Annotated in this window: 52 protein-coding genes and 1 tRNA gene (1 of these 53 running past the window's edge); 21 read left to right on the top strand and 32 right to left on the bottom strand. The window is 69.4% G+C overall.

Annotation, left to right across the window (positions count from 1 at the left end; translation table 11 throughout):
• From xseA to BJ972_RS16915, 5 genes are all read left to right on the top strand, one after another.
• The coding region (gene xseA, locus BJ972_RS16935) for an exodeoxyribonuclease VII large subunit (RefSeq protein WP_179419962.1) at nt 1–625 on the top strand (625 nt) is incomplete at its 5' end.
• 20 nt (nt 626–645) lie between these two features.
• Nucleotides 646–870: an exodeoxyribonuclease VII small subunit gene (locus BJ972_RS16930; RefSeq protein WP_129176011.1), complete on the top strand. Its 225-nt coding sequence runs from the start codon at nt 646–648 to the stop codon at nt 868–870.
• Nucleotides 870–1,523, top strand: coding sequence for a DUF4245 domain-containing protein (locus tag BJ972_RS16925; protein WP_129176013.1), 654 nt, complete (start codon nt 870–872; stop codon nt 1,521–1,523). The genes BJ972_RS16930 and BJ972_RS16925 overlap by 1 nt, the downstream gene beginning before the upstream one ends.
• Nucleotides 1,520–2,164: a carbonic anhydrase gene (locus tag BJ972_RS16920; RefSeq protein WP_129176015.1), complete on the top strand. Its 645-nt coding sequence runs from the start codon at nt 1,520–1,522 to the stop codon at nt 2,162–2,164. The genes BJ972_RS16925 and BJ972_RS16920 overlap by 4 nt, the downstream gene beginning before the upstream one ends.
• A gap of 101 nt (nt 2,165–2,265) precedes the next feature.
• Nucleotides 2,266–3,630, top strand: a complete 1,365-nt coding sequence (locus BJ972_RS16915) for a class II fumarate hydratase (RefSeq protein ID WP_218851494.1) — start codon at nt 2,266–2,268, stop codon at nt 3,628–3,630.
• On the opposite strand, the gene BJ972_RS16910 is transcribed toward BJ972_RS16915, so the two are convergent.
• The 4 genes from BJ972_RS16910 to BJ972_RS16895 form a co-directional block, all read right to left on the bottom strand.
• The gene (locus BJ972_RS16910; RefSeq protein WP_129176019.1) at nt 3,566–4,564 is read right to left on the bottom strand and encodes a hypothetical protein; all 999 of its coding nucleotides are present in this window, start codon (nt 4,562–4,564) and stop codon (nt 3,566–3,568) included. The genes BJ972_RS16915 and BJ972_RS16910 overlap by 65 nt on opposite strands.
• 109 nt (nt 4,565–4,673) lie before the next feature.
• Nucleotides 4,674–6,008: an RNA 5'-3' helicase PhoH2 gene (gene phoH2 / locus BJ972_RS16905; RefSeq protein ID WP_129176183.1), complete on the bottom strand. Its 1,335-nt coding sequence runs from the start codon at nt 6,006–6,008 to the stop codon at nt 4,674–4,676.
• A gap of 238 nt (nt 6,009–6,246) precedes the next feature.
• Nucleotides 6,247–7,365: an aminotransferase class V-fold PLP-dependent enzyme gene (locus BJ972_RS16900; protein ID WP_129176021.1), complete on the bottom strand. Its 1,119-nt coding sequence runs from the start codon at nt 7,363–7,365 to the stop codon at nt 6,247–6,249.
• Nucleotides 7,366–7,409: 44 nt separating this feature from the next.
• Nucleotides 7,410–8,195 (bottom strand): isoprenyl transferase, encoded by a 786-nt coding sequence (locus tag BJ972_RS16895; RefSeq protein ID WP_129176023.1) that lies wholly within the window; start codon nt 8,193–8,195, stop codon nt 7,410–7,412.
• Between the two features lie 52 nt (nt 8,196–8,247).
• On the opposite strand from BJ972_RS16895, the gene trhA reads away from it, so the two are divergent.
• Nucleotides 8,248–9,054 (top strand): PAQR family membrane homeostasis protein TrhA, encoded by an 807-nt coding sequence (trhA, locus tag BJ972_RS16890; RefSeq protein ID WP_129176025.1) that lies wholly within the window; start codon nt 8,248–8,250, stop codon nt 9,052–9,054.
• 16 nt (nt 9,055–9,070) lie between these two features.
• Here the strand turns inward: trhA and BJ972_RS16885 are convergent, their stop codons facing one another.
• Nucleotides 9,071–9,436 (bottom strand): hypothetical protein, encoded by a 366-nt coding sequence (locus BJ972_RS16885; protein ID WP_129176027.1) that lies wholly within the window; start codon nt 9,434–9,436, stop codon nt 9,071–9,073.
• A 68-nt stretch (nt 9,437–9,504) separates the two neighbouring features.
• On the opposite strand from BJ972_RS16885, the gene BJ972_RS16880 reads away from it, so the two are divergent.
• Both BJ972_RS16880 and greA read left to right on the top strand, forming a co-directional pair.
• On the top strand, nt 9,505–9,906 hold the full coding sequence (locus tag BJ972_RS16880; RefSeq protein WP_164989963.1) for a DUF4307 domain-containing protein: 402 nt from the start codon (nt 9,505–9,507) through the stop codon (nt 9,904–9,906).
• Between the two features lie 58 nt (nt 9,907–9,964).
• Nucleotides 9,965–10,456 carry a transcription elongation factor GreA gene (gene greA, locus BJ972_RS16875; protein ID WP_129176031.1) on the top strand — a complete coding sequence of 164 codons (492 nt, stop codon included), beginning with the start codon at nt 9,965–9,967 and terminating at the stop codon, nt 10,454–10,456.
• Nucleotides 10,457–10,474: 18 nt separating this feature from the next.
• On the opposite strand, the gene BJ972_RS16870 is transcribed toward greA, so the two are convergent.
• The 3 genes from BJ972_RS16870 to BJ972_RS16860 all read right to left on the bottom strand — a co-directional run bounded on the left by BJ972_RS16870 (nt 10,475) and on the right by BJ972_RS16860 (nt 14,670).
• On the bottom strand, nt 10,475–12,118 hold the full coding sequence (locus tag BJ972_RS16870; RefSeq protein WP_179419961.1) for an MFS transporter: 1,644 nt from the start codon (nt 12,116–12,118) through the stop codon (nt 10,475–10,477).
• A gap of 102 nt (nt 12,119–12,220) precedes the next feature.
• Nucleotides 12,221–13,444, bottom strand: a complete 1,224-nt coding sequence (gene ilvA, locus BJ972_RS16865) for a threonine ammonia-lyase (protein WP_129176035.1) — start codon at nt 13,442–13,444, stop codon at nt 12,221–12,223.
• Nucleotides 13,441–14,670, bottom strand: a complete 1,230-nt coding sequence (locus BJ972_RS16860; protein WP_241830851.1) for an AI-2E family transporter — start codon at nt 14,668–14,670, stop codon at nt 13,441–13,443. Before BJ972_RS16860 ends, ilvA begins: the two co-directional genes overlap by 4 nt.
• 193 nt (nt 14,671–14,863) lie before the next feature.
• Between BJ972_RS16860 and BJ972_RS16855 the strand changes: the two genes are divergently transcribed.
• Nucleotides 14,864–16,069 (top strand): winged helix-turn-helix domain-containing protein, encoded by a 1,206-nt coding sequence (locus tag BJ972_RS16855; RefSeq protein ID WP_179419960.1) that lies wholly within the window; start codon nt 14,864–14,866, stop codon nt 16,067–16,069.
• 14 nt (nt 16,070–16,083) lie between these two features.
• Here BJ972_RS16855 and BJ972_RS16850 read toward each other — a convergent pair whose 3' ends face one another.
• The gene (locus BJ972_RS16850) at nt 16,084–16,956 is read right to left on the bottom strand and encodes a M48 family metalloprotease (protein ID WP_129176037.1); all 873 of its coding nucleotides are present in this window, start codon (nt 16,954–16,956) and stop codon (nt 16,084–16,086) included.
• Nucleotides 16,957–17,037: 81 nt separating this feature from the next.
• Nucleotides 17,038–17,604, bottom strand: coding sequence for a LemA family protein (locus BJ972_RS16845; RefSeq protein ID WP_129176039.1), 567 nt, complete (start codon nt 17,602–17,604; stop codon nt 17,038–17,040).
• 120 nt (nt 17,605–17,724) lie between these two features.
• Between BJ972_RS16845 and BJ972_RS16840 the strand changes: the two genes are divergently transcribed.
• The 3 genes from BJ972_RS16840 (at nt 17,725) to BJ972_RS16830 (ending at nt 20,056) form a co-directional block, all read left to right on the top strand.
• The gene (locus tag BJ972_RS16840; protein ID WP_129176040.1) at nt 17,725–18,456 is read left to right on the top strand and encodes an ABC transporter ATP-binding protein; all 732 of its coding nucleotides are present in this window, start codon (nt 17,725–17,727) and stop codon (nt 18,454–18,456) included.
• Entirely contained in the window at nt 18,453–19,187 is a 735-nt protein-coding gene (locus BJ972_RS16835; RefSeq protein WP_129176042.1) for an ABC transporter permease, read from the top strand. The genes BJ972_RS16840 and BJ972_RS16835 overlap by 4 nt, the downstream gene beginning before the upstream one ends.
• A gap of 137 nt (nt 19,188–19,324) precedes the next feature.
• Nucleotides 19,325–20,056, top strand: coding sequence for a hypothetical protein (locus tag BJ972_RS16830; RefSeq protein ID WP_129176044.1), 732 nt, complete (start codon nt 19,325–19,327; stop codon nt 20,054–20,056).
• A 28-nt stretch (nt 20,057–20,084) separates the two neighbouring features.
• Here the strand turns inward: BJ972_RS16830 and BJ972_RS16825 are convergent, their stop codons facing one another.
• Genes BJ972_RS16825 through BJ972_RS16810 form a run of 4 tightly spaced genes read right to left on the bottom strand, consistent with a single transcriptional unit; the run spans nt 20,085 to nt 24,554 of the window.
• Nucleotides 20,085–21,452 carry a D-arabinono-1,4-lactone oxidase gene (locus BJ972_RS16825; RefSeq protein WP_129176046.1) on the bottom strand — a complete coding sequence of 456 codons (1,368 nt, stop codon included), beginning with the start codon at nt 21,450–21,452 and terminating at the stop codon, nt 20,085–20,087.
• Nucleotides 21,449–22,687: an alanine racemase gene (locus tag BJ972_RS16820; protein WP_129176048.1), complete on the bottom strand. Its 1,239-nt coding sequence runs from the start codon at nt 22,685–22,687 to the stop codon at nt 21,449–21,451. The genes BJ972_RS16825 and BJ972_RS16820 overlap by 4 nt, the downstream gene beginning before the upstream one ends.
• On the bottom strand, nt 22,684–23,955 hold the full coding sequence (locus tag BJ972_RS16815) for an MFS transporter (protein WP_241830853.1): 1,272 nt from the start codon (nt 23,953–23,955) through the stop codon (nt 22,684–22,686). The genes BJ972_RS16820 and BJ972_RS16815 overlap by 4 nt, the downstream gene beginning before the upstream one ends.
• A complete protein-coding gene (locus tag BJ972_RS16810; RefSeq protein WP_129176050.1) occupies nt 23,952–24,554 on the bottom strand; it encodes a TetR/AcrR family transcriptional regulator in 603 nt (200 codons plus the stop codon). The genes BJ972_RS16815 and BJ972_RS16810 overlap by 4 nt, the downstream gene beginning before the upstream one ends.
• Nucleotides 24,555–24,628: 74 nt before the next feature.
• Between BJ972_RS16810 and BJ972_RS16805 the strand changes: the two genes are divergently transcribed.
• Complete coding sequence (locus BJ972_RS16805) at nt 24,629–25,555, top strand: Ppx/GppA phosphatase family protein (protein WP_129176052.1); 927 nt, start codon at nt 24,629–24,631, stop codon at nt 25,553–25,555.
• A 117-nt stretch (nt 25,556–25,672) separates the two neighbouring features.
• Here BJ972_RS16805 and BJ972_RS16800 read toward each other — a convergent pair.
• The 7 genes from BJ972_RS16800 to hisS all read right to left on the bottom strand — a co-directional run bounded on the left by BJ972_RS16800 (nt 25,673) and on the right by hisS (nt 32,321).
• A tRNA-Leu gene (locus BJ972_RS16800) sits at nt 25,673–25,745 on the bottom strand.
• A 7-nt stretch (nt 25,746–25,752) separates the two neighbouring features.
• Nucleotides 25,753–27,150 carry an NAD(P)/FAD-dependent oxidoreductase gene (locus BJ972_RS16795; protein ID WP_129176054.1) on the bottom strand — a complete coding sequence of 466 codons (1,398 nt, stop codon included), beginning with the start codon at nt 27,148–27,150 and terminating at the stop codon, nt 25,753–25,755.
• A gap of 42 nt (nt 27,151–27,192) precedes the next feature.
• Nucleotides 27,193–28,458, bottom strand: coding sequence for a S8 family serine peptidase (locus BJ972_RS16790; RefSeq protein ID WP_129176056.1), 1,266 nt, complete (start codon nt 28,456–28,458; stop codon nt 27,193–27,195).
• Nucleotides 28,455–28,976 (bottom strand): DUF501 domain-containing protein, encoded by a 522-nt coding sequence (locus BJ972_RS16785; protein WP_129176058.1) that lies wholly within the window; start codon nt 28,974–28,976, stop codon nt 28,455–28,457. The genes BJ972_RS16790 and BJ972_RS16785 overlap by 4 nt, the downstream gene beginning before the upstream one ends.
• Nucleotides 28,973–29,521, bottom strand: coding sequence for an FtsB family cell division protein (locus BJ972_RS16780; RefSeq protein WP_129176060.1), 549 nt, complete (start codon nt 29,519–29,521; stop codon nt 28,973–28,975). The genes BJ972_RS16785 and BJ972_RS16780 overlap by 4 nt, the downstream gene beginning before the upstream one ends.
• Nucleotides 29,522–29,627: 106 nt before the next feature.
• The gene (gene eno / locus BJ972_RS16775) at nt 29,628–30,908 is read right to left on the bottom strand and encodes a phosphopyruvate hydratase (protein WP_129176061.1); all 1,281 of its coding nucleotides are present in this window, start codon (nt 30,906–30,908) and stop codon (nt 29,628–29,630) included.
• A gap of 159 nt (nt 30,909–31,067) precedes the next feature.
• Nucleotides 31,068–32,321, bottom strand: a complete 1,254-nt coding sequence (hisS, locus tag BJ972_RS16770; protein WP_129176063.1) for a histidine--tRNA ligase — start codon at nt 32,319–32,321, stop codon at nt 31,068–31,070.
• Nucleotides 32,322–32,428: 107 nt separating this feature from the next.
• Between hisS and BJ972_RS16765 the strand changes: the two genes are divergently transcribed.
• The 4 genes from BJ972_RS16765 (at nt 32,429) to BJ972_RS16750 (ending at nt 36,822) form a co-directional block, all read left to right on the top strand.
• Complete coding sequence (locus BJ972_RS16765; protein ID WP_129176065.1) at nt 32,429–32,890, top strand: hypothetical protein; 462 nt, start codon at nt 32,429–32,431, stop codon at nt 32,888–32,890.
• 137 nt (nt 32,891–33,027) lie between these two features.
• The gene (locus BJ972_RS16760) at nt 33,028–34,599 is read left to right on the top strand and encodes an HNH endonuclease signature motif containing protein (RefSeq protein ID WP_164989964.1); all 1,572 of its coding nucleotides are present in this window, start codon (nt 33,028–33,030) and stop codon (nt 34,597–34,599) included.
• A gap of 221 nt (nt 34,600–34,820) precedes the next feature.
• The gene (locus BJ972_RS16755) at nt 34,821–35,756 is read left to right on the top strand and encodes an ABC transporter ATP-binding protein (protein WP_241830854.1); all 936 of its coding nucleotides are present in this window, start codon (nt 34,821–34,823) and stop codon (nt 35,754–35,756) included.
• On the top strand, nt 35,749–36,822 hold the full coding sequence (locus tag BJ972_RS16750) for an ABC transporter permease (RefSeq protein WP_241830855.1): 1,074 nt from the start codon (nt 35,749–35,751) through the stop codon (nt 36,820–36,822). Before BJ972_RS16755 ends, BJ972_RS16750 begins: the two co-directional genes overlap by 8 nt.
• Before the next feature lie 12 nt (nt 36,823–36,834).
• Here the strand turns inward: BJ972_RS16750 and BJ972_RS16745 are convergent, their stop codons facing one another.
• Nucleotides 36,835–37,542, bottom strand: a complete 708-nt coding sequence (locus tag BJ972_RS16745; RefSeq protein WP_129176071.1) for a nucleoside triphosphate pyrophosphohydrolase — start codon at nt 37,540–37,542, stop codon at nt 36,835–36,837.
• Between the two features lie 106 nt (nt 37,543–37,648).
• Here BJ972_RS16745 and BJ972_RS16740 point away from each other — a divergent pair, with 106 nt between their 5' ends.
• Entirely contained in the window at nt 37,649–38,845 is a 1,197-nt protein-coding gene (locus BJ972_RS16740; RefSeq protein WP_129176073.1) for a Na+/H+ antiporter NhaA, read from the top strand.
• 42 nt (nt 38,846–38,887) lie between these two features.
• On the opposite strand, the gene mfd is transcribed toward BJ972_RS16740, so the two are convergent.
• The 3 genes from mfd to BJ972_RS16725 all read right to left on the bottom strand — a co-directional run bounded on the left by mfd (nt 38,888) and on the right by BJ972_RS16725 (nt 43,969).
• Nucleotides 38,888–42,532 carry a transcription-repair coupling factor gene (gene mfd / locus BJ972_RS16735; protein WP_129176075.1) on the bottom strand — a complete coding sequence of 1,215 codons (3,645 nt, stop codon included), beginning with the start codon at nt 42,530–42,532 and terminating at the stop codon, nt 38,888–38,890.
• Between the two features lie 56 nt (nt 42,533–42,588).
• Nucleotides 42,589–43,173 carry an aminoacyl-tRNA hydrolase gene (gene pth / locus BJ972_RS16730; protein WP_129176077.1) on the bottom strand — a complete coding sequence of 195 codons (585 nt, stop codon included), beginning with the start codon at nt 43,171–43,173 and terminating at the stop codon, nt 42,589–42,591.
• A 172-nt stretch (nt 43,174–43,345) separates the two neighbouring features.
• Nucleotides 43,346–43,969, bottom strand: a complete 624-nt coding sequence (locus BJ972_RS16725) for a 50S ribosomal protein L25/general stress protein Ctc (RefSeq protein WP_129176079.1) — start codon at nt 43,967–43,969, stop codon at nt 43,346–43,348.
• A 183-nt stretch (nt 43,970–44,152) separates the two neighbouring features.
• Here BJ972_RS16725 and BJ972_RS16720 point away from each other — a divergent pair, with 183 nt between their 5' ends.
• Nucleotides 44,153–44,863: a FadR/GntR family transcriptional regulator gene (locus tag BJ972_RS16720; protein ID WP_129176081.1), complete on the top strand. Its 711-nt coding sequence runs from the start codon at nt 44,153–44,155 to the stop codon at nt 44,861–44,863.
• Nucleotides 44,864–44,922: 59 nt separating this feature from the next.
• Here BJ972_RS16720 and BJ972_RS16715 read toward each other — a convergent pair whose 3' ends face one another.
• From BJ972_RS16715 to BJ972_RS16700, 4 genes are read right to left on the bottom strand one after another with little or no spacing between them, the layout of a single operon-like run.
• Entirely contained in the window at nt 44,923–45,966 is a 1,044-nt protein-coding gene (locus tag BJ972_RS16715) for an L-idonate 5-dehydrogenase (protein ID WP_129176083.1), read from the bottom strand.
• A 24-nt stretch (nt 45,967–45,990) separates the two neighbouring features.
• A complete protein-coding gene (locus BJ972_RS16710; RefSeq protein ID WP_129176085.1) occupies nt 45,991–46,761 on the bottom strand; it encodes an SDR family oxidoreductase in 771 nt (256 codons plus the stop codon).
• A gap of 12 nt (nt 46,762–46,773) precedes the next feature.
• Nucleotides 46,774–48,177, bottom strand: coding sequence for a GntP family permease (locus BJ972_RS16705; RefSeq protein WP_373366831.1), 1,404 nt, complete (start codon nt 48,175–48,177; stop codon nt 46,774–46,776).
• Nucleotides 48,178–48,204: 27 nt separating this feature from the next.
• Entirely contained in the window at nt 48,205–48,711 is a 507-nt protein-coding gene (locus BJ972_RS16700) for a gluconokinase (RefSeq protein ID WP_308790484.1), read from the bottom strand.
• A gap of 298 nt (nt 48,712–49,009) precedes the next feature.
• Between BJ972_RS16700 and gnd the strand changes: the two genes are divergently transcribed.
• On the top strand, nt 49,010–50,467 hold the full coding sequence (gene gnd / locus BJ972_RS16695) for an NADP-dependent phosphogluconate dehydrogenase (RefSeq protein ID WP_129176089.1): 1,458 nt from the start codon (nt 49,010–49,012) through the stop codon (nt 50,465–50,467).
• Between the two features lie 94 nt (nt 50,468–50,561).
• Nucleotides 50,562–50,915 carry a hypothetical protein gene (locus BJ972_RS16690; protein WP_129176091.1) on the top strand — a complete coding sequence of 118 codons (354 nt, stop codon included), beginning with the start codon at nt 50,562–50,564 and terminating at the stop codon, nt 50,913–50,915.
• 23 nt (nt 50,916–50,938) lie between these two features.
• Here BJ972_RS16690 and BJ972_RS16685 read toward each other — a convergent pair whose 3' ends face one another.
• The 3 genes in view from BJ972_RS16685 to BJ972_RS16675 are tightly spaced (each overlapping or abutting the next) and all read right to left on the bottom strand, a layout consistent with a single transcriptional unit that may run on beyond the window.
• Nucleotides 50,939–52,723 carry a gamma-glutamyltransferase family protein gene (locus BJ972_RS16685; RefSeq protein ID WP_129176093.1) on the bottom strand — a complete coding sequence of 595 codons (1,785 nt, stop codon included), beginning with the start codon at nt 52,721–52,723 and terminating at the stop codon, nt 50,939–50,941.
• On the bottom strand, nt 52,720–53,208 hold the full coding sequence (locus BJ972_RS16680; protein ID WP_129176096.1) for a hypothetical protein: 489 nt from the start codon (nt 53,206–53,208) through the stop codon (nt 52,720–52,722). The genes BJ972_RS16685 and BJ972_RS16680 overlap by 4 nt, the downstream gene beginning before the upstream one ends.
• A protein-coding gene (locus BJ972_RS16675) for a long-chain-fatty-acid--CoA ligase (protein ID WP_129176098.1) crosses the window boundary here: on the bottom strand, nt 53,205–53,834 show its final stretch. It continues 1,080 nt past the right edge of the window; only the last 630 of its 1,710 coding nucleotides appear in the window; its start codon lies beyond the right edge, outside the window — the gene reads right to left on this strand; the stop codon is at nt 53,205–53,207. The genes BJ972_RS16680 and BJ972_RS16675 overlap by 4 nt, the downstream gene beginning before the upstream one ends.

Here is a 53,834-nt window from a genome sequence, read left to right as displayed (position 1 = left end):
GGTCGACGTCATCATCGTCGCGCGCGGCGGCGGCGACTTCCAGAACCTCCTCGGCTTCAGCGACGAGCGCGTGGTGCGTGCCGCCGCGGCCGCCACGACGCCCATCGTGAGCGCCATCGGCCACGAGGCCGACCGCCCCCTCCTCGACGAGGTCGCCGACCTCCGCGCGTCGACGCCGACGGATGCCGCGAAGCGCGTCGTCCCGGATGTCGCCGAAGAACTCTCGCGCGTGCAGCAGGCCCGCGCGCGCCTCGGCATGCGGTTGACCGGCCTCATCTCGACCGAGATCGACCGCGTCGGTCAGCTGCGTTCGCGGCCCGTGCTCGCGCAGCGCGACTGGATCGTCGACTCGCGCGCGGAGGAGATCACCCGCTGGGTCGCCCGCGGCACCGACCTCGTCGACCGCATCCTCGAGCGGGCTCACGCCGCGACGGGCGAATTGCGCACGCAGTTGCGCGCCCTGTCGCCCCAGGCGACGCTCGACCGCGGCTATGCGATCGCGCAGCTGCCCGACGGCCATGTGCTGCGCGACCCCGTCGACGCACCCGAGGCAACCGAGCTCGTGCTCACCGTCGCCGCCGGCACCCTCACCACCGTCTCCCGCGGCCCGGGAGCCTCGAAGTAGCCGTCCGCACGCGGAATAGAATGGACACCATGCCCTCCCACGACGACATCGCAGCGCTCAGCTACGAAGACGCGCGCGACGAACTCATCCGCGTGGTCGCCGAACTCGAGCAGGGCGCGTCGACGCTCGAACAATCGCTCGCCCTGTGGGAGCGCGGCGAGGCGCTCGCCGCCCGCTGCGAGGAATGGCTCATCGGAGCGAAGGCCCGTCTCGACGCCGCGCGCGCCGCTGCGGCAGACGCATGATGGCGAAGAACACCGCGCCCCGGGTCGTCGCCCACCTCGGCCGCCCCGAGACCCCCGAAGAGACCGCGGCCCGCAAGGCCGTCGACTCGCGCAACCACCGTCAGCGCCAGACGGTCTCGAACCTCATCTACGCACTCATCGCGACGCTCGGCCTGATGATCTTCATCGTGCTCATCGTTCCGCGCAGCGACACCCCGATCGAACCGATCGTCGACGTCGCCGCGGTCGCCCAGGGCGCGTCCGTCTCGACGGGTCGTGACCTCGTCGTACCGTCCGTGCCGCAGGGGTGGCGTTCGAACGCCGCCGAGCTCCGCACCACGGCCGACGACATCCAGGCCTGGTACGTCGGCTACCTCACCGCCGACGACGAGTACATCGGTCTCTACCAGGGCTTCGAGACGAACTCGACGTGGGTCGCCGAACGCCTCAACAAGACCCTCGCCGTCGGCACGGTCGACATCGCGGGCGTCGACTGGACGGTCTACGACAACCGGAAGTCCTCGGCGGATGTCGGCAACGCCCGTTACGGCCTGGTGACCGAGGTCGGCGACGAGACCTTCATCCTCCTCGGCAGCGCCGAACCGATCGAGTTCACCGAACTCGCGACGGCCATCGCCCCCTCGATCACTGAACGACAAGGAGCATCATCGTGAGCGCCAGGCCCTCCACCCCCTCCGAGACCTGGCGCGAGCTCCGCCGCGGCAACGAGCGCTTCATCGCCGGCACGCCCCAGCACCCGCGTCAGGACGTCGAGTTCCGCCGCGACACGGCCGGCTCGCAGCGTCCGCTCGTCGCGATCTTCGGCTGCAGCGACTCGCGCCTCTCGGCCGAGATCATCTTCGACGTCGGCCTCGGCGACGCCTTCGTCGTGCGAAACGCCGGTCAGGTCATCGCCGATGACGTCGTCGGCTCACTCGAGTACGGCGTCGGGGTCCTCGGCGTCCCCCTCATCCTCGTGCTGGGTCACGACAACTGCGGCGCCGTGCGTGCCGCGATCGACTCCCAGGCCGCCGACGCCGCTCCCCTGCCGCCCCACATCCAGGGCATCGTCGACCAGATCGTGCCCGCCGTGCGCCGCGTCTCGGGTGGCGAGCACGACGCCCCGATCGACCCCAGCGACGTCGACGCCGCGTACGTCGGCCGCGAGCACCTGCGCAACACCGTCGCCGAGCTTCTCGAGTCGTCCGAAGTGATCAGCGACGCGATCGCAGCGGGTACGCTGGCTATCGTCGGTGCGAACTACCGTCTGGTCGAAGGACGCGCCGAGACAGACATCGTCATCGGGCACATCTGATCGACGCGCGCGACGACCTCGCGCGGCCGATCGACGTGCCGAAGCACTGAAAGGGACACAGCGTGGTGGACACCGCCGACTACCGTATCGAGCACGACACGATGGGCGAGGTCCGGGTTCCGGCCACGGCCCTCTACCGCGCGCAGACCCAGCGCGCCGTCGAGAACTTCCCGATCTCGGGCTCGGCTCTCGAGCCCGCTCAGATCGCCGCTCTCGCGCGCATCAAGAAGGCAGCGGCCGAGGCCAACGCCGAGCTCGGTGTTCTCGACCCCGCCATCGCCCGCGCCATCGCCGATGCGGCCGATGAGGTCATCTCGGGCCGTCACGACGCGCACTTCCCCGTCGACGTGTACCAGACCGGTTCGGGCACGTCGTCGAACATGAACATGAACGAGGTCCTCGCGACGCTCGCGACCGAGAAGCTCGGCAGCGCCGTGCACCCGAACGACCACGTCAACGCCTCGCAGTCGTCGAACGACGTCTTCCCGACATCCGTTCACATCGCCGTCACGAGCGCGCTCATCGACGACCTCATCCCCGCTCTCGACCACCTCGCCGTCGCCCTCGAGGCGAAGGCCGAGGCCTGGGCGGGCGTCGTGAAGTCGGGCCGCACGCACCTCATGGACGCCACTCCGGTGACCCTCGGCCAGGAGTTCGGCGGCTACGCGCGCCAGGTGCGACTCGGCATCGAGCGCGTGCAGTCGGCGCTCCCCCGCGTCGCCGAGGTTCCGCTCGGCGGCACCGCCGTCGGCACGGGCATCAACACCCCCGCCGGCTTCCCGCAGCTCGTCATCGAGCTGCTGCAGCGCGACACCGAACTGCCCATCACCGAGGCCAAGGACCACTTCGAGGCTCAGGCCAACCGCGACGGTCTCGTCGAGGCGTCGGGCGCGCTCCGCACGATCGCGGTCAGCCTCACGAAGGTCTGCAACGACATCCGCTGGATGGGCTCGGGTCCGAACACCGGCCTCGGCGAGCTGCACATCCCCGACCTGCAGCCGGGATCGTCGATCATGCCCGGCAAGGTCAACCCCGTCATCCCCGAGGCCGTGCTCATGGTCGCCGCGCGGGTCATCGGCAACGACGCGACCATCGCGTGGGCCGGCGCGTCGGGTTCGTTCGAGCTCAACGTGCAGATCCCCGTCATGGGAACGGCGCTCCTCGAGTCGATCCGTCTGCTCTCGAACGCCTCGCGCGTGCTCGCCGACAAGACCGTCGACGGCCTCGAGGCGAACACCGAGCGCACGAGCGCACTCGCGGGCATGTCGCCCTCGATCGTGACCCCGCTCAACAAGGTCATCGGCTACGAGGCGGCGGCGAAGATCGCGAAGCACTCGGTCGCCCAGGGCATCACGGTGCGCGAGGCGGTCATCGACCTCGGCTACGTCGAACGCGGCGACCTCACCGAGGCTCAGCTCGACTCGGCTCTCGACCTGCTCGCGATGACGCGTCCGCCTCAGGCCTGAGGCGGGGGCCGGGCACGAGCGCCCGGACGATCGCGACGATCATGAATGCCGTTCCGGCGAACCAGTAGACCTCGGCCTGCCAGGAGCGTGTGCCGACCATCGGCGGAACGGTGTCGGAGATCGTGTTGCCGAGTGAGAACGTCGACCAGCCCTGGAAGAAGATCACGACGGAGGCCAGGGCGAGGCCGAGCACCACGAGGCGATTCGGCGTGAGCCAGCGGCCGACGCCGCCCGTCCAGGGAACGAGTGCGACGGCGAGCACGAGCAACGTGACGATGCTCCAGAACGCCGCCCAGACGACGATCATGATGATGCCGCCCGCGCGCTCGGCGGGATCGAGGAGCGCGTAGATGTCGGCGAGCGTGGAGTCGGGCGCCATGGCCTGCGGCGAGAGCACGAGGGCGTCGTAGAGGCCGAAGGCGATGACGACGGCGAGACCTGCGGTGACGGCGATACCCGCCCACCGGCGGGCACGTGGTGACGGCGGCGTGCCGACGTTCCGCGCGCGGGGCTCGGCCGGCGGCCTCAGCAGCCACCCGATGAGCGCCGTGATCGCGCCGCCCACGGAGACGAGGATGCCGATCGGGAGGGTGATGATGAGACCCACGAGGTCACGTGAGTCGACGAGGGCGAAGAGCACGACGCCACCGACGCTGGCGATGAGCGTCCCGGACACGACGACCATCATTCCGATGCGCGCGACACGGTTCGTCGTCCACGACGCACGCAGCAGTATGACGATGCCGGCGACGTAAGCGACGCCGATCGCGATCAGCACGATCGCGCCGATGACACCGCGCACGCCCGTTCCCGCGATCAGCCCTCCACCGAACCAGACGCCGCCGAGCGCGACGATCGAGGAGGCGACGAGCGCGACTCCCCAGCGGGCGCGGCGGCGGGCGAGCTCGTCGCGCTTGCTCTCGGTGACGGACACTCCGGTCATCCTCTCTCCCCTGTTCGCAATTCAGGTCTGCACACGCGTGTCGCCCCCGCGAGGCCACTCGCGAGGGCGACACACCGTGCGTCGACCTGAATTGCGAACGTTACGCGAGCTCGGTGCCGTCGAGCATCTCCGACACGAGAGCGGCGATCGCCGAACGCTCCGAGCGCGTCAGTGTGATGTGCGCGAAGAGCGGGTGACCCTTGAGCGTCTCGATGACCGAGGCGACGCCGTCGTGACGGCCGACGCGCAGATTGTCGCGCTGCGCGACGTCGTGGGTGAGCACGACGCGCGAGTTCTGGCCGATGCGCGAGAGCACCGTCAGCAGCACGTTGCGCTCGAGCGACTGGGCTTCGTCGACGATCACGAACGCGTCGTGCAGCGATCGACCGCGGATGTGAGTGAGCGGCAGCACCTCGAGGATGCCGCGTTCCACGACCTCGTCGAGCACGTTGTCGGAGACCACGGAGCCGAGCGTGTCGAACACCGCCTGACCCCACGGGTTCATCTTCTCGCCCTGATCACCCGGGAGGTAGCCGAGCTCCTGACCGCCGACCGCGTAGAGCGGCCGGAACACCATGATCTTCTTGTGCTGCTGCCGTTCGAGCACCGCCTCGAGGCCGGCGCACAGCGCGAGCGCCGACTTGCCGGTTCCCGCGCGGCCTCCGAGGGAGAGGATGCCGACCTCGGGGTCGAGGAGTAGATCGATCGCGAGTCGCTGCTCGGCCGAACGCCCGTGCAGGCCGAAGACGTCGCGGTCTCCGCGCACGAGTCGCACTTCTCGATCGCCGACGACGCGAGCGAGTGCCGAGCCGCGGTCGGAGTGCACGACGAGCCCGGTGTTCACCGGCATGTCGGCGGCGGCCGCGAGCGTCATCCGCTCGTTCTCGTAGAGGGCGGCCATGTCGTTCGCCCCGATCGTGGTCTCGGCCATGCCCGTCCAGCCCGAGTCGACCGCGAGCTCCGCGCGGTACTCCTGGGCGTCGAGGCCGATCGAGGCTGCCTTGACGCGCAGCGGCAGGTCCTTCGAGACGACCGTGACCGCGAGACCGTCGTTCGCGAGGTTCATCGCGCACGCGAGGATGCGGGAGTCGTTGTCGCCGAGCTGCAGACCGCTCGGGAGCACCGAGGGGTTCGAGTGGTTCAGCTCGACGCGCAGCGAGCCGCCCTCGCCGACCGGGATCGGGAAGTCGAGACGTTCGTGCTGCACGCGCAGCTCGTCGAGGATGCGGAGCGCTTGACGCGAGAAGTAGCCGATCTCGGGGTCGTTGCGCTTGGACTCCAACTCGGTGATGACGACGACCGGCAGGATGACGGCGTGTTCGGCGAACCGGAAGAGTGCCTTCGGGTCAGACAACAAAACCGAGGTATCCAATACATAGGATCTCTCGGTCTGGGGTGTTCCCGCTTCGGCCTCAGGGCTGTTCTGGCCCTTCAGGCGTGATGCGGATTTCGGCGATTCGAGTGAGGTCACGACCACTCCCACCCCGAGCAACTGCTCGGCTCTTCTCCGAGTGGCCACGAGGCTGGGATACGAGCCGGTGACCGTCTCGATCGGACGCCTTGTCCGATGCCTCGAACGCTACGACTCTTCCGGCGGAATCCGAGAACCGACACGCGGAGGAAAACGCGCCGTTAATCTTCGGGACACGGATGACGGGTGCAGGGGCTCCTGCTCAGTAGTTCGCCGCGCTGCCGAACGACACGAACGCCGCGCGCAGCATGTCGATCGTCTCGCTCGACGTGCCGGCGTGGATCGAGAGGCGCACGGTGCCGAGCCGCGTCGTCGCCGTGACGCCGTGGTTGTGGAGCGATGCCGTGAGGAGGGTGAGCTGCTCGGCGGGCGGGTCGAGCACGACGATGCCCGCTCGTTCGCGCTCGGCACGCGACGAAGCGATGGGGATGCCGAACTCGTCGGCGAGATCGATGACGCGGCTGACGGCGAGCGCCATCGCCGCGTTGATGTCGGCGACCCCGACCTCGGCGATCTCCTCGAGCGTCGCCGCGAGGCGTGCGGCGGCGATCGGGTCGGGATTGCTCGTGAGGTACGCGTGCGCGAGACCGCTCGGCGGCGGCACGTGGCCCCACGGCTCGACCTCGTCGGTGCCGCCGTAGCCCGAGAACACGGGTGTGAGCGACTCGAGGGCGCGGTCGGAGAGCGCGAGGAAGCCCGTGCCCCAGCCCGCGCGGCACCACTTCTGCCCGCCCGACACGACGACGTCGGCGAGGCCATAGGGCGCGTCGACGACGCCGAAGCCCTGGATGGCGTCGACGATGAGGAGACGGTCGCCGATCACCTGACGGATGCCCTCGAGATCGCACAGGTACCCCGTGCGCGCGTCGACGAGGCTCACGGCGACCGCCGCGGTGTTGGACTCGAGCTGCTCGCGCACGCGGCCGGGTGTGACGTGCCCGTGATCGGTGTCGAGCCAGACGGGTTGCACGGTGTGCAGCGCCTCGCGCGCCCGGGAGGCGGCGATGGGGAGGCTCGGGAACTCGTCGGGCGAGAGGAGCACCGACCCGGTGAGACCGAACATCGTGTGCAGGAGCCCGGCCGTCGTGTTGGGCTGGGCGACGATCGCGTCGGGACGGAAGCCGGTGAGCACCGACACCGCCGTGCGCAAGCGCTCGTCCTGCTCGGCGAAGACACCGAGACTGCCGTGACGCACGCGAGCGAGCGAGTCGTTGAACACCCGCGCCTCGATGGCCGCCGATTCGGCGAGCGGACCGAAGCGGCCGTAGTCGAGGTAACCGGGTTCTTCGGCGTACCCGGCGAGATAGCTGTCTGGGATCACCGGCCCATTGTGGCAGAGCCGGCCGTCACCGAGTACGACGAGTTTCAGCCGCCGAAGCGGCGGTTGCGCTTCGCATAATCGCGGAGGGCACGCAGGAAGTCGACCTCTCGGAGGTTCGGCCCGAGCGCCTCGACGAAGTAGAACTCGCTGTGCGCCGACTGCCACAGCATGAAGTCGCTGAGGCGCTGCTCTCCCGAGGTGCGCACGACGAGGTCGGGGTCGGGCTGGCCGCCCGTGTACAGGTGCTCGCCGATGAGGTCGGGCGTGAGCCGCTCAGCGAGGTCCTCGAGGCTCCGCCCCTCGGCGTGGTGGCTCGCGACGATCGAGCGCATCGCGTCGGTGATCTCCTTGCGCCCGCCGTAGCCGACGGCGAGGTTCACGTGCAGACCCCGGTGATCGTGGGTGCGCGCCTCGGCGGCGTCGAGAGCCGCGACGAGCGGCTCGGGCAGACCGGCGTCGGACCCGACGTGCTGAACGCGCCAGTCTCGGTAGTGCGAGAGCTCCTCGGCGAGTTCGGCGATGATCTCGATGAGGTCGGAGAGCTCCGAATCGGGTCGGTTCGTGAGGTTGTCGCTCGAGAGCAGGTAGAGGGTGACGACACGGATGCCGAGATCGTCGCACCACTCGAGGAACTCGCGCATCTTCGCGGCCCCGGCGCGGTGCCCGTGCGATGCGGTCTGATAGCCGAGCTGCTTCGCCCACCGGCGGTTGCCGTCGATGATCATCGCGACGTGACCGGGCAGGGTCGCGGGGTCGAGGCCCCGGCGGATCCTGCGCTGGTAGAGCCGGTAGAGCAGACCGCTGCCTGGGGACCCGTCTGCTGAACTCACGGCACTACGCTACTCCCAGTCGGCCCCCGTCTCGCGGTCGTAGGGTGTATCCATGAACGTGCCCCCCACACGAGAACCGGACGACGTCGGCGAATCGCTGCAGCGCCCGGTGTCCGAGCTGTCGCCCGCCGATGCCGCCGTCGCTCGTGACGACCGTGAGGGGCCCGATCTGCCGCACATACCCCTCCTCGATGCGTCGCCCGCGAACGCTGCCGAGGTGCGGCCGACGTGGCGCGGCTGGATCCACGCGGGCACGTTCCCCGTGGCCATCGCCCTCGGCATCGTGCTCATCAGCCTCGCCGACGGCGCCCCCGCGAAGTGGGCGTCGGCGGTCTTCATGCTCACGTCGCTGCTGCTCTTCGGCAACTCGGCGCTCTATCACCGCTTCGACTGGAAGCCGCGCACGAAGATCCTGCTGAAGCGCATCGACCACGCGAACATCTTCCTGCTCATCGCGGGCACCTACACCCCTCTCGCGATCCTCGCGCTCCCGCCCGAGAAGGGCATCCTGCTCCTTGTCCTCGTGTGGGCGGGTGCGCTCATCGGCATCGGCTTCCGGGTGTTCTGGATCTCGGCGCCACGCTGGCTCTACGTGCCGATCTACATCGCGCTCGGCTGGGCGGCCGTCATGTACCTCGGCGACCTGCTCGCCGTGAGCGTCGCGATGATGGTGCTCATCGTCGTCGGCGGTCTTCTCTACACGGGCGGCGCGATCGTGTACGGCATCAAGAAGCCGAACCCGATTCCCGGGGTGTTCGGATTCCACGAGATCTTCCACACCTGCACGGTGCTCGCCTTCCTCTGCCACTGGACGGCGTCGCTCCTCATCGCGATCGCCCCCGCCTACAACGTCGGCTAGGCGCGGCGCGGTCCGCTCAGGAGCGCGCGTCGCTCTCGGGCTTCTCGGCGGATGACGCGGGCGGGGCGGTCTCGACGCTCGACGCGTCATCCGTCGCCGCGGGCTCGATGACGAGCGGCTCGCTCGACGCCGGCGTCGACTCGACGGCCACGGCCGCAGCCGCCGCATCGCGCTCGGCGACCTCGGCCTGCAGTCGCTCGTCGATCTCGGCGCGGTAGTTCGTGCGACGAACGCGACGGACCATGTCGAGCACGAGCAGGAGCACGGCGACCATGAGCAGGAAGGTGATCACGAATCCCCAGATGCCGGGGGTGACATCGTCGGGGTTGAACTCTTCCTCTGCTGCACGGACGAGGACGGCCGCGAACGGACTGAAGAGCATGGCGGATCACTTTCGCACGGGCGGTTAAGCTGGAACTCCAGCCTAATCGATCCCCGGGAGGTGGCTTCGTGGCCGACGAGATACTCGCCAGCCGGTACGGACGTACCCCGCGGAACGCCAAGCGCGACCGGTGGACCTTGATCATCGTCGCGATCGGCTTCGTCGCCGTCTTCGCGGCGTGGGTCGTGTGGGCCGGGCTCGACGGTTCGCGGCCCACGCTCGAGGCCAAGGACACGGGCCACACCCTGCACAACGACGAGCGCTTCGTCGAGGTCGCGTTCAACCTCTCGGTGCCGATCGGCCGCACGTCCGCCTGCGCGGTGCAGGCGCTCAATGAGGGATTCGTCGTCGTCGGATGGAAGGTCGTCGAATACCCGGCGTCCGATCGATACACGCGCGCACTCGTCGAGAACGTCCGTGTCTCCCAAGAAGCGAACACAGGTTTGATTTACGAGTGCTGGCTCACCTAAACTAGGACATTCGCCCTGACGTTGTCAGGGCGTCACGTCTATCCCGGGGAGTGTTCACATGGCAGAGGAAACGCAGACCACCTGGCTCACGCAGGAAGCGTACGACCGACTGGCCGGCGAGCTCGAGCACCTCAGCACCGCGGGCCGCGAAGAGATCACGAAGCGCATCGAGGCTGCTCGTGAAGAAGGCGACCTGAAGGAGAACGGCGGCTACCACGCTGCGAAGGACGAGCAGGGCAAGCAGGAGGCCCGCATCCGTCAGCTCACCGAGCTCCTTCGCCACGTCGAGGTCGGTGAGGCGCCCCAGTCGAGTGGTGTCGTCGAGATCGGCACGGTCATCACCGCGATCATCGCGGGCGACGAGACCACCTTCCTCATCGGCAGCCGTGAGATCGCCGGCGACTCCGAGCTCGACGTCTACAGCGAGCAGAGCCCGCTCGGCGCCGCGATCCTCGGTCTCAAGGTCGGCGACTCGACGACCTACACCGCGCCGAACGGCCGCGAGATCTCCGCGAAGGTCACGGGCGTCGCCACGTGGGGCGGCCAGTAGCCCGACACGTCCTTCTCGTCATCCCGAACTCGACACCGGTTTCGGATCGACCGACACCTCTGCCGTCTCGTCCCGCTGACCCGCGGGGCGGGACGGCAGATTGCGTGAGAGCACGAGGGAGACGAGCGCGAGCAGCACGATCACGACGAACGACACGCGCAACGACGACACCTGCGAGTCGGCGTAGATCGTCGTGAGGGTTGCGGCATCATCCTCGGAGAGCCCGGCCTTCGTGACGATGGCGTCCACCCCCGCGACGGGAACGATCTCGACCCCGGCGCTCGTCGCCGACGACACGGCGCTCTTCGCGGCGGACGGAAGGTCGCTCGACTGCACGCCCGCGGCGAACGATCCCGCGAGCGACGCGATGAGGACCGAACCGATGAGGGCCGTGCCGAGCGACGAGCCGAGGTTCTGGAACACGCCCTGCAGGCCGCCGACCTCGCTCGTCTCGTTCTCGCCCACGCTCGACATGTTGACGTTGCCGAGCTGAGAGGCGAGCAGGCCGAGCGCCGCCCCGGTGCTGAACATCCCCACTGCGAAAAGCACGTTGCGGAGGTCGAGCGAGAGTGAGGCGAGCAGCACGGCACCGCTCACGACGAGCACGACCTGGGCGATGCGAGCGATGAGGCGGGGAGACCAGCGGTCGGAGAGCCTCGTTCCGACGATCGAGAAGAGGATGAGCGCGATCGAGAGCGGGAAGATCCTGAGACCCGTCTCGAGCGCGTCGAGGCCGAGGGTCATCTGCAGGTAGACAGGGACGACGAAGAAGATCGCCGCCGTGATCGCATACTGCGCCCCGAGCACCGAGAGCCCGGCACGCAGGGGCGTGATCGAGAAGAGCGCGGGATGGATGAGCGGAACCCGGCCTCGCGCGACGAGGTGCTTCTGCCGGGAGACGAACGCCCAGAGCAGTGCCGCTCCCCCGACGACGAAGTACGGCACGAGCGAGAGGCCGAGCGGTTCGATGCTCACGCCGTTGACGACAGGTGGGTGGAGCGGCAGGATCCAGCCCCACGTCTTGCTCTGCAACAGGCCGTAGACCACCGCGACGAGGCCGACCGCCGAGAGTGCGACGCTCACGAGGTCGATCCCGGTCTTCTGCGGCCGGCTCGGGTCGGCGACGAACCGCGCCGCGAAGAGCACGGCGACCATGATGACGACCTCGGCGAAGAACACGTAGCGCCAGTCGAAGTACGTCGTGACGAACCCGCCGATGAGCGGACCCGCGGCGACCGCGGCTCCGGACACGGCGCCGATGAGGGCGAACGCGGTGACCCGATCCCGCCCCGTGTAGTTCGTCGCGATGAGGGCCGCGATCGCGGGGATGACGAGTACGGCGCCGAGCCCCTCGATGACCGACCACCCGAGGAAGAGCGTTGTGATGTTCGGGCTGAGGCCGGTGATGAGCGAGCCGCACGCGTATACGATCGATCCGACGACGAATGCCCTCCGCCGGCCCCACACGTCGCCGAGCTTCGCTCCGAGCAGCATCGCGGCTGCCATGGTGAGCGTGTAGAACGTGATGGCGCTCTGCATCGCTGCGACGCTCGTGTCGAGGTCCTTCACGACCGTCGAGATCGACACGTTCATCACGGTGCTGTCGAGCACCATCACGAACTGCGCAGCGCCCAGCACGATGACCGCGATCCACTTCTTCATCACAGAGCTCCCGTCGAGCGGGCCCGGTCTGAAGACGTGGTGCCGGAGCCGTTCACCGCGAGTATGGCACTCGCGATGCACGCTCGGGAAGCAGACTCATCCTCAGCGGTGGATGCGCGGCTCGTATCCCGCGTCGCGCAGTACTTGCATGACGTGCTCACGGTGCTCGGGGCCACGCGTCTCGACGCTCAGTTGGATCTCGACCTCGCTGATCTTGAGGTCGGCCTGGTGCCGCGTGTGCAGCACCTCGATGACGTTGGCGTTCGCTCCCGCGAGCAGTTCGGCGATGAGCGCGAGCTGACCGGGGCGATCGGGCAGGCCGAGTCCGAACGTGAGGTAACGGTCGGAGGCCGCGAGACCGTGGGCGATGACGCGCTGCATGAGCAGGGGGTCGATGTTGCCGCCCGACAGCACGACGACGATGGGGCCGTCGGAGTCGATGAGCCCGGCAAGGAGGGCCGCGACCGAGACGGCGCCGGCGGGCTCGACGACGAGCTTCGCACGCTCGAGCAGCATGAGGAGGGCGCGCGCGATGTCGTCCTCGGAGACGGTGACGATCTCGTCGACGTACTCGCGGATGATCTCGAAGTTCAGCTGCCCCGGTCGGTAGACGGCGATGCCGTCGGCGATCGTCGGCACGACGGGCACGGCCTGCGGCTCGCCCGCTTCGATCGACACGGGGTACGGGGCCGCGTTGGCGGCCTGCACGCCCACGATGCGGATCGTGCGCCCTTCGCGCTCGGCCCGCTGCTTCGCGGCGCTCGCGACGCCCGATGCGAGGCCGCCTCCGCCGATGGGGACGACGATCGTCGCGACATCCGGAACCTGGTCGAGGATCTCGAGGCCGAGCGTTCCCTGCCCCTCGACGACGTCGATGTGATCGTACGGCGGGATGAGGACCGCGCCCGTCGCAGCGGCGAAGGCCGCGGCCGCTTCGAGGGTCTCACCGATCGCGTTGCCGCTCAGCACGACGTCGGCGCCGTATGCCCGCGTCGCCTCGAGCTTCGGCAGGGCGACGCCGACGGGCATGAAGATCGTGGCGGCGATGCCGAGCTCGCGTGCGGCGTAGGCGACGCCCTGGGCGTGGTTGCCGGCCGACGCCGCGACGACGCCGCGTGCCTTCTCCTCGTCGCTCAGCGCGGAGATGCGGTTGTACGCGCCGCGCAGCTTGTAGGAGCCCGTGCGCTGCAGGTTCTCGCACTTGAGGAACACGGGCGAACCGAATCTCTCGGCGAGGTAGCGCGAGCTCTCCATGGGCGTGCGGCGCGCGACGCGCTCGACGACGGCTCGCGCCGCCTCGAAGTCGGCGAGGAGTGGTCCGGTCATTCGTTTCCGTCCTGCGAGTAACCGGGCCGCTTCTGCGGGACGGTGTGCCAAAGGGCCGAGTTCGGTGGCTCGGTGAGGGGTGGAGCATCGGGTTTCCAGGCGCCGCTCGCGATGTAAGTGATGATCACGTTGAGGCATGCGGCGACGGGCACGGCGAAGAGGGCGCCGGGGATGCCGGCGAGGAACGACCCGGCGGCGACCGCGAGCACGACGGCGAGGGGATGCACCTTGACGGCCGTTCCCATGATGAGCGGTTGCAGCACATGGCCCTCGACCTGCTGCACGAGCAGCACGACGCCGAGCATGATGAGCGCGATGACCCAGCCGTTGTAGACGAGGGCGACGAAGACCGCGAGGGCGCCCGTGGCGACGGCGCCGACGATGGGGATGAACGATCCGAGGAACACGAGGATCGAGATCGGGATGGCGAGGGGAACGCCGAGGAAGAACGCGCCGAGACCGATGCCGATGGCGTCGATCGTCGCGACGAGGATCTGCACCTTGACGAAGTTCTGCAGGGTCGTGAACCCGGCGGTGCCCGCACCGTCGACCGCACGTCGGGCGCGACGCGGGAAGATGCGCACGACCCACTGCCAGATGCCGCGGCCGTCGATGAGGATGAAGAGCGTCGCGAAGAGCGCGAGCAGCATTCCGGCCAGGAAGTGGCCGAGGCTCGATCCGAGCGAGAGCGCCCCCGTCACGAAGACGCCGCTGTCCTGCTGCACCGTCTGCACGATCGACGCGAACGCCTGGCTCAGTTGCTCTTCGGTGATGTGGAGCGGCGATGCGAGCAGGGCCGCCTTGATATCGGTCCACGCGACGACGCTCTGGGCGGCGAGGTCGGAGGCGCCGCGCACGATCTGCCAGATGCCGAGGGTCAGGAGGCCGCCGACGAACGCGAGCGTGCCGACCATCGCGACGGTGACCGCGAGCCATTTGGGCCATCGATGCCGCTGCAGGAACGTCACGAACGGCACGAGAAGTGCACCGAGCAGGACCGCGACGAGGATCGGGATGACGATGAGCCGGAGCTGCACGACGAGGAAGATGACGACCGCGAGCACGGCTCCGACGAGCAGGAGGCGCCACGACCAGGCCGCGGCGAGACGCATGCCGAACGGAATGCTCGTCTCGATCGTCGGGGTCTCGGCGGCAGAAGCCTCGTCGTCGGTCTTCCGGCGCGCGCCGAGGAGTCGTACCCGCTTCGGCTTGCCGCTCTCCGTCACCGGTTCAGTCTACGACCGGGCATATGCCGAAGACCCCATGCGCCGGCAACTCTCTCCCGTCCGACGTCTCACGCCCTCGAGTACCCGTCTCGGCGTCACGAATGTGCTCTTCACGCGCATCGAAGAGCACATTCGTGACGCCGAGACCGTGGGGGGCACGCGATGTCGGTCGTCACTGTTAGCGTCGGCGATCATGCCGTCGTCGCTCTCGCTCCCCCAGGCCCGCCGTATCGCTCTCGCGGCTCAGGGGTTCGGCCGGCCGAAGCCGGCGTCGACCGGCATCCGTGCGCTCTCGGGCGTCGTCGATCGACTCGGCCTGCTGCAGATCGACTCGGTCAACGTCTTCGAGCGCAGCCACTACCTCCCCCTGCTCAGCCGACTCGGCCACTACGACCGCGGAGATCTCGATCGGCTCACGTACGGGCGCCGCGGGCGCATGATCGAGTCATGGGCGCACCAGGCCGCCTTCGTTCCGCGAGAGGACTGGCCGCTCTTCGCCTTCCGACGCGACGAGTTCCGGGCGCGGGAAGCCGCACCCGATTCGTGGAGCTCGGCGCAGCGCCCCCTCATCGAGTGGCTCCTCGCGGAGGTCGCCGCCCACGGGCCGCTGCGCGCGAGCACGATCGAACACGACGCGAACGAGCGCCGCGGCGCATGGTGGGGCTGGTCCGACGTGAAGATCGCGCTCGAGAAGCTCTGGCTGCAGGGCGACGTCGTCTGCGTCGAGCGCACCCGGTTCGAGCGCGTCTACGCCCTGCCCGAGCAAGTTCTCACTGCGGCGGAGGCCGCCGACGCCCCGGTCGATGAGTCGGTGCAGGCCCTCGTCGAGCACGCCGCTCGCGCATTCGGCGTCGCGACCGAGGCCGATCTCGCCGACTACTTCCGCATGAAGCGCGCGCCGGTGCGGCGAGCGATCGAGAGCCTCGTCGACGACGGTGTGCTCGAACCCGTCACCGTCGACGGGTGGATGACGGGCACGCGCCCCACACCCGCGTGGCTGCACCGTGACGCACGGCGACCACGTCGCATCGATGCGGCGGCACTTCTCTCACCGTTCGACCCCGTCGTGTGGTTCCGCCCGCGGAACGAGCGGCTCTTCGACTTCCACTACCGCATCGAGATCTACACGCCCGAGCCCCAGCGCATCTTCGGCTACTACTCGCTGCCCGTGCTCATCGACGACGACGTCGTCGGACGCATCGATCTGAAGAGTGACCGCAAGGCCGGAGTGCTCCGCGTGCAATCGGCGTGGACCGAGCCGAACGCTCCCGTCGACACGGCCGAACGCATCCTGCCCGCGCTCCGCGAGGCGGCGAGCTGGCAGGGGCTCGACTCGATCACCGTGTCGGAACGCGGAAACCTCACGCCGGCCCTGGCATCGGCGGTGCGCGCCGGGTAGCGACCGCGCCTGACCTAGAAGCTGCCGCCCATGGTGCGCAGGCGCTCGACGCGCTCCGCGATCGGGGGGTGCGTCGCGAAGAGCTTGTCGATCGCGCCCGGCTTCAGCGGGTCGGCGATCCACATGTGGGCCATCGACGAGCTCTGCTTCTGCACCGGGCGGCCGTACGCCTGCAGCTTCTCGAGCGCGCGGGCGAGGGCCTCGGGGTGTCGCGTCGTCATCGCGCCCGTCGCGTCGGCGAGGTACTCGCGCTGACGCGACACGGCGAGCTGCACCATCGTCGCGACGATGGGGGCGACGAGCATCGCGACGAGGCCGATGATCATGACGATCGGGTTGCCGTTGTTGTTACGGCCGAAGAACGCCATGCGCAGGAACATGTCCGAGATGAAGCCGACGGCGACGACGAGTCCGAAGACGATCATCGAGACGCGGATGTCGAGGTTCTTCACGTGACCCAGCTCGTGCGCCATGACGCCTTCGAGCTCCGCGTCATCCATGAGTTCGAGGAGCCCCGTCGTCGCCGCGACGACGGCGTGCTCGGGATCGCGCCCGGTCGCGAACGCATTGGGGGCGGGGTCGGAGATGATGTACACCTTCGGCATCGGCATGCCCGTGGTGATCGAGAGGTTCTCGACGGTGCGCCACAGCCGCGGGTGATCGCGCGAGCTCTCGACGCGGATCGCACCGCTCATCGCGATGGCCTGCTTGTCGGCCATGAAGTACTGGAACAACGCGTACGCCGAAGCGACGACGACCGTGATGACCACGATCGAGATGTTGTTGTAGATGACGCTCGCAAGCCACCCCAACCCACCGATGATGAGCATGAAGAACACGAGGATGAAAAACGTGTTGCGCTTGTTCTTGGCGATTGCGCGATACATGGATGGCCCGTCCGGAGTACGAGGGAGGGCCTCGCCGTCTCGACCGAGGCGAGGGCGAGGCCCGAGGGCGGATGTGAATGCTTAGAACTGCACGCGGGGCGGCTCGGCGATGGCCGCCGGCTCGGTGACCTCGAAGAAGTCGCGCTCGGAGAAGCCGAGGCCGCGCACGAAGAGGGTGTTCGGGAAGACCTTGATCTTGGTGTTCAGCTCGCGCACGCCGCCGTTGTAGAACCGGCGCGACGCCTGGATCTTGTCTTCGGTGTCGACGAGCTCGCCCTGGAGCTGGAGGAAGTTCTGGCTCGCCTGCAGCTGCGGGTAGGCCTCGGCGACCGCGAAGACCGACTTGAGCGCCTGCTGCATGTGGTTCTCAGCGACCGACGCATCGGCCGGGCCCTGGGCCGAGAGCGTCTCGGCGCGGGCACGGGTCACGTTCTCGAAGACCGACTTCTCGTGGGCCGCGTAGCCCTTCACCGCCTCGATGAGGTTCGGGATGAGGTCGGCTCGACGCTTGAGCTGCACCGTGATGTCGCTCCACGCCTCGTCGACGCGCACATTGAGCGTCACGAGCGAGTTGTAGGTCGCCCAGAGGTAGATGCCGACGATCAGGACGAGAACGACGACGATGATGAGCGGGATGAGCCATTCCATGGCGGAAACTCCTTGTGCTGTGTGGGCGCGGCGGTGCACCTCGATTGTATCGAGGGGCCTTCGGTCGCTCAGGCCGTTCCCGGGAGACTCAAAGGAACCCGGCGGGCGTATGCTCGCCTCGTGGGCGCACAGCTCGAGGTCGAGGCCGCCATCGCGATTCGTGATCTGAGGGTCACGCGCGGTCGTTCGCGCGTCATCGACGGGCTCGATCTGACCGTTCCCGCGGGCGCGATCCTCGGCATCCTCGGCCCGAGCGGAAGCGGCAAGACGACGCTCATGCGCTCGATCGTCGGCGCCCAGGTCATCGCTTCCGGCAGCGTCACCGTGCTCGGCCTTCCCGCCGGGTCGCGCGCCTTGCGCTCACGGGTCGCCTACCTCACGCAGCAGGCGAGCGTCTACGACGACCTTTCGGTGCGCCAGAACCTCCGGTACTTCGCGCGGGTCCTCGGAACCGATCGGGATGACGTCGAGCGCGTCATCCGCCGCACGCGCCTCTCTACGGTCGCCGATCGACGCGTCGGAACTCTCTCCGGCGGCCAGGAGCGACGGGTCTCTCTCGCCGCAACCCTCCTCGGCTCCCCCGAGATCCTCGTGCTCGACGAGCCGACGGTCGGACTCGATCCTGTCCTGCGCGTCGAGCTCTGGGAGCTCTTCCGCGAGCTGGCGGACGACGGTCGCACCCTTCTCGTCTCGAGCCACGTCATGGACGAGGCGACACGGTGCGACCGCCTCGTGCTCGTGCGCGACGGCGCGATCATCGCCGATACGACCCCGGCCGGCCTCCTCGCCGAGACGGGAGCCTCCGATGCCGAGGCGGCGTTCCTCACCCTCATCGAACGGCGCGAGTCGTGAACGCCGCGCGCACGCTCGCGACGACCGGGCGCGTCCTGACGCAGGTACGCCACGACCCCCGTACAGTCGCCCTCCTGCTGCTCGTGCCGAGCCTCCTCATCGGGTTGATCGCGTGGATCTTCACCGACACTTCGGTCTTCGCGACGATCGGTCCGGCGATGATCGCCCTGTTCCCCTTTATCGTGATGTTCCTCATCACGAGCATCTCGACGCTGCGCGAGCGCCGGAGCGGCACGCTCGAACGGCTGCTGTCGATGCCGCTCGGCAAGGGCGACTTCCTGCTCGGCTACGGCCTCGCGTTCGGTCTCATCGGTGTCGTACAGACCGCCATCGCGGTGAGCTTCGCCGTGTGGGTCTGCGGCCTCGAGATCAGCGGGCCGCTCGGGCTGCTCTTCGCCGTCGCGATCGCCGATGCTCTGCTCGGAACCGCCCTCGGGCTGCTCGCGAGCGCGTTCGCGCGGTCCGAGTTCCAGGTCGTGCAGTTCATGCCGGCCTTCGTGTTCCCGCAGATCCTCCTCGGCGGCATCTTCCTGCCGCGCGATCAGCTGCCCGCCGTGCTCGAGGCGATCAGCGACTGGCTGCCCCTGAGCTTCGCGATCGACGCCCTCAACGCGGTCGCAGCCGATTCCGAGGATCTGGGGTACGTGCTCACGAAGCTCGGCGTGATTCTCGCGTGGGTCGTCGGCGCGATCGCCGTCGGTTCGATCACCCTGCGGCGACGCACTCGATAAACCGTTTCAACACCGCCGCGAAACGCCCCGTTCGGGGGGTTTGCTGCCCCGAGAAACGCTATGGAACGATTCGGGTACCCCGAACCGCGACCCGGCGGACAACCCGAGAACACGCTTACCCGGAGCAGGAGATCCGGATGACCTGGCATCATGGCGAATTCCGTTCGATCGGAACGTCACTCACTCGCTCCTACCGCTGGCTCGCCGTCGGCCTTGCGGGCGCCGCAATCATGTTGCTCGTCGGAACGGCCGTGTCTTCGGGCATGGCTCAGGCCGCGACAGCCCGCTCACTCGAGGTGCGCGCTCTCGCCGTCGCCGAGAACTCGTCACGGGTCGGAATCGGCGCCACCGGCATCGACCTCGCCGATGCTCGCGGCACGTCCGCCGCCTCGGCAGCGCAGGCCGAGCTCGATCGTGCGTCCTCGCTCCTCGTCGTGAGCGAGGGCAAGGCGCAGGAAGCCTCGCGCACCGCTCTCGCAGCCGGCGTCGCCGACCTCGAGGCGTCCCTCGACGAGCGGAGCGGATCCCTTCACCGCGACGCCGTCCAGACTCTCCGCGAGCTGCAGAAGACCGTGGGTGCCGAGACCCTCGCGTGGGAGGCCGCCGAAGCCGCCCGCATCGCCGCTGAGGCTGCACAGGCCGCCGAGGCCGCGCGCGTCGAGGCCGAGCGCCAGGCCGCAGCCGCGAGCGAAGCCGCATCGAGCTCGTGGACCGAATCCTCCTCGAGCGAGGCGACTCCCGCGGCATCCGCTGCCGCCCCCGCGCCGAGCGCACCCACTCCCCCGGCGAACGACGACTGCGGCCCGTGCCCGGGCGCGACCCTCGTTCCGATCGAGTGGGAAGGCCAGACCTACTGGGGCTGCCCCTAGACGGAGCGAGCTCGCTCGAGCTCGTGCATCACCCCTCGGCCGGGAACGCGTGTGTGGCCCTACCATCCGCGCTCTCGGCCGAGGGGTTTCCGAGCACCCGCCGGAGGTAGGCGTTGGTGAAGAGTCCCGCCGGATCGAGAAGGTCGCGGATCGCCCGGAAGTCGTCGAATCGCGGGTAGATCGAGGCGAGTTCTTCGGCGCCGAGCGAGTGCATCTTGCCCCAGTGCGGCCGGCCGCCGCGACCGAAGAGGATCGCCTCGACCGCCGCGAAGTACTCGCGCTCGTCTTCGCGGTAGTAGCGGTGCACCGCGATGTAGCCCGACTCGCGGCCGTAGGCGGTCGAGAGCCAGTTGTCGTCGGCGGCAGCGGCACGGATCTCGAGCGGGAACGAGATGCGCCACCCGCGCTCGTCGATCAGGGCGCGGATCTCGGCGAGCGCCGCGGGCACCTCGGCGAGCGGGATCGCGTACTCCATCTCCTTGAAGCGCACCGTGCGGTTCGTCACGAACACGTTCGGCGAGAGGTCGGTGAACTCGCGGTTGCCGGTGACGCGATCGACGATCTTCGCGAAGCGGGGGACGATCGCGGGCACGGCGGTGCCGAGAGCGCACGTCGCGCGGTAGAGACCGTTCGCGAGCAGCTCGTCGTCGACCCAGCGGCCGACGCGGCCGAGGGGCTTCAGCGGAGCGTCGGCGGGAAGCCGCGTGTTCGTCTTCGTGAGGGCGCGGTCGGTGTGCGGGAACCAGTAGAACTCGAAGTGGTCGGCGGCGCGAACTCGCTCCTCCCACGCTCCGAGCACCTCGTCGAGCGACTCGGGGCGCTCGACCGCGTGCAGCACATAGGCGGGTACGAGCTGCAGCGTCACCTCGACGACGATGCCGAGCGCTCCGAGCCCGAGGCGGGCGGCGGGCAGCAGTTCGGCGTTCTCCGATTCCGAGACGCGCACGAACTCGCCCGTGCCGTCGACGAGCGTGACCGAGACGATCTGGGTGGCGAGGCCGCCGAAGCCGATCCCCGTGCCGTGCGTGCCGGTCGACGTCGCCCCCGCGATCGACTGGCGATCGATGTCGCCCATGTTCGCGAGCGCGAGCCCGTAGGGGGCGAGGAGAGCGGGAAGCTGATGCAGACGCGTGCCGGCGAGGAACGTCGCTCGCGCGGTGTCGCGGTCGACCGAGAGCAGTCCCGACAGGTCGGTGAGGTCGAGGAGCACGCCGGGGGCCACGGCGATGCCCGTGAAGCTGTGCCCCGCGCCGACCGCTTTGATACCGAGCCCCTGCGCCGCCGCCGCTCGAACCGCGCGTTGAACGGCGGATGGCGTCGCCGGGCGCTCCACGCGAGCCGGGCGAGCCGTCTCGGTGCGCGCCCAGTTGCGCCATGTGCTTCCCGTCGCGGTCACAGGAACGCCTTCCCTTCACCTCGATACGTCGGCAGCTCGCCGATCACGCGGTCACCGTCGACGACCGCGAACGACGCGAGGTGCTCGCTGAGCTCCCCCGACTTGGTGTGACGCAGCCACACGCGATCGCCCGGGCGCAGGAGCCGTGCTGCGTCTCCCGTGACGGGAGTCTGGACCTCTCCCGCACCCTCGCGGCCGACCATCGAGAGGCCCTCGGGCCAGACGATGCGCGGCACCCGATTCGGGCTCGGCGGCCCCGAGGCGATCCAGCCGCCGCCGAGGATCGTCGCGTGCTCGGGCGTGGGGTTCCGCACGACGTCGAGCGCGAAGGCGGCAGCGGGTGCGGGCGTGAAGTGCACGTAGCCGTCGAACAGGTGCCCTCCGAAGAGACCGCTTCCGGCCGCGATCTCCGTCACCGAGTCATCCGCCGCCGTGCTCTCGAGCGAGCCGGTGCCTCCGCCGTTGACGAACTCGAGGTCGGCGTGCTTCCGCACGGCGGCGACGGCGAGGCCGCGGCGCTCGTGCAGTTCGCGCTCCGACCGGCCCTGCATCCACCGGTTGACGGCGCCGTCGAACGGCTTGCCCTCGGGCTGGTTCGTGACACCCGCGATCTGGGCCTCGTACGCCATCACGCCGACGAGCTCGAAGCCGGGCCGCGCGACGATGTACGCCGCGAGGGCGCCGGCATCGTCGGGGTGGTGGATGGGCGAGCGACGCACACCGAGGTGGCCGAGCACGGGCGCGTTCCACGACGCGTCGAGTTCGAGGCACACGCGGATCGTCTCGCGCTCGCCGGGCGGCAGCACCGCGTCGATGAGGTCGAGTTGATCGGGCGAGTCGATCATGAGGGTCACACGCGAGGCGAACTCGGGCGACGTCGCGAGACGGTGGATCGAGCCGCGCTCGGCGGTCGGATAGCCCACGACGATGTCGTCGACGCTGTCGGCGAGCCAGAGCGCCTCGGCGAGCGTGTAGGCGAGCACCCCGCGATAACCCGGTACGGCGAGCAGCGCCTCGAGAGCACCGCGCACACGCAGCGACTTGCTCGCGACGCGGATCGGGCGACCACCGGCCCGCCGCAGCATGTCGTGGGCGTTGTGCCGCAGGGCATCGAGGCTGAGGGCGCCGACGGGCGCGTCGAGGTGCCGGGTGGCCGCGTCGAGCTCACCCCAGTACCGCGCCGGGTCGAGCCACGCGCGATCCGTCGCCGGGGGAAGGAGATCGAGGTTCGTCAACGGACACTCCGAACACGCCAGACGGCCGCGGCGCCGGCGAAGGCGCACAGTGCGGCGAGAACGAAGACGAGGGTGAACGACCCCGTCATGACTACGGCGAGCGCACCGAGGAGCGGGCCGATCGCCTGCGGCACGGCGCTCGCGATATTCATGATGCCGAGGTCCTTCCCGCGCGAGGCGGGATCGGGCAGCACCTGCGTCGCGAGGGCCTGGTCGACCGCGAGGAAGCATCCGTAGCCGAGCCCGAGGAAGCCCGCGGCGACCATCGCCATCGGCAGGCTCGGCACGAACGCGAGGAGGAGCGCGGCGACGCCCTGCAGCGCCGACGCGACGAAGACGAACGCGCGTCGGCGGCCGATGCGGTCGGAGAGCCGCCCGAGCACGAGCGCGGCGATGATCACGAAGACCATATAGACGAGCGTGAGCACGATGAGGTTCTCTTCGGCGTTCGGGTCGTCGAGCTCGAACATGAGGAAGTAGAGCAGGAGGCCCGTTCCGAGCGCGTTGCCGATGTTCACGAGGATGCGGCCGAGGAGCGTCCACCCGAAGTCCGGGTGCTTCCTCGGCGAGATCCAGAGCGAGCCGAGGATGCCGCGAGCGTCGAGTTTCGTCTTCGTGCGCGCATCGAGCGGGATGTCGGGGCGCGTGAGGAAGGGAAGCACGAAGGCGATGAGCAGGACGGCGATGACGGCGTACCCCGCCGCCGGACCGGTGAAGAACTCCGTCACGATGACGAGACCGAGGATCGTGCCGATCGCCTGCGGTGCCGATAGCCATCCCGAGACGAAGCCGCGTTGCCCGATCGGCACCTGGTCGGAGATCGTCGCCGTGAGGGCCGCGGTCATGATGCAGAAGCCCACCATCGCGAGGATCCACCAGAGCGCGATCTGCACGATGTCGGTCGCGAATCCGAGGGCGACGAGCGCACCCGCGAAGACGAGGGCGCCGACCAGGATCCACGGTCGGCGTCGGCCGAAGCGCGACGTCGTGCGGTCGGAGAGCGCGCCCGTCAGGGGGTAGGCGATGATGATCGCGACAGCGGCGAGTCCCGAGATCGCCCCGAAGGCGAAGACGCTCTCCGTCCAGTCATCCGGGTGCAGTTGCGCGTCGATCTGGGCGGGGAGAAGGAGCTGCACCGGGGTCAGCTGCGCCATCCAGATGCCGAGCCACGCGATCGCGAACGTCGAGATCCAGGCTCCCCCGACGCGACGCGTGGGTTCGCTCACCGCGGCGGGTGGCGACGCGGGCGCGGTGCCCGGCGTCGTCACGAGGCAGCCTCGGCGAGGGAGGCGATGGCGTCGGCCGACGCACCGACGATGAGGGCGGATGCCGCCTCGTCCTCGTGGACGAGCCAGTCGATCGTGAGGCCGTCGGTGAACGAGACGAGGAGGCGTGCGACGTCGTCGACGGGGATGCGCCAGCGGCAGTCGTGGAAGCCGGCCGCGGCCTCGAGCGCCGCTCGGGCGAACGCGCGATAGCTCTCGTACTGGCTGCCGGCGAGACCCGCGAGCTCAGGGGTGCGGAGGGAGTGCCACGTCAGTTCGAGCATCGTGAGCTCTTCGCCGGGTTCGCGGCGCACGTGCGAGAGATAGCGCTCGAGACCCGACGCGATCGTGTCGCGGAGCGTCGCGGCCGGCTCGACGTCGGGCAGCACAGCGTGCAACTCGTCATCGACGACGGTGCGGATCACCTCGGCGAGGAACGCATCCCGTGACTCGAAGACGTAGTGGAAGCTCGCGAGCGACATCCCCGCCTCGGCCACGATGGCGCGAGTCGTAGCATGGGAGATGCCGCGGCGCGCGGCTACGCGGAGTGCTGCTGCGACGAGGGCGATGCGGCGCTCGTCGGCGGAGATACGGCGACCCATGGCGCTCCTTCACACCCAACTGGGACGGTCGACCCAGTCGCACCAGTATGCACGATGACCGCTAGCGTTGCACCATGCGACTCGGAGTACTCGACGTGGGGTCGAACACCGTCCATCTGCTCATCGTCGACGCGCACCCCGGCGCCCGCCCGATCCCCGACTCGTCGCACAAATCCGTGCTGCGGCTCATGCGGTACCTGACCGACGACGGTGCGATCAGCGACGACGGCGTCACGGCGATCGTCGATGCCGTTCGCGCGGCCGTGCGGGCCGGCGAAGCCGCGGGCATCGAAGAACTCCTGCCCTTCGCGACGTCGGCGCTCCGCGAGGCGACGAACGGTGCCGCCGTGCTCGCCCTCATCGCCGCCGAGACGGGTGTCGAGCTGCAGGTGCTCTCGGGCATCGACGAGGCGCGCATCACGTTCCTCGCCGTGCGGCGCTGGTACGGCTGGTCGGCGGCCGACATGCTGCTCTTCGACATCGGCGGCGGCTCGCTCGAGATCGCCGCGGGAGGCGACGAGTACCCCGAGGTGGCGCTCTCACTCCCCCTCGGCGCCGGGCGATCGACGATCGGGTTCCTCCACGACGATCCCCCGACGCAGGCTCAGATGGATGCGCTGCGCGAGCACGCGGCATCCGTTCTCGACGATGCGCTGCCCGCGTTCGCGAACCTGCCGCGCGCCGCGCACATCTCGGGCTCGTCGAAGACGATCCGTTCGCTCGCGCGTCTCGCCGGTTCGGTCGTCGACGGCGTCGGGTCGCTCGATCGCACCCTGTTGCGCCGCGCGCAGCTCGACGACTGGATTCCGCGCCTCGCGCGCATCCCCGCCGATGCCCGGCCTGCGCTGCCGGGAATCACGGTCGACCGCACGTTCCAGATCGTCGCGGGCGGCATCGTGCTCACGGAGGCCATGCGCGCCTTCGGTGTGCGCGAGCTCGAGGTCTCGCCGTGGGCCCTCCGCGAGGGCATCCTGCTGCGCTACCTCGACCGCCTGGTCTAGCGTGCCCACGCCCGCAGAGAAGTCTCGGCGTCACGAATGTGCTGTTCGCCGTGCCTGAAGAGCACATTCGTGACGCCGAGACTGGTGCGCGCTTGCGCGCTTCAAGCGTTGTGAGGGTGCCCCCGCTGGGACTCGAACCCAGACTGAAGCGATTTTAAGTCGCCTGCCTCTGCCATTGGGCTACGGGGGCGGGGGCGTCAGGCCCCCACGGTCTCCTTGGCCGGCTTCTCTGCCGGGGCCTTCACTGCGGCCGGTGCCGGAGCGGCGTCGGCTGCGGGCTTCGGTCGCGACGCGAACTCCTCGAACGCGGCACGCGGGTGCTGCGTCGCGGAGAGCGAGACGATGTCGCGTCCGAGCCAGAAGTTGTTCCACCAGCCCCAGAACACGCGGAACTTGCGCTCGAAGCTCGGCATGGCCAGGCCGTGGTAGCCGCGGTGCGCGAACCACGCGACGACACCCTTGATCGCGATCTTGCCCGACTGGAAGACGCCCGAGCCGATGCCGAGACCGGCGACGGCGCCAAGGTTCTTGTGGAAGTACTGACGCGGCTCTTCGCCACGGATGACGGCCACGATGTTCTTCGCGAGCAGCTTGCCCTGACGCACGGCGTGCTGAGCGTTCGGCACGCAGAAGCCGCCGACGCCACCGCCCGAGAGGTCGGGGACGGCCGAGACGTCACCGGCGGCCCAGGCGTCGGCCACGAACTCTTCGTCGGTGCCGACGCGGAGGTCGGGACGCGTACGGATGCGGCCGCGCTCCTCGACGGGGAGGTCGCTGTTGCGGACGATCGTCGGGTTCGCCATGACACCGGCGGTCCAGACGATGAGGTCGGAGTCGAAGGACTCGCCCGTCGAGAGCTCGATGTGACCGTCGACGGCCGACTTGAGCTGCGTGTCGAGGTGCACCTCGGCGCCGCGCTGAGCGAGGTGCTTGAGCACCCAGTGGCTCGTCGGCAGCGAAACCTCGGGCATGATGCGACCCATGGCCTCGATGAGGTGGAAGTGCGTCTCCTCGAAGGAGAGCTGCGGGTAGTACGTGAGGAGCGAGCTCGCGAACGAACGCAGCTCGGCGAAGACCTCGATGCCGGCGAAGCCGCCACCGACGACGACGACGGTGAGCAGGCGCTCACGCTCGGGGCCGGCGGGCAGGCTCGCGGCCTTGTCGAAGTTCGTGAGCATGCGGTCGCGGATCGCGACGGCCTCTTCGATCGTCTTGAGGCCGATGGCGCTGTCGGCGACACCGGGGATCGGGAAGGTGCGCGACACGGCGCCGCCGGTCACGACGATGATGTCGTACGAGAACTCGTACGCCTCGCCGACGGGCGGCGTGATCGTCGCCGTCTTCGACGCGTGGTCGATGTTCGTGACCTTCGCCGTGATGACGTTGGTCTTCTTCAGGTGACGACGCTGCGAAACGACGGCGTGACGCGGTTCGATCGATCCGGCGGCGACCTCGGGGAGGAAGGGCTGGTACGTCATGTACGGCAGCGGGTCGACGACAGTAACCTCGGCCTCGCCGGCACGGAGGTGCTTCTCGAGCTTCCACGCCGTGTAGAAACCGGCGTAGCCGCCACCGACGATGAGAATCTTGGGCACGGTGAATGAACTCCTCGTAAATACTTTCTGTGCGAGACCACGCTATTCGCGTGCGGCTCGCTTGAGTTGCCGAGTGGCGCCGATGCCCAACAGCGCTGCTAGCGTACCAAATCCCGTGACCACGACGAGCGGAAGCGTGATATAGGTGAGCGTCCACGTCGTCGGGAACAGGGAAGCCTCGTTCGCGGCACGCGGAAGCGGCGGATCTTTGATGGGCACGATCTCTTGCGGCACGGGAGTCTCGCCCGACTGATCCGGCGGCACATCGGCCCGCCGGTGCACGCGAATCCACTCGGCGAGCTCGGCGGCAGGGTCCTTGTCGACGAGCGGCACATCGGCCGTCAACGCGCCCGGCGGGTTGATCAGTCCGTAGCCGTAGATCGGCCCGCCCGCCTCGTGACCGTTCAGGTCGGCGGTCGCGGTGATGCGGTTGATGACGTTGCCCGCGTCGAGGTCGGGGTACGCCGCACGCACGAGGGCGACGAGACCCGAGACGAGCGGCGCGGCACCGCTCGTGCCGTTCCACTTCACGTAGCTTCCGCCCGGGATGACGCCGACGAGGTCTTCGCTCGGGGCGGCGACGCCGATCGTGATGCCCTGCGATGACGCGTCGAAGCTCGCCACCTTGTCGCGGTTCACACCCGCGACGGTGAGCACGCCGGGGATCGTCGCCGGCGCTCCGACGGCCGTCGTTCCCGCACCGCGGTTGCCCGCGGCGGCGACGATGACGACGTCGTTCTCGAACGCGTACATGAACGCGTCGTCCCAGCTCTCGGGCCAGTCCGCGGTGTTCCGCGTGAGCGACATGTTGATGACGTCGGCGCCGTTGTCGACGGCCCAGCGCACGGCCTCGGCGATCTGGGTGTCGTTGTCGCTCGTCGCACCCGTGTTCGCGCCGAAGGCGACCGAGATCGTGAGGAGGTCGGCGTCGGGAGCCACACCGATGACGCCGTTGCCCGGCCCTGAGCCTCGGCCCGCGAGGAGCCCGGCGACCATCGTGCCGTGCGAGTCATCCGTTCCGACGGGCGTCTGGCCGTTCGGGGAGCCGATCCCGGAGACATCCGTGCCGCCGACGATCGCGCCCTGCATCTCGGCGACCGTTCCGTCGACGCCCGTGTCGATCACGGCGACCGTGACGCCGTCGCCGCGCGAGGTGTTCCACGCCGTCGTGAAGCCGTAGTCGCTGAGCCAGTACTGGTAGTCGCGAACGAGGTCGGCGTGCGCAGCGCTCGAGCCGACCGTCACGAACGCGAGGCTCAGGACGGCGACGGCGGCAACGCGGATGCCTCGGACGCGGGCGCGCTTCACGCCGAATCGATCCCGTAGTCGACGCACTCGCAGACCGCGGGGCTCCAGGTGGCCTGCGCGAGTGCGAGGTCTCCGATGGGGTTCGCCCCGGGGCCGGCCGAGAGCGCGTGGGCGGCGAGCGCGTGCAGGCACTTGACGCGGGTCGGCATGCCTCCGGCCGAGAAGCCCGCGATCTCGGGCACGACGAGGATGCCCTCGCGGTCGGCGAGGTAGTCGCGGTGAGCCTGCTCGTAGCCCGCACGCAGCTCGTCGTCATCGGCGAGGAGCGCCTGGTACTCGACCATGTGGTGCGCGGCCTCGAGGTACGAGAGCGACGCCGTCGCGGCGGGGTGCGACAAGTAGTAGAGGGTCGGGAACGGCGTGCCGTCGGCGAGGCGCGGAGCGGTCGCGACGACCGTCGGTGCACCGCACACGCACCGAGCAGGGATGCCGATGACGTTGCGTGCGGGGCGGCCGAGCTGCGCGGACACGATCGCGATGTCGCGCTCGCTCACCGCGTCGAAGGGCGGTCGGGTCATGGGGTGTCTCCCTCGGCGGGGGCGGTGTCTGCGGGGGCGGTGTCGGCAGGCGCAGTGTCGGCAGGCTGCTCGGCGTCGCCGGGCGCGGGCGCGAGACCCGCGGTGACGACGGAGGCGAGGAGCGTGCGCATCCAATCGGGCCGCGTCTCTTCGACCGTGTCGGAGATCGGCGCGGCCTCGCCGTCCGCACTCTCGGGCGGCAGGTCGTTGACGACGAGGTAGCTCACCTCGCCGGGCTTCACGAAGTAGAGGCGTTCACGCGCCTGGGTCTGGATGTAGGTCGTGTCGTTCCACCGCTCGCGTTCGGCGGTCAGATCGTCGACCTGCGCGTTCTTCGCGGCGACATCGGCCGCGAGCGCGACGATCTGCGCGCGCTGCTCGGCGTAGACCTTGAGGCTCGGCGCGAGCACGACCACGGCGAGCACGATGATGCCGAACATGATGATGGTGAAGCCCGAGAAACGGATGCCGCTGAGCCAGCCGGTCTGCACCGACTCGCTCTCACGGCGGACGTCGGGCGCGGAGCGCGAGGGACGTCGTGCCATGGCATCCACCCCTCTTTCCGTGGTCTGGAAACTTCAGTGCTCGAGATCTCCGTGCCCGGAAACGCAACAGAGGGAGGGCCGCGTCGGCCCTCCCTCTGCGTGACGACTAAGCCGTGAAGCGCGGGAACGCCGAGCGACCGGCGTAGACCGCCGCGTCGCCGAGCTCTTCTTCGATCCTCAGAAGCTGATTGTACTTCGCGACGCGCTCGGAGCGAGCGGGCGCGCCCGTCTTGATCTGACCGGCGTCGGTCGCGACCGCGAGGTCGGCGATCGTCGTATCTTCGGTCTCACCCGAACGGTGCGACAGGATCGCGGTGTAACCCGAGCGCTGAGCGAGGGTCACGGCGTCGAGAGTCTCGGTGAGGGTACCGATCTGGTTCACCTTGACGAGGATCGAGTTGCCGGCCTTCTGCGCGATGCCGTCGGCGAGGCGCTTCGGGTTGGTGACGAACAGGTCGTCGCCGACGAGCTGCACCTTCGAGCCGAGCTCGGCGGTGAGGGCGGTCCAGCCGGCCCAGTCGTCTTCGGCCAGCGGGTCCTCGATCGAGACGAGGGGGTAGTTGGCGACGAGCTCGGCGTAGTACGCCGAGAGATCGGCCGCCGAGAGGTCCTTGCCCTCGAAGCGGTAGACGCCGTTCTCGAAGAACTCGGTCGATGCGACGTCGAGGCCGAGAGCGATGTCGGAGCCGACGGTGAAGCCGGCCTTCTCGATCGCTTCGGAGATCAGGTCGAGAGCCGCGCGGTTGCTCGAGAGGTCGGGCGCGAAGCCACCCTCGTCGCCGAGGCCGGTTGCGAGGCCCTTCGACTTGAGGAGGCTCTTGAGGGAGTGGTACGTCTCGACGCCCCAGCGGAGGCCCTCCGAGAAGGTCGGCGCGCCGATCGGCAGCACCATGAACTCCTGGATGTCGACGCCGGTGTCGGCGTGCGCGCCACCGTTGATGATGTTGAGCATCGGAACGGGCAGCGTGTGCGCGTTCGGGCCACCGAGGTAGCGGAAGAGCGGGAGGTTCGAGCTCTGGGCAGCGGCCTTGGCCACGGCGAGGCTCACGCCGAGGATGGCGTTGGCGCCGAGCTTCGACTTGTTGTCGGTGCCGTCGGCCTCGATGAGGGCGGCGTCGACGAGACGCTGGTCGGTGGCGTCGAGGTCTTCGATCGCCGGGCCGAGCTCGTCGATGACTGCGTCGACAGCCTTCTGCACGCCCTTGCCGAGGTACCGGCTCGCGTCGCCGTCGCGGAGCTCGTAAGCCTCGAAGGCGCCGGTCGATGCGCCGGACGGAACCGCCGCACGCTCGAGAACGCCGTCGTCGAGGAGCACCTCCACCTCGACTGTCGGGTTGCCGCGCGAGTCAAGAATCTCGCGAGCGGTCACTGCCTCGATGAAAGCCACAACTGTCTCCTCTTGTGGGGTGGTGTTATTTGTCGGACGACGCCGTCGTGATCCGCGGGACAGTCTACTGAGACTGGCTTGATGCCGTGAACGCGCGCGTCACCGTCATCCGTTGTTCGCGAGCCGTCTGCGCTCGCGACGACCCGTCGGCGGGCCGACTCAGGCGAACGGGCGGAAGTCGAGGGATGCCGCGTCGGGGGTGTCCGCCGAGACGAAGGCGTACGCGTCGAAGCCGTCGGCGGCAATGCGTTCGAGGAGTGCGCGCTGGTTCTTCACGCGCTTCTCGAGCCGCACGCGGCGGCCCGCTGCGACGAGGTCGGACTTGAGCGCGAGGAGGGAGGGAAGCGCGACATCGCGGTCATAGACGAGCACGACCGAGTCGGCCGCGCCGTCCTCGTCGAGAGAGACGAGGTCGACGATGCGCTCGAAACCGATCGAGAACCCGCACGCGGGAACACTCTGCCCGAGGAATCGGCCGATCATGTTGTCGTAGCGTCCGCCGCCGCCGAGCGAGTAGCCGAAGCCGGGGTGCGCGATCTCGAAGATCGTGCCCGTGTAGTAACCCATGCCGCGCACGAGGGTCGGGTCGAAGACGAGTTCGGCGCCGGGGAGGGCGGCGCGCAGGGCGAGCAGGTCGGCGTAGGCGGCTTCGTCGAGCCAGGCGGGTGCGCCGGCGTCGAGAAGCTCCCACCCGGCGTTCGCGATGGCGTCGAGGGTCTCGGCGACTCCACCGGCGGTCACGCCCGAGGCGGCGAGCTCGTCGGCGACGCCCTGCGCACCGATCTTGTCGAGCTTGTCGATCGTGATGAGCGCGCGCTCACGGGCATCCTCCGGCACGCCCCAGTGAGCGAGGAGCGTCGAGAGGATGCGGCGGTCGTTGATGCGGATGACGCACTCGGTGAGCCCCAGGTCGGCCAGGGTCGCGAGTGTCGCCTCGAGAAGCTCGAGCTCGGCGAGCGGTCCTGCCTCGCCGATGATGTCGATGTCGCACTGCACGAACTGGCGGTAGCGGCCCTTCTGCGGGCGCTCGGCACGCCACACGGGTGCGATCTGCACCGAGCGAAACACGGGCGGCAGAGCGGCGCGGTGGGTCGCGTAGAAGCGTGCGAGGGGCACCGTGAGGTCGAATCGGAGGCCGAGGTCGGCGAGGGCGAGGGCATCGCCGGATGCCGCGGCGGCCGCGAGGTCGTCACTCGTGAGCGCGCGGCGCATGACCGCGAAGGCGAGCTTCTCGTTGTCTCCGCCGAGCCCCGCGTGCAGTCGCGCCGAGTCCTCGACGACGGGCGTCTCGATCTCGTCGAATCCGCGCGCGGCGTACGAGCGACGGATGACGGCGAGAGCGCGCTCACGACGAGCCTTCTCAGCGGGGAGGAAGTCGCGCATGCCGCGCGGCGGAGTGACGGTCTGGGCCATGCGCCCATTCTTCCAGGATCGCGCGGGTGGGGTTTGCTGGTGATGTCAGCGGCGGTCGGGGCTGGCGCGTGTGGGAAACTTCCGACGACCCAGGAAGGGGGTGACGCGTGGGGTTCTCAGTGCTCGGGCTCGTGGTGTCGCTCGCCGTCATCCTTCCCAACCTGCTCGTGCTCGTGTTTCCGCCCCGAGAGGGTTTCCCGAGCACTCGGATTCCGCCGATCCTCAGCGGTGTCGAGCGAGCCGGTCAGGCGTTGTGCGCCGTGGTGCCGGTGATCACCGAGCCCGGCGCCGTGCACGGGTGGTGGGCGATCCCGGTTCTGGTCGGACTCGTCGCGTACTACCTGCTCTGGGCTCGGTACCTGATCAGCGGGCGACCGGTCACGGCGTTGTACGGGCCGTTCTGGGGCGTTCCGGTGCCGATGGCGATCACGCCAGTGATCGTCTTCGCGGCCACGGGGCTCGGCCTGAGCAACGTGTGGGTCGTCGGCTCAGCCGTCGTCCTTGCGGCAGGGCACATCCCCGCCTCGCTCATGATCGCCCGATCGCTTGCGGTGGCGCGTCGGGGGTGAGCGCGGTCTCCGCGCAGGATGCTGGTGGATCCGGCTGTCGACCGCGTCCGACGGCTCATCGCGGGAGTGTCGGTGGTTGCCTGCAGAGTTGTCTCATGACAGCACGGCACACTCCCCCCGGCCCCGGCGCCCATGGTGTGTCTTCGCTGCCGGTCCTGCTCGAGGTCGACATCGATATGGCGTGCGACGAGGACGGGTTCGATCCGCCGCTCACCGCCGCCGAGCGGGCCGTTGCCGAGCGACTCATCGCTGAGTGGCGGGCCGACGACGACGTCGCCGATGACGCACACCCCATCACTTCTGCTTCGTCGGGTTTACCCCATGGTGCGGGATGGTCGCCGCGGGCGTCGCTCAAGTTCGATCTGCGTACCCTGCAGCAGCTCGAGGCGGAGGAGAACCGCATCGCGGCCGACCGCGCCCGGGTCCTGGCCCGCATGGCCGCCACGACCGATGCGATCGAGGCTGCCGAGCCGACGCGGGGAACGTCGCGCGATATCGAGATGGCGCGCCGATCCCTCATCGCGGAGATCGCGTGCGCACTGACCGTATCCGAACGGCTCATCCAGATGCGTCTCGACGACGCGGAACGTTTCCACACCGACACCCCCACCCTCCTCGACCATGTCGCTGCGGGGCGGCTCGGGTTCCGGCAAGCGCAGATCCTCCTCGACCACACCTCCTCTCTCCCCGGCGAACACCGTGCCGCGTTCATCGATGCCGTTCTTCCCATCGCGGAAAGCTCGACTCCCCCGCAACTGCAGCGTCGCGCCCGCACCCTGCGTGAACGCCTGCACCCCGACTCGATCACCACCCGCCACCAGAGCGCAGTCGCGAAACGACGCGTCGGGCTCACGCACACGCACGACGGCATGTCCTGGCTGAACGCCTACCTGCCCGCCGCGACCGCGATCACGATCGACACCCGCCTCTCCGACATCGCCGGACACCTCGCCACCGCGGACGACGAGACCCGCACCCTCACCCAACTCCGCACCGACGTCTTCATCGACCTCCTCACCGGGACACCGCAGACCAACGAGCCCACGAACCCCACCACCGCACCACGACGCCGCCGGGGGCCGCGGCCGACCGTGATGATCACCGTGCCCGCACTCACCCTCCTCGGACACACCGACGAACCCGCGACCCTCGACGGCTACGGACCCATCCCCATCGAGACCGCCCGGGAACTCGCCGGCGACGCGACAAGCTGCATCCGCATCCTCACCCACCCCGAAACCGGCACCACCCTCTCCGTCGGACGCGACCGCTACACCGTCCCACCCGACCTCCGCGCCGCACTCCAGCACCGCGACACCACCTGCCGCTTCCCCGGCTGCAACCAACCCGCCCTCACCGCCGACATCGACCACACCACCGACTGGCAACACGGCGGACCCACCACCCTCGACAACCTCGCGCACCTCTGCCGCAAACACCACACCCTCAAACACCACACCGGATGGACCGCCACCCACACCACCAGCGGCGACAGCACGAGCGACGGCACACTCACCTGGACCTCACCCCTCGGCCATACCTACACAACGTTCCCTACCAACGCCATGCCCCTGCGCCCGCGCCAGACCGGAGCGCCACCCGACGAATCACCACACGACGAATCACCATCACCGCGCTTGCGGCAAACACCGCCGCCGACTCCGCCCGACGGAACGCGCGGCGTCCTGCCCGAGAATCCGCCCTTCTGATCCGCCGCCCTTCTGATCCGCCGCCCTTCTGATCCCTCGCGTGGGGCTCGAACGGCCGCAGCAAGCTGCGGTTCTTCGCGCGAGCCGTTCACGAGTCGACCATCGAACGAACATGCATTGCCCACGCGGCGTACCTCCGTTCGGTCACTCACACCGGTTAGGGTCGACGGGAATCCGAACCGACGGGAATCCGAACCATCAGGATGCGAGCGAGGGGCGACGTGACAGCAGACATCGGCATCGACGTCAGCGCGGTGGCGCGAGCGTTCGGCGACGTGCACGCCGTGCGGTCGGCGAGCCTCGAGGTGCGACACGGAAGCGTGACGGGCCTCATCGGCCCGAACGGCTCGGGCAAGACGACCCTCATGCTCATGCTCGCGACTCTGCTCCGCCCCGATTCGGGATCGATCCGCATCAACGGCGCCGACCCGACGAGCGATCCGGCCGCGGTCCGCTCCCGCATCGGCTGGATGCCCGACGTGCTCGGCTCGTGGCCGAGCCTCTCGGTGCGCGACACCCTCGTCGCGACCGGCCGGATGTATCGGATGACGCGCTCCGAGTCATCCCGCCGCGCCGCCGAACTCATCGATGAGGTCGGACTCGACGAACTCGCCGACCGCCCGACCCGCGTCCTCTCGCGCGGGCAGAAGCAGCGACTGAGCCTCGCGCGCAGCCTCGTGCACTCCCCCGATGTGCTCCTCCTCGACGAACCGGCCTCCGGCCTCGACCCCGCCGCGCGTGTCGATCTGCGCGACCAGATCCGGCGACTCGCCGCGGGCGGAGCCGCCGTGCTCGTTTCGAGCCACGTTCTCGCCGAACTCGACGAGTTCGCCGACGAGGCCGTCTATCTCGATCGCGGTGAGACCGCGAGCCGCGAGGCGATCGCGGGCGCCCGCACGAGCGCTCGGGACTGGCGCATCCGCTCACTCGACCCCGCCCTCCTCGAGCGCGCACTCGCCGAGATCGGCGATGGCGCCGTCACCGATGCGCTCGGCACGACGGTCTCCGTCTCGGGCGACACGGCCGCGGCCGCCCTGCTGACGCGGCTCGTGACGGCGGGCGTGCCCGTCACCCACTTCGCTCCCGTCGTCGGCGATCTCGAGCACACGTTCCTCGACCTCTCCGGTCGCAACACCCCGGGAGGCATCCGTGGCTGAGTTCCTTCGCGGCATGTGGCTCATCGTCACGCTCGACCTCCGCCAGCGCGTCCGCGGTGTCGCGTGGTACGTGCTGCTCGGCGTGTTCTTCGTGATCGTCGGCATCGTGACCGCTGTGCTGTGGGTATCGACGAACGCTTGGGATGACGGCGGCGGCGGCATCTTCTCGACGATCGTGTTCTTCGTCCTCTTGCTCGTGACCCTCGTCTCTCCCGCGCTGAGCGGCAACGCCATCAACGGCGAACGCGACGCGGGAACCCTCGCGACGACGCAGGTCACGCTCATCACGACGGGGCAACTGCTCATCGGCAAGTTCCTCGCCGCGTGGATCACGGGGCTCGCCTTCCTCGCCGCGGCGATGCCCTTCCTGGTCGTTGCCGTCGCCCTCGGCCAGGTCTCTCTCGTGACGATCGCCGTATCGACGCTCGTGCTCACGATCGAGCTCGGCGTCATCGCTGCGATCGGCGTCGGGCTCTCCGGCATCCTGAACCGGCCGCTCTTCTCGGTCGTCGTGACGTACCTCGTCATCGCGGTCCTCAGCATCGGCACCCCGATCGCCTTCGTGCTCGGCGGAACCGCGACGCGCAGCACCGTGACCGTCACGAACGTGCCCATCGACTGGACCGCGACCGACAACGACGCCGGGCCGAACGACGAGGTCGTGTGCGGCGAGCCGACGACGTACACCTATGAGGTCCCGCGCTTCGACTACTACTGGGGAATCCTCGCGGCGAACCCCTACGTCGTCCTCGCCGACGCGGTACCGCCCCGGTGGAACGAGTACGGCAGCCCGACCGACGCGTTCGGCTGGCTGTCGACGACCGTGCGCTCGTCGCAGCAGGCGCCCGAACTCGAGTCGTTCTACGACGAGTGCGCCTCGTGGAATCCCGCGGAGGGCGACGACGAGTCGTATCCGACGCAGCGCGACATCTACGACAGCACGATCCCGTCGTGGTTCGTCGGGCTCGCGATCCACATTGTGCTCGGCGCCGGGCTCATGTTCTTCGCCTACCGGCGCACCGATACCCCTGCGGGCCGTCTGCCGAAGGGCGCACGCATCGCCTGAGCCCACCGCGTGTCACGCCTGGGCGGTTGCTGATCCCTCGGTCTCGCGAATGCGATCGCCGAGCCTGCGGAGCGCCCCCCGCAACGCGCGTTCGGAGTCGAGGCCGCGTTCGCGCGCATCCGCGACGATCGCCAGCAACTGGTCGCCGAGTTCCTCTTCGGTGGGGCCTGCATCGGGGTCGGCAGCATCGAGTTCGGCCACCGCGACGTCATCCGCCCGCTCGACCGCGACGGGCGCACCCACGCGCTCGGCGCGTCCGATCATCTTGTCGGCGAGGGCGAGCGCGGGCATCCCCATCGGGATGCCGTCGAGGACGCTCGTGCGGTGCGGCTTCTCGGTCGCCTTGACGTCGTCCCAGAACGCGACGACATCGGCGGCCGTGTCGGCCTCGCGATCTCCGAAGACATGCGGATGACGCGCGACCATCTTCGCCGTCATGTGATCGGCGACCGTGTCGATGTCGAAGTCCTCGCCGGGGGTGTGGGCGGCGATGTCCGAGTGGAAGAGCACCTGGTAGAGCACGTCGCCGAGCTCCTCGATCATCTCGCCGCGGTCGCCCGTCTCGATCGCCTCGATGAGCTCGTGGGTCTCTTCGACGAGGTATTGCACGAGCGACGCATGCGTCTGATCGGCATCCCAGGGGCATCCGCCCGGTCCGCGAAGTCGTGCCGTCATCTCGACGAGGCCGGCGAGACCCCGCCCCTCGAACTCGTGTGCCATGCGATCAGCCTAGGCGGCAGCCGATAGAGTGATCGAGGAGTGCCGGGAAGTCTGGTCGGCCGGCCGTCAGGCCGCATCGATCAACCGCACCCACGACAGGGGTCTCATGCACGTCCTCCGTTCCGAGAGGGTCTCCGCCCTTCTCCTCCTCATCGCGGCCGTCGTCGGCCTCGTCCTCGCGAACCTGCCGTTCGGCGTCGACCTCATCGCGGCCAAGAACGCCCACCTCCCGGCCTCGCTCGGCCTCGATCTCTCGGTCGGCCACTGGATCAGTGACGGCCTGCTCGCGATCTTCTTCTTCATCGTCGCGGTCGAACTGAAACGCGAACTCGCCATCGGCGATCTCAACAGCGTCTCGAAGGCGAGCCTGCCCGCGATGGCCGCGCTCGGCGGCGTCGTCGTGCCCGCGCTCGTCTTCCTCGCCTTCACCGCCGGCACACCGACGGCCGACGGCTGGCCGATCCCCACGGCGACCGACATCGCCTTCGCCCTCGGCGTGCTCGCCGTCTTCGGTCGCTGGATCCCGACGCGCGTGCGCGTGTTCCTCCTCGCCCTCGCCGTGCTCGACGACCTCGTCGCGATCCTCATCATCGCGTTCTTCTTCACGACCGACGCCGACCTCGCCTCGCTCGCTCTCGCCGTGATCGCCGTCGCGGCGTTCGGCGTGCTCAGCCGCCTCCTCGCTCCGCGCGCCGCCTACCGCCTCGCGCGGCTCCCCGTCTGGCCGATCGCCGCCGGACTCATCGTGCTCGGAGCACTCGCGTGGTACTTCGTCTACCAGTCGGGTGTTCACGCGACGATCGCCGGAGTCGCCCTCGGCCTCGTCATGGCGCGGCGCCCGGGAGGCCGAGCGGTCCACGCGCTCGAGCCGTGGTCGAACGCCGTCGTGCTGCCGCTGTTCGCCTTCTCGGCCGCGCTCGTCGCGATCCCTCAGGCGAGCCCGACCGAGCTCGATCCGGCGTTCTGGGGAATCGTGATCGCCCTGCCGTTCGGCAAGATCATCGGTATCACCCTCGCGGGCGTGCTCGGCGGGTTGCTGCTCCGCCGCGGCACGGGCACGTCGCTCACGTGGGTCGACCTCGCCACCATCGGCACGCTCGGCGGCATCGGCTTCACGGTGTCGCTGCTCATGAACGAGCTCGCGTTCGCCGGCCTGCCGGGCATCACCGACCAGGGCACGCTCGCCGTGCTACTCGGCTCGGGCATCGCAATGGTGCTCTCGGCGATCGTCGTGACGCTGCGATCGCGGCACTACCGGAGGCTCGGGGCAGCGGCCGGCGTCGGCGGCGCGCTCTCACGGTGAGGCACCGTCGCTAGATCGCGCCGCCTCGAGGGGTAGCCGCCGCTAGGGCGCGACCGCCGCCTTCTCGGGCAGCGGGAAGAGCGCCTCGAGCAGCTGCTGCACCCACGCGACGAGCTTCTCGTCGGTGAGCGGCACGCCGTCGACGACCGGGAACGGCACGAGCGCGACGTCGTTCTGCGCGAAGTACTTGCCGCCGGGGTACAGGCGCTGCAGGCGCACCTGCAGCGAATCGGGCAGGCGTGCCGGAGCAAGACGCAGGCGGGTGCCGGTCGCGATGAGCTCGGAGAGACCCGCGCGCTGCGCGTGACGGCGAAGGCGCGACACCGCGATGAGGTTTTCGACCGAGGCCGGTGGCGTGCCGTATCGGTCGGTGAGCTCTTCGAGCACCGCGTCGATCTGCCCCTCGGCCGCGGCCGGGCCACTCGCCGCCGAGAGCTTCTGGTAGGCCTCGAGGCGAAGGCGCTCACTGTCGACATAGGTCTCCGGGATGTGCGCTTCGATCGGCAACTCAAGCCGCAGCTCGGTCTGCCCCTCGGCGACATCGCCTCGGAAGGCCGAGACCGCCTCGCCGATCATGCGGAGGTACAGGTCGAAACCGACGCCCGCGATGTGACCGGCCTGTTCGCCGCCGAGCAGGTTACCCGCGCCGCGGATCTCGAGGTCTTTGAGAGCGACCTGCATGCCGCTGCCGAGGTCGTTGTTGGCGGCGATCGTCGAGAGGCGGTCGTGGGCCGTCTCGCTGAGCGGCTTCGTCTCGTCGTAGAGGAAGTACGCGTACGCACGCTCACGCCCGCGGCCGACGCGGCCGCGCAGCTGGTGCAGCTGGCTCAGGCCGTACTTGTCGGCCCGGTCGATGATGATCGTGTTCGCGTTCGCGATGTCGAGGCCGGTCTCGATGATGGTCGTCGAGACGAGCACGTCGAACTTCCGCTCCCAGAAGTCGTCGACGATCTGCTCGAGCTGGTGCTCGCCCAGCTGACCGTGCGCGACGGCGATGCGCGCCTCGGGCACGAGTTCGGCGAGCTGGGCGGCCACCCGGTTGATCGACGACACGCGGTTGTGGACGAAGAACACCTGGCCCTCGCGCAGCAGCTCGCGACGGATTGCGGCGCCGACCTGCTTCTCGGAATACGGCCCGACGAACGTGAGGATCGGATGACGGTCTTCGGGCGGCGTCGCGAGGGTCGACATCTCACGGATGCCGGTGACGGCCATCTCGAGCGTGCGCGGGATGGGCGTGGCGCTCATCGCGAGCAGGTCGACGTTCGTCTTGAGCTTCTTGAGAGCGTCCTTGTGCTCGACGCCGAAGCGCTGCTCCTCGTCGATGATGACGAGTCCGAGGTCTTTGAAGCTGATCGAATCGGTGAGGATGCGATGGGTTCCGATGACGAGGTCGATCGTGCCGTCGGCGAGGCCCGCGATTGTCTCGCGCGCCTCCTTGTCGGACTGGAAGCGCGAGAGCGCGCGCACGTGCACGGGGAAGCCCGCGAACCGCTCCGAGAACGTCTCGAGGTGCTGCTTGACGAGGAGTGTCGTCGGAACGAGCATGGCGACCTGCTTGCCGCCCTGGATCGCCTTGAAGGCCGCGCGCACGGCGACCTCGGTCTTGCCGAAGCCGACGTCGCCGGCGAGCAGTCGATCCATCGGGATGGGCCGCTCCATGTCGGCCTTGACCTCGTCGATCGTCTGCAGCTGGTCGTTCGTCTCGGCGTACGGGAACGCCTCTTCGAGCTCGCGCTGCCAGGGCGTGTCGGGCCCGAAGGCGTGGCCCTTGGCCGCCATGCGCGCCGAGTAGAGCTTCACGAGTTCGACGGCGATGTCGCGGACGGCCTTCCGGGCCTTGCCCTTCGCCTGCGCCCAGTCGCTGCCGCCCATCTTCGAGAGCGTCGGAGCCTCGCCGCCGACGTACCGCGAGAGCAGGTCGAGCTGGTCGGTCGGCACGAAGAGACGGTCGCCCGCCTGACCCCGCTTCGACGGCGCGTACTCGATGACGAGGTACTCGCGCACGATCGTCGGCTGACTCGCGATTCCCGCTGTGCGGCTGGGGCCCGTGGGGCGGGCGCCCGCGGCGACCTCGCGCTGCACCATCTCGACGAACCGACCGATGCCGTGCGTCGTGTGAACGACGTGATCGCCCGCGACGAGCTGCAGCGGATCGACGACGTTCCGTCGCCGCGCCGCGAGCTTCTTCGGACCGCGCGAGTCGTAGCTCGTCGACCGGCCGTAGAAGTCGGCCTCGCTCAGGAGCCCGAGTTTGATCTCGGGCACCTCGACGCCTCGAGCCGCCGGCGCCTGCAGGAGGTACGCGATACCGGGCTCGGGATCGGAGGGCATCGACTCGACGATACGCGCGGGCACCTCGCGCTCGGCGAGGACGTCGGCGGCACGGTCGACGAGCCCGTGGCCCGCCGAGGCGATGACGATCGACCAGCCGTCGGCGAGACGCGCGACGACGTGGTCGACCGCTCCCATGACGTTGCCCTGGAAGCTCGGCACGGCCTGGGCCGCGATCGCGTGGTGCGTCGAGTCGGTCTCCGAGTCGGCGTCGAAGACGCTCATCGTCCACCACACCGCGCCCGCGTCGCGAGTGCCCGGGGCGGTGAAGAGCACGCTCTCGCGAAGCTCGGCGAGGCTCAGGAAGTCTCCCGTGTCGAGTCCTGAGGAGGTCGGATCGATGGGGGCGGAGCCACCGGCGGTCGCGGCGCTCCACGCGGCGGCGAGGAACTCCCGGTTGGTGTCGGCGAGGCTCGCGGCCCGACTCGCGACCCGTTCGGGCTGCAGGATGGCGACGGCGGAGCCCGCGGGAAGGTAGGTCGTCACCGGAACGAGCCGATCGACGAGCACGGGCGTGAGGCTCTCCATGCCCTCGACGGGGATGCCCTCGGAGATCTTCTCGAGCATCTGGGCGAGGTTCGGGAACTCGTGCAGCATCTCGCGAGCGCGCTGGCGCACCGACTCGCCGAGCAGGAGTTCTCGGCTCGGCGCGAGTTCGACGGTCGCGATCGGCTCGGGCATCGATCGCTGGTCGGCGACCTGGAACGCTCGGATCTGCTCGACCTCGTCGCCGAAGAACTCGATGCGATACGGGTGATCGGCCGTCGGCGGGAAGACGTCGAGGATGCCGCCGCGCACGGCGAACTCGCCGCGCCGGGCGACCATGTCGACACGACCGTAGGCGAGGTCGACGAGGCGCGCCGCGATCTGCGAGAGGTCGTGGCCGCGGCTGCCCTCGCCGAGGGCGATCGGAGCGAGTTCGGCGAGATTGTCGGCGACCGGTTGCAGGGCGGCACGCACCGAGGCGACGACGACGAGCGGATGACGCGGGCCGAGGTCATTCGAGTACTCGTGCAGACGGCGAAGCGTCTGGAGCCGGCGACCGACCGTCTCGGCACTGGGGCTCAGTCGCTCGTGCGGAAGGGTCTCCCACGCGGGGAACTCGAGGATCTCGGCGTCGCCGAGGTAGGCCTCGAGGCTCGACGCGAGGCTCTGGGCCTCGCGGCTCGTCGCGGTGACCGCGAAGAGCACGGGCGGGAGGCCGGCGGCGGCACGACGCTCGAGCAGGCCGGCGAGCAGCGGAGGAGTGAGGCCGTCGGGTCCGGCGAAGTCAGCGCTCGAGAGCGCGTTGCCGAGGGCGTCGTCGATGGTGGAGGCGCGCGAAAGCGCCGTGAGAAAGCCCTGGAGGATCACCCGAGAAGTCTACGCGCGACATCCGACACGGACGCCGGGCGGAGCCTCGGCTGCGCTCAGCGCGGGGCGTGCACCTTCTGCTGCGCGGCGACGAGACCCGAGTCGATGAGGAGCTCGACGGCGTCGGCGGCATCCGAGACGAGGATGGGGAGCGCCTGGCGCTCGTCGCCGGCGAAGTCGCGGAGCACGAAGTCGGCCGGGTCCTGACGGCCGGGCGGGCGGCCGATGCCGACGCGCACGCGCAGGTAGTCGGGCGAGCCGGCGGCCTTGCCGATATCGCGGAGGCCGTTGTGACCGCCGTGGCCGCCGCCGCTCTTCAACCGCACCGTGTCGAAGGGAACGTCGAGTTCGTCGTGCACGACGATGAGACGTTCGAGCGGCACGGAGTAGAACCGGAGCAGAGCCGCAACGGGACCGCCCGACGTGTTCATGTAGCCGGTCGACACGGCGAGGACGAGCTTCGGGCCACCGGGGCGGAGGAAGCCCTCGGCGACGAGTGCGCCGGTCTTGTGGCGCTTGAGGCCCGTGTGCAGCCGGTCGGCGAGCTCGCGCACGACCATCTGACCGACGTTGTGGCGATTGCCCGCGTACTGCGGTCCCGGGTTTCCGAGCCCGACGACGAGCCACGTCTCAACGCTCACCGCGTCACGTCCTTTCGCTGCCTCTCGGCCGCCGAAGAGTCGATCGAAGATTCCCACGGTGCTCCCTGTTCATGAAGAGACGGTGCTCCCCGTTCATGAAGAAAGGGCCCGAACCCTGCCCTCCGAGCGTACTCGGTGGCGGGGTTCAGGCCCTCGCGACGACGTCGACTGACTACTCAGCCGCCTCGGCGGCGGACTCGGCGGACGCCGCAGCGGCGACGGCCTCGTCAGCGGCCTCGTCCTCGGCGTTGCCGGTCGGCACGTAGACCGTGAGGATGAGCGCCTCGGCGTCATCGATGAGCGCGGCGCCCTTCGGGAGCACGACGTCCTTCGCGTAGACGTGCGAACCCTCGGTGAGACCCTCGACGTTGACCTCGACGTTCTCGGGGATGTGCGTCGCCTCGACCTCGAGCTTGAGGACGTGGAGGTCCTGGTCGACCGTGGTGCCGGAGAAGGTCTCGCCGACGAGGTGCACGGGAACCTCGACCTGGACCTTCTCGCCCTTCTTGATGACGATGAGGTCGATGTGCTCGATGATCTGGCGGACCGGGTCCTTCTGGACGTCCTTGACGAGCGCGAGCTCGGTCTTGCCGGCGATGTCGAGCTCGAGGACCTGGTTCGACTTGCGCAGGATGAGCGCCGTCTCGTGGCCCGGCAGCGTGACGTGCTGCGGCTCGGTGCCGTGACCATAGATGACGGCGGGGATCTTGCCGATGGCGCGGATCTTGCGAGCCGCACCCTTGCCGAAGGTCTCGCGCGCTTCGGCGACGAGGTGGTTGTTGCTGTTGTCAGCCATGTCTATATCTCCTTGAAGGGCTCGCGGCCCAGATCTGAGGTCTGTTGTTCAACTCGAACGCATGCGCGTGAGGAATCGCCGTGAAGCTCGCTCCCACCGCGTCGATCACGGAGTCGGGGCGTGCACCGCCGACATCCCTCGCCGAAGTTCAGTCGCTCAGCCTACCAGGGATAGTCTCGATCCATGAGCTCCCGCCTGCACAGTCTCGTCATCGAGAACCTGGGCACGCGAATCGTCTCGGGCGAGCTCGCGCCGGGCACCTCGCTGCACACCGACAGCATCGAGGAGGCTCTCGGCGTCTCGCGGTCGGTCGTCCGCGAAGCCGTCCGTGTGCTGCAGTCGCTCGGCCTCGTGAAGCCGGTTCCCCGGCTCGGGCTCCGCATCCGCCCGCGCGCCGACTGGAACGTCTTCGATCCCGAGATCATCCGCTGGCGCATCGCGAGCGAGCAGAAGGGTGCGCAGCTGCGCTCGCTCACCGAGCTGCGCGCTGCCGTCGAACCGGCCGCCGCCGAGCTCGCCGCCCGGCACTCCCCCGACGACATCGCCGCCGAGCTCATGGCCGTCGCGGCACGCATGCGCGCGGTCGGCCGGTCGGGCGACCTCCAGACGTTCCTCGAACTCGACATCCAGTTCCACTCGCTCGTGCTCGCGGCGTCGGGCAACGAGATGTTCTCGCACCTCAGGAACGTCATCGGCGAGGTGCTGCGCGGTCGCACCGACTACGGGCTCATGCCCGACCACCCGCACGAGGAGGCGTTGCAGCTGCACGTCGACGTCGCCAACGCCATCCAGTCGCGCGACCCCGACGCCGCACGCACCGCGATGGACCGCATCATGCGCCGCACGATCGCCGAGGTCGAGCAGGTCTGGCTCGACACACCGCGCGAGCACTGAGCGTGCGCAGAACGCCCGGGCCGAGGGGCCCGGGCGTTCTGCGCGTTCAGGTGATGCGATCAGGCGAAGCTCAGCAGCACCTTGCCGCTCGTCGCCGAGTCGCGCGCCGTCTCGAACGCGGCGAGCGCGTCGGCGACGGGGTACTCGTGCGTGACGACGGCGTCGACCTGCAGAGAGCCGTCGGCGAGCGCCAGGATGACGTCGTCGATCTCATCCGTGAAGCGGAACGATCCGACGAGTTCGAGCTCCCGCGTGATCGCGAGCGAGATGAGGGCGGGCTGTTCGCCCGAGGGCAGGAGACCGACCATCACGACTCGACCACCGCGCGTCGCGCCGCGGAACGCCGAGGCGAGGCCGCGGTGGTTGCCGGAGGACTCGAAGACCACGTCGGCGTCGACCGCGGCGATGGCCTCCGCGTCGGTCGCACGGATGACGCGCGTGGCGCCGACCGCCGTCGCGATCTCGAGCGGGGTGTCGTGCATGTCGACGGCGACGATCTCGGCTGCGCCGGCCCGGTGGGCGACGGCGACGATGAGAGCTCCGATCGGACCGCTCCCGACGACGAGGACACGCTTGCCCGCGACATCCCCCGCCCTCGACGCCGCGTGCCACGCGACGCTCGCCGGTTCGACGAGGGCCGCATCGCGGAGCGAGAGCCCCTCGGGCAGCGGTCGCAGCATGTGCTTCGGGAGCACTGCGTAACGCACGAAGGCGCCCTCGGTGTGCGGGAAGCGCGCGGCGCTGCCGAGGTAGGTGCACCCGGGCGACAAATTCGCGCGATCGGCGGGGTAGCGCGAGCCGTCACCGGTGCCGGGCGTCGCGGGGTGCACGGCGACACGCGTGCCCGCCGCCGGGCCGCCCGACTCGGCGGCGCGGACGACCGTGCCGACGACCTCGTGCCCGAGGAGCATGGGCGCCTGGAGGATCGACTCCCCCGCCGCTCCGTGCTGCCAGTAGTGCAGGTCGGAACCGCAGACGCCGCCGTAGGCGATCTCGACGATCGCGTCGTCGGCGCCGGCTGCGGGGATCGTCACGGGCTCGACGCGCATGTCGCCGGCCGCGTGGGCGACGACGCCGAGCGCCGTCGTGGGGATCTCAGTCATGATCTCTGCTCTTTCCTGCGGTCGTCAGACGACGACCGTCATGCCGCCGTCGATGAAGACGACCTGGCCGTTGACGAAGTCGGACGCGTCGGAGGCGAGCCAGACGGCGGGCCCTGCGAGGTCGTCGACGGTGCCCCAGCGGTGCGCCGGGGTGCGGCCGAGTATCCACGAGTTGAACTGCTCGTCGTCGACGAGGTTCTGCGTCATCTCGGTGTGGATGTACCCCGGAGCGATCGCGTTCGCCTGGATGCCGTGGCCGGCCCACTCGGCCGTCATCGCGCGCGTCAGGTTGCGGATGCCGCCCTTCGACACCGTGTACGGGGCGATCGTCGGCCGCGCGAGGTCGGTCTGCACCGACGCGACGTTGATGATCTTGCCCTGACCGCGCGGGATCATGTGGCGGGCCGCCTCACGCCCGACGAGGAAGGCGCTCGTGAGGTTGACCGTGAGCACCCGCTCCCAGTCGGCGACGTCGAGGTCGAGCATCGGCACGCGGTGCTGCACGCCCGCGTTGTTCACGAGGATGCGGAGCGGCCCGACCTCGCGTTCGATCCACGCGATTCCCTCGGCCGCGGCGTCGGCGTCCGTGACGTCGAACGCGCGGGCGACGACGCGGTCGTCACCGTACTCCGCGGCGAACTCGGCGCGCGTCGCCTCGAGACGCTCGGCGTCGAGACCGTTGAGCACGATCGTCGCGCCCGCGCGGGCGAGGCCGTGTGCGATCGAGCGGCCGATGCCGCGGCTGGAGCCCGTGACGAGAGCGATGCGCCCGGTGAGGTCGAAGAGGTTCGTCATAGCTGAGCCGTCCTAGAAGGTGCTGACGACGGCGAAGATCGCCAGCGCGAACGCGAAACCGATGACGGAGATGAGCGCCTGGCCCACCGTCCACGTCTTGAGCGTCGTCTTCGTGTCCATGCCGAAGAAGCGACTGACGAGCCAGAAGCCCGAGTCGTTGACGTGTCCGGCGAACACCGAGCCTGCGGCGAGACTCAGCACGATTGCCGCAACCTGCGCCGGGTTGTAGTCGGGGTTGCCGAGCACGACGGGCTGCACGAGAGCCGCGGCGGTCGTGAGGGCGACGGTCGCCGATCCCTGGGCGAGACGCACGACGGCGGCGATGACGAAGCCCGCGACGATGACGGGGAGGCCGATCGCGTCGAGTGAGTCGGCGATGGCGTTGCCGATTCCACTCGCACGGAGCACGCCACCGAACATTCCACCGGCTCCCGTGATGAGGATGATCGAGCACACCGGGCCGAGCGCGCTGTCGACGACGGTCTCGACGAGGCTCGGCTTCTTCTTCTGGCGCCATCCGAGCAGCCACATGGCGAAGAGCACGGTGATGAGGAGGGCGATGGGTGTCTCGCCGAGGAGGCGGAGGATCTGCACCCACGTGTCGTCGAGCGAGACGAGGCCCGCGGTCGCGGCCGTGTTGAGGCCGGTGTTGAGGAAGATGAGCACGAGCGGCAAGAGCAGCAGGAAGACGATCGTGCCGAGCTTCGGTGCGGAGCGGAACTCGGTCTCTGCCGATCCCTCCTTCGCGTCGAGGATCGTCGGGACGGGAAGGTCGAAGCGTCGACCGAGGAAGCGGCCGAAGAGGTAGCCGGCGAGGTACCAGGTCGGGATGGCGATGACGAGTCCGAAGACGAGCACGAGACCGATGTCGGCACCGAGCAGGCCGGATGCCGCGACGGGGCCGGGGTGCGGCGGCACGAAGATGTGCATGACCGAGAAGGCCGCGGCCGCGGGGAACGCGTACAGCAAGAGCGAGCCACCGAGGCGGCGTGCGACCGTGAAGATGATCGGCAGCATCACGACGAGTCCGGCGTCGAAGAAGATCGGGAAGCCGAACGCGAGCGAGGCGATGGAGAGCGCGAGGGGCGCCCGCTTCTCACCGAACTTCGAGATGAGGGCGTCGGTCATCACCTGCGCGCCGCCACTCACCTCGAGCATGCGACCGAGCATCGCTCCGAGGCCGACGAGCAGAGCGACGCTCGCGAGGGTGCTTCCGAAGCCTCCGAGAAGGACTCCGACGAGTCCGCCCGCGGGGATTCCCGTCGCCACCGCCGTCAGCACGCTCACGATGATGAGCGCGAGGAACGCGTGGATGCGGAACTTCATGATCATGAGGAGCAGCGCACCGATGGCGGCGACGGCTATGCCGAGGAGACCCGGCGTACCGAGCGTCCAGTTGAGATCGAGGTCGGTCATCATTGTCCTTTGCGAATCGGGGCCGGATCAGCCCGCGTGGGGGGTGCCGAGCTCGTCGCGCACAGCGGCGACGATCTGCTCGGGGGTCAGGGTCACGTCGACGACGAAGCCGTTCTCGGCATCGTCGAGAGGCTCGAGTGTCGCGAACTGCGAATCGAGGAGGCTCGTCGGCATGTATTCGTGTGTGCGGTGCGACTGGCGTTCGGCGATGACGTCGCGCTCGCCGATGAGGTGAACGAAGACCGTCTCGGGCGCGTACGAGACGAGCTGGTCGCGGTAGCGACGTTTGAGGGCCGAGCACGCGACGACGATCGGCTGCCCCTCGGCGAGTTCGGAGCCGATGCGCTGGGCGATAATTTCGAGCCACGGCGCGCGGTCCTCGTCGTTGAGCGCGTGGCCGGCGGCCATCTTCTGCTTGTTGGCGGTGGGGTGAAGGTCGTCGCCGTCGATGAACTCGCGGCCGAAGGCGTCGGCGAGGGACTGGCCGATCGTCGACTTGCCGGAGCCGGAGACTCCCATGACGATCAGTGGCACGCGCGGCACAGTATTCATCTCACTCCTCAGACGCTCCGTTACATCTGACTATTGAGTGTTGACTCCGCAATAAATCAGATTTATTGCGTTACCGTAACACGACGTCGAACGGCACTCAACCCCTCGCGACCCGTCGGGTCGAGGATCTCTCACCCCGGATACCCGACATGTGAGAACTCGGCAACACGCGATTTGCTAGCGTGTACTCGGGTCCCCGACCCCCGTATCTCGAGTCGTCGGCAGAGAAACCCGATCGCATTCCCCGTGCACTCGCACGGACATCACGAGGAGAAATTTCATGGCGGATTCCCCGCAGCCTGCTGCAAACATCGGCGTCGTCGGCCTCGCGGTCATGGGCTCGAATCTGGCCCGTAACCTCGCGAGCCGCGAGGGCAACACGGTCGCGGTCTACAACCGTTCGTACGCCAAGACCGAGACGCTCATCACCGAGCACCCCGAGGCCGGCTTCGTCGCAGCCTCCACGATCGACGAGTTCGCCGCGAGCCTCCAGAAGCCGCGCACCGCGATCATCATGGTGCAGGCCGGCCGGGGAACCGACGCCGTCATCGACCAGCTCGTCGAGGCCTTCGAGCCCGGCGACATCATCGTCGATGGCGGCAACGCGCTCTTCACCGACACCATCCGCCGCGAGAAGGCCGTCCGCGAGACGGGCATCAACTTCGTCGGCGCCGGCATCTCCGGCGGCGAAGAGGGCGCGCTCAACGGCCCGTCGATCATGCCCGGCGGCTCGGCGGAAGCGTGGGAGACCCTCGGCCCGATCCTGAAGTCGATCGCCGCCGTCGCCGAGGGCGAGCCCTGCGTGACGCACGTCGGCACCGACGGCGCGGGTCACTTCGTCAAGATGATCCACAACGGCATCGAATACGCCGACATGCAGCTCATCGCCGAGGCATACGATCTCATCCGCCGCGGCACGGGCAAGTCGCCCGCCGAGATCGCCGAGATCTTCGCCGAGTGGAACCGCGGCGAGCTCGAGTCGTACCTCATCGAGATCACCGCCGAGGTGCTCCGCCAGGTCGACGCCGAGACCGGGGCTCCCCTCGTCGACGTCATCCTCGACCAGGCCGGTGCCAAGGGCACCGGCGCCTGGACCGTGCAGTCCGCCCTCGACCTCGGCGTTCCCGTCTCGGGCATCGCCGAAGCCGTCTTCGCGCGCTCGCTGTCGTCGAAGCCCGCCCAGCGCGCCGCCGCCTCCGACCTCCCCGGCCCCTCGGCCTCGTGGACCGTCGACGACGCCGACGCATTCGTCGAAGACGTGCGGAAGGCCCTCTACGCGTCCAAGATCGTCGCCTACTCGCAGGGCTTCGACGAGATCGTCGCCGGCGCCGAGCAGTACGGCTGGGACATCAAGAAGGGCGAGATCGCGAAGATCTGGCGCGGCGGCTGCATCATCCGCGCGCAGTTCCTCAACCGCATCACCGAGGCGTACGACGAGAACCCGGGCCTCGTGGCCCTACTCACGGCCCCGTACTTCCGCGACGCGCTCACCGAGACCCAGGAGGCCTGGCGCCGCATCGTCGTCGCCTCGGCCCAGTCGGGCATCCCGGCTCCCGCGTTCAGCTCGTCGCTGTCGTACTACGACGGCCTCCGCGCCGACCGCCTGCCCGCTGCCCTCGTTCAGGGCCAGCGCGACTTCTTCGGTGCGCACACCTACAAGCGCATCGACAAGGACGGCACCTTCCACACGCTGTGGTCGGGCGACCGCACCGAGATCTCCGCGGTCGACGCACACTGAACACACGCATGAACCGCACGGCGGGACGGGGCTGCGGCCCTGTCCCGCCGTCGTCGTCTCTGCTCGACGATGGCGCGGATGACGGCGCGAGCGTATGAGCGAGAATCCCGAGCTCGACGGATACGAACCGACGGAGCGCCCGATCCGCAGCCGCGGAATGATCATCGCCATGCGCGTGACCGTCTCGCTCGCCCTCGGAGCCCTCCTCCTGCCCGCCGTCATCGTCGGCGTCGGCTACACCGCACGCACGGCCGATTCGGCGTGCCGCGTGACGGCGAGCGTCTATGCCCCCGGCGCGGCCTCCGTCTCGACACGCTTCGAGTTCGGCCCGAGCGGGCTCGGTTGGCAGTGCTTCGCCGTCACGACGAGCCACGGGGAGCGTCGCATCGCCGAACTCGGGCTCATCCCCTCGGCTCCGACATTCCGCGGCGACGAGATCGGCGCCTGAGCGACGACGACGAGCGGCAGCGCTCAACGCCCGACGGCGTACCCCTGCGCACCGCGCGGGTTCGCGGCAGCCCGCAGCACGCCGTCGGTGCCGCGCGTGACGACGGAGAGCCGCCCGAGCGCCCACGATCCCGCTCTCTCGACGCGATGCACGCGGCGTTCGAGCGCCTCGATGATCGCGTCACCGAACCGATCCTCGATGACGAGGCCGCCCGGTGTGAACTCCCGAGGCCAGAACGACCCCACGATCGACGTCGTGTGGAAGGCCGGCGCATCGATCGCCTCCTGCAGGTCCCACCCGCCGACGAGGTGGCGCAGCAAGAAGAGAAGCTGCCACTGGTCCTGCTGGTCACCGCCCGGTGAGCCGAGCGCCGCATACGGCTCGCCGCCGCGCAGGACGACGGTCGGCGTGAGTGTCGTGCGCGGGCGGCGGCCCGGGGTGAGTGTCGTGGGGAGCCCCGGCTCGAGGCGCGTCATCTGCAGGCGCGTGCCGAGCGCGAAGCCGAGCGTCGGCAGGTACGGCGACGACTGCAGCCACCCGCCCGACGGTGTGATCGACACGAGGTTGCCGAACCGGTCGACGACGTCGACGTGGCACGTGTCTCCGCGCGTCACCCCCGTCGGCGCGACCGTGGGCTCCCCCGTCGTCGGGTCGGCCGCGAAGGACGCCGTGCGCGTCGCGCTCGAGTCGAGGCGGAGTTCGACGCCGTCGACGTGACCGGGCCGCAGCTCGAGCGACGCCGTCTCGCCGATGAGTGCCCGGCGCTCACGCGCGTAGTCGGCGCTCAGCAGCCGGTCGAGCGGCACTCCGTCGACGTCTCCGTAGTACGCCTCCCGGTCGGCGAGGGCGAGCGCGAGCGCCTCGGAGACGAGATGCACACCGGCTTCCGTCGACGGGTCGAGAGCGTCATCCGTCTCTCCGTCGAGGATCGCGAGGGTCTGCAGCAGAGCCGGGCCCTGCGACCACGCACCGGGCTTCAGGATCGTGTGGCCGCGGAAGTCGGCCGCGACCGGCTCCTCCCAGCTCGCGCGGAAGCCCGCGAGATCGCTCGCGCGGAGCACTCCGGCGTGCCGCTCCCCCGACGAGTCAAGCACGGGCTCGGCCACGGACGTCTCGATCTCGGCGGCGACCGAGGCCGCCCATTCGTCGCGGATCGCGTCGATGCGCGCCTCACGCGTCGAGCCCCGACGCCCCGCGGCAAGCAGCCGATCGATCGTGTCGGCCCATGCCGTGTTGACGACGAGCTCACCGGCGAGCGGCGCGCGCCCTGCAGGAAGCCACTGCGCGGCGGAAGCCGTCCACTCGGTCTCGAAGAGATCGGCGACGCGAGCGATCGTCGCGGCGGCACCGGCGACGAGGGGATGACCGTCGCGCGCGTACCCGCGGGCGAACTCCCACACGTCGCTCGCCTCCCACGTGCCGTGGTCGCGGAGGAGCAGCAGCCACGCGTCGACCGCGCCGGGGACCGCCGCGGCGAGGAAGCCCGAGCCGGGCACGTCGGTGAGGCCGAGCGAACGGTAGGCCTCCGCCGACGATCCCGCGGGAGCCGGCCCCTGCCCCATGAGCACCGCGGGGCGCCCTCCGCTCGGCGCGACTATCCCGACGAGGTCACCGCCGGGGCCGTTGAGGTGCGGCTCGACGACCTGCAGCACGAAGCCCGCGGCGACGGCGGCGTCGAAGGCGTTGCCCCCGCGCTCGAGCACCGCCTGGGCCGTGCCGCTCGCGAGCCAGTGCGTCGAGGCGGCCATTCCGAAAGTGCCCGTGAGCGTGGGGCGCGTGATGAACGGGTCGGGGCTCGAGAAGGTCATGACGTCTCGCTCTCTGGGGGGTCGTCGAGGAAGACGCGCTTGTACGAACGGCCGTCGGGCAGCTCGACCGTCTCGGCTCTGAGCTGTCCGCGCGTCACGCGCAGGTAGATCGCCTGCGGCGTCACGCCGAGCTTCGCCGCCGCTTCGGCGACGCTCAGCCCCGGAAGGTCGGTCGGCTTCGAGCTCGGGCGCTGGCCGCGCTTCCGGCTCGCCTCCTGGCGTGCGGCGATCTCGGCGTCATTGCCCGCCCAGCGCTGCTTCGCCGCCGCGGGCGTGAGCCCGGCGGCGTCGGCCACCTCGTCCCACGACGCACCCGCCGCGAGCCCCGCCCGCACCGCGGCGAGAGCCGCAGGGTCGGCGTCGAGTGCGGCGAGGAGCGAACGGATGCCGCGGAGCCGGGCGATTCCATCGGCCTCGTCCTCCGCGTGCTCGAGCGCGTGCAGCGCATCGAGCGCCGCGCGGGTCTCCGGCGCGAGGAAGGTCACGCCTGCTCGTTCTCGAGGAGGGCGTCGCGAACGAGCCGCCGCTGCACCTTCCCGATGAGCGAACGGGGCAGTTCGTCGACGGCGACGACGCGCTTCGGCACCTTGTACGCCGTGAGGGCGTCGCGCGCGAAGGCGCGGATGGCGGCCTCGTCGAGCGTCGCTCCCTCGGCGAGCACGACGGCCGCGACGACCTGTTCGCCCGAGTGGGTATCGGGCAGACCGACGACGGCGACGTCGACGATGTCGGCGTGCCCCCGCAGGGCGTCTTCCACTTCGCTCGGAGAGACGTTGAAGCCGCCCGTGATGATGAGTTCCTTGATGCGGTCGACGATGCGGACGAACCCGTCCTCGTCGACCGAGACGATGTCGCCCGTGCGGAACCAGGGGCCGCCGTCATCCGTCGCCGGCACGAAGACCGCCGCCGTCTCGTCGGGCTTCTTCCAGTACCCCGAGAACACCTGCGGACCGCGCACGATGAGCTCGCCCTCGTCGCCCGGCGTGCGATCGACGGTCGGCTCGTCGGGGTCGACGACGCGCACCTCGGTGCTCGGCAGCGGAAGGCCCACGGTGCCGGCCCGGCGATTCGGCGCGACCGGGTTGGCCATGAGAACGGGGGATGTCTCGGA

The sequence above is a fragment of the Agromyces atrinae genome (genome assembly GCF_013407835.1).
GTDB classification, from domain to species: Bacteria; Actinomycetota; Actinomycetes; order Actinomycetales; family Microbacteriaceae; genus Agromyces; species Agromyces atrinae.
Note: the sequence above shows the minus strand (reverse complement) of the source record. Positions and strands in the feature narration are given on the sequence as shown.

What these genes read in the sequence shown, in the direction of transcription:
- BJ972_RS16930 (WP_129176011.1), top strand. Translation starts at nt 646, where the DNA reads ATGGACACCATGCCCTCCCACGACGACATCGCAGCGCTCAGCTACGAA.
- BJ972_RS16925 (WP_129176013.1), top strand. Translation starts at nt 870, where the DNA reads ATGGCGAAGAACACCGCGCCCCGGGTCGTCGCCCACCTCGGCCGCCCC.
- BJ972_RS16915 (WP_218851494.1), top strand. Translation starts at nt 2,266, where the DNA reads ATGGGCGAGGTCCGGGTTCCGGCCACGGCCCTCTACCGCGCGCAGACC.
- trhA (WP_129176025.1), top strand. Translation starts at nt 8,248, where the DNA reads ATGAACGTGCCCCCCACACGAGAACCGGACGACGTCGGCGAATCGCTG.
- BJ972_RS16885 (WP_129176027.1), bottom strand. Translation starts at nt 9,436, where the DNA reads ATGCTCTTCAGTCCGTTCGCGGCCGTCCTCGTCCGTGCAGCAGAGGAA.
- greA (WP_129176031.1), top strand. Translation starts at nt 9,965, where the DNA reads ATGGCAGAGGAAACGCAGACCACCTGGCTCACGCAGGAAGCGTACGAC.
- BJ972_RS16870 (WP_179419961.1), bottom strand. Translation starts at nt 12,118, where the DNA reads ATGAAGAAGTGGATCGCGGTCATCGTGCTGGGCGCTGCGCAGTTCGTG.
- ilvA (WP_129176035.1), bottom strand. Translation starts at nt 13,444, where the DNA reads ATGACCGGACCACTCCTCGCCGACTTCGAGGCGGCGCGAGCCGTCGTC.
- BJ972_RS16855 (WP_179419960.1), top strand. Translation starts at nt 14,864, where the DNA reads ATGCCGTCGTCGCTCTCGCTCCCCCAGGCCCGCCGTATCGCTCTCGCG.
- BJ972_RS16850 (WP_129176037.1), bottom strand. Translation starts at nt 16,956, where the DNA reads ATGTATCGCGCAATCGCCAAGAACAAGCGCAACACGTTTTTCATCCTC.
- BJ972_RS16845 (WP_129176039.1), bottom strand. Translation starts at nt 17,604, where the DNA reads ATGGAATGGCTCATCCCGCTCATCATCGTCGTCGTTCTCGTCCTGATC.
- BJ972_RS16830 (WP_129176044.1), top strand. Translation starts at nt 19,325, where the DNA reads ATGACCTGGCATCATGGCGAATTCCGTTCGATCGGAACGTCACTCACT.
- BJ972_RS16810 (WP_129176050.1), bottom strand. Translation starts at nt 24,554, where the DNA reads ATGGGTCGCCGTATCTCCGCCGACGAGCGCCGCATCGCCCTCGTCGCA.
- BJ972_RS16805 (WP_129176052.1), top strand. Translation starts at nt 24,629, where the DNA reads ATGCGACTCGGAGTACTCGACGTGGGGTCGAACACCGTCCATCTGCTC.
- BJ972_RS16785 (WP_129176058.1), bottom strand. Translation starts at nt 28,976, where the DNA reads ATGACCCGACCGCCCTTCGACGCGGTGAGCGAGCGCGACATCGCGATC.
- BJ972_RS16780 (WP_129176060.1), bottom strand. Translation starts at nt 29,521, where the DNA reads ATGGCACGACGTCCCTCGCGCTCCGCGCCCGACGTCCGCCGTGAGAGC.
- hisS (WP_129176063.1), bottom strand. Translation starts at nt 32,321, where the DNA reads ATGGCCCAGACCGTCACTCCGCCGCGCGGCATGCGCGACTTCCTCCCC.
- BJ972_RS16745 (WP_129176071.1), bottom strand. Translation starts at nt 37,542, where the DNA reads ATGGCACACGAGTTCGAGGGGCGGGGTCTCGCCGGCCTCGTCGAGATG.
- BJ972_RS16740 (WP_129176073.1), top strand. Translation starts at nt 37,649, where the DNA reads ATGCACGTCCTCCGTTCCGAGAGGGTCTCCGCCCTTCTCCTCCTCATC.
- BJ972_RS16725 (WP_129176079.1), bottom strand. Translation starts at nt 43,969, where the DNA reads ATGGCTGACAACAGCAACAACCACCTCGTCGCCGAAGCGCGCGAGACC.
- BJ972_RS16720 (WP_129176081.1), top strand. Translation starts at nt 44,153, where the DNA reads ATGAGCTCCCGCCTGCACAGTCTCGTCATCGAGAACCTGGGCACGCGA.
- BJ972_RS16715 (WP_129176083.1), bottom strand. Translation starts at nt 45,966, where the DNA reads ATGACTGAGATCCCCACGACGGCGCTCGGCGTCGTCGCCCACGCGGCC.
- BJ972_RS16710 (WP_129176085.1), bottom strand. Translation starts at nt 46,761, where the DNA reads ATGACGAACCTCTTCGACCTCACCGGGCGCATCGCTCTCGTCACGGGC.
- BJ972_RS16705 (WP_373366831.1), bottom strand. Translation starts at nt 48,177, where the DNA reads ATGACCGACCTCGATCTCAACTGGACGCTCGGTACGCCGGGTCTCCTC.
- gnd (WP_129176089.1), top strand. Translation starts at nt 49,010, where the DNA reads ATGGCGGATTCCCCGCAGCCTGCTGCAAACATCGGCGTCGTCGGCCTC.
- BJ972_RS16690 (WP_129176091.1), top strand. Translation starts at nt 50,562, where the DNA reads ATGAGCGAGAATCCCGAGCTCGACGGATACGAACCGACGGAGCGCCCG.
- BJ972_RS16685 (WP_129176093.1), bottom strand. Translation starts at nt 52,723, where the DNA reads ATGACCTTCTCGAGCCCCGACCCGTTCATCACGCGCCCCACGCTCACG.